50 protein-coding genes, 3 tRNA genes and 1 riboswitch (2 of these 54 cut by a window edge) are annotated in these 57,549 nt (G+C 64.2%); of the genes, 25 read left to right on the top strand and 28 right to left on the bottom strand.

Annotation, left to right across the window (positions count from 1 at the left end):
* Positions 1-682 carry the 5' portion of a hypothetical protein gene (locus L6D89_RS11610; protein ID WP_236199771.1) on the bottom strand. 125 nt of this gene lie to the left of the window's left edge, so 682 of the gene's 807 nt are visible here — the first part of the coding sequence; its start codon is at positions 680-682; its stop codon lies off the left edge, out of view.
* Between the two features lie 274 nt (positions 683-956).
* Between L6D89_RS11610 and metH the strand changes: the two genes are divergently transcribed.
* The 4 genes from metH to L6D89_RS11590 all read left to right on the top strand — a co-directional run bounded on the left by metH (position 957) and on the right by L6D89_RS11590 (position 7,030).
* Positions 957-4,649 (top strand): methionine synthase, encoded by a 3,693-nt coding sequence (gene metH, locus L6D89_RS11605; protein ID WP_236199770.1) that lies wholly within the window; start codon positions 957-959, stop codon positions 4,647-4,649.
* A 188-nt stretch (positions 4,650-4,837) separates the two neighbouring features.
* The gene (locus L6D89_RS11600) at positions 4,838-5,188 is read left to right on the top strand and encodes a 50S ribosome-binding protein YggL (protein WP_236175503.1); all 351 of its coding nucleotides are present in this window, start codon (positions 4,838-4,840) and stop codon (positions 5,186-5,188) included.
* Positions 5,189-5,296: 108 nt separating this feature from the next.
* Positions 5,297-5,569, top strand: coding sequence for a YceK/YidQ family lipoprotein (locus L6D89_RS11595; protein WP_236199769.1), 273 nt, complete (start codon positions 5,297-5,299; stop codon positions 5,567-5,569).
* 99 nt (positions 5,570-5,668) lie between these two features.
* Positions 5,669-7,030 carry an FAD/NAD(P)-binding protein gene (locus L6D89_RS11590; protein WP_236199768.1) on the top strand — a complete coding sequence of 454 codons (1,362 nt, stop codon included), beginning with the start codon at positions 5,669-5,671 and terminating at the stop codon, positions 7,028-7,030.
* 81 nt (positions 7,031-7,111) lie between these two features.
* Here L6D89_RS11590 and L6D89_RS11585 read toward each other — a convergent pair whose 3' ends face one another.
* The 4 genes from L6D89_RS11585 to L6D89_RS11570 form a co-directional block, all read right to left on the bottom strand.
* Positions 7,112-7,471 carry a hypothetical protein gene (locus tag L6D89_RS11585; protein ID WP_236175506.1) on the bottom strand — a complete coding sequence of 120 codons (360 nt, stop codon included), beginning with the start codon at positions 7,469-7,471 and terminating at the stop codon, positions 7,112-7,114.
* A gap of 71 nt (positions 7,472-7,542) precedes the next feature.
* Positions 7,543-7,953, bottom strand: coding sequence for a roadblock/LC7 domain-containing protein (locus L6D89_RS11580; RefSeq protein WP_236175507.1), 411 nt, complete (start codon positions 7,951-7,953; stop codon positions 7,543-7,545).
* 32 nt (positions 7,954-7,985) lie between these two features.
* Positions 7,986-8,516 carry a GTP-binding protein gene (locus L6D89_RS11575; RefSeq protein WP_236199767.1) on the bottom strand — a complete coding sequence of 177 codons (531 nt, stop codon included), beginning with the start codon at positions 8,514-8,516 and terminating at the stop codon, positions 7,986-7,988.
* On the bottom strand, positions 8,513-9,112 hold the full coding sequence (locus L6D89_RS11570) for a hypothetical protein (RefSeq protein ID WP_236175509.1): 600 nt from the start codon (positions 9,110-9,112) through the stop codon (positions 8,513-8,515). The genes L6D89_RS11575 and L6D89_RS11570 overlap by 4 nt, the downstream gene beginning before the upstream one ends.
* A 121-nt stretch (positions 9,113-9,233) precedes the next feature.
* A riboswitch (cyclic di-GMP riboswitch) is annotated at positions 9,234-9,321 on the bottom strand.
* A gap of 229 nt (positions 9,322-9,550) precedes the next feature.
* On the opposite strand from L6D89_RS11570, the gene L6D89_RS11565 reads away from it, so the two are divergent.
* From L6D89_RS11565 to L6D89_RS11545, 5 genes are all read left to right on the top strand, one after another.
* Positions 9,551-10,876, top strand: a complete 1,326-nt coding sequence (locus L6D89_RS11565) for an MATE family efflux transporter (RefSeq protein WP_236199766.1) — start codon at positions 9,551-9,553, stop codon at positions 10,874-10,876.
* Positions 10,877-10,924: 48 nt separating this feature from the next.
* Entirely contained in the window at positions 10,925-11,140 is a 216-nt protein-coding gene (locus L6D89_RS11560; protein WP_138525536.1) for a DUF2970 domain-containing protein, read from the top strand.
* Between the two features lie 328 nt (positions 11,141-11,468).
* Complete coding sequence (locus L6D89_RS11555; RefSeq protein ID WP_236199765.1) at positions 11,469-11,981, top strand: PaaI family thioesterase; 513 nt, start codon at positions 11,469-11,471, stop codon at positions 11,979-11,981.
* Between the two features lie 270 nt (positions 11,982-12,251).
* Positions 12,252-13,910, top strand: a complete 1,659-nt coding sequence (locus L6D89_RS11550) for a nitrite/sulfite reductase (RefSeq protein ID WP_236199764.1) — start codon at positions 12,252-12,254, stop codon at positions 13,908-13,910.
* A complete protein-coding gene (locus L6D89_RS11545; RefSeq protein WP_236175144.1) occupies positions 13,894-14,397 on the top strand; it encodes a DUF934 domain-containing protein in 504 nt (167 codons plus the stop codon). The genes L6D89_RS11550 and L6D89_RS11545 overlap by 17 nt, the downstream gene beginning before the upstream one ends.
* Positions 14,398-14,665: 268 nt before the next feature.
* Here the strand turns inward: L6D89_RS11545 and L6D89_RS11540 are convergent, their stop codons facing one another.
* Entirely contained in the window at positions 14,666-15,244 is a 579-nt protein-coding gene (locus L6D89_RS11540) for a TetR/AcrR family transcriptional regulator (protein WP_236199763.1), read from the bottom strand.
* A 123-nt stretch (positions 15,245-15,367) separates the two neighbouring features.
* Here L6D89_RS11540 and L6D89_RS11535 point away from each other — a divergent pair, with 123 nt between their 5' ends.
* Both L6D89_RS11535 and L6D89_RS11530 read left to right on the top strand, forming a co-directional pair.
* Positions 15,368-15,805 (top strand): hotdog fold domain-containing protein, encoded by a 438-nt coding sequence (locus L6D89_RS11535; RefSeq protein WP_024763305.1) that lies wholly within the window; start codon positions 15,368-15,370, stop codon positions 15,803-15,805.
* Positions 15,806-15,816: 11 nt separating this feature from the next.
* Complete coding sequence (locus tag L6D89_RS11530; protein ID WP_236199762.1) at positions 15,817-16,671, top strand: alpha/beta hydrolase family protein; 855 nt, start codon at positions 15,817-15,819, stop codon at positions 16,669-16,671.
* A 21-nt stretch (positions 16,672-16,692) separates the two neighbouring features.
* Here the strand turns inward: L6D89_RS11530 and L6D89_RS11525 are convergent, their stop codons facing one another.
* Together L6D89_RS11525 and sohB are read right to left on the bottom strand one after the other, a co-directional pair.
* Positions 16,693-17,685: a YhdH/YhfP family quinone oxidoreductase gene (locus L6D89_RS11525; RefSeq protein ID WP_054907709.1), complete on the bottom strand. Its 993-nt coding sequence runs from the start codon at positions 17,683-17,685 to the stop codon at positions 16,693-16,695.
* Between the two features lie 73 nt (positions 17,686-17,758).
* Complete coding sequence (sohB, locus tag L6D89_RS11520) at positions 17,759-18,787, bottom strand: protease SohB (RefSeq protein ID WP_236199761.1); 1,029 nt, start codon at positions 18,785-18,787, stop codon at positions 17,759-17,761.
* Positions 18,788-18,998: 211 nt separating this feature from the next.
* Here sohB and L6D89_RS11515 point away from each other — a divergent pair, with 211 nt between their 5' ends.
* From L6D89_RS11515 to L6D89_RS11500, 4 genes are all read left to right on the top strand, one after another.
* Positions 18,999-19,709, top strand: a complete 711-nt coding sequence (locus tag L6D89_RS11515; protein ID WP_236175147.1) for a histidine phosphatase family protein — start codon at positions 18,999-19,001, stop codon at positions 19,707-19,709.
* A 59-nt stretch (positions 19,710-19,768) separates the two neighbouring features.
* Positions 19,769-20,080, top strand: a complete 312-nt coding sequence (locus L6D89_RS11510; protein ID WP_017519529.1) for an SCP2 sterol-binding domain-containing protein — start codon at positions 19,769-19,771, stop codon at positions 20,078-20,080.
* 318 nt (positions 20,081-20,398) lie between these two features.
* Positions 20,399-21,466: a phosphotransferase family protein gene (locus L6D89_RS11505; RefSeq protein ID WP_236175148.1), complete on the top strand. Its 1,068-nt coding sequence runs from the start codon at positions 20,399-20,401 to the stop codon at positions 21,464-21,466.
* 167 nt (positions 21,467-21,633) lie between these two features.
* The gene (locus L6D89_RS11500; protein WP_236199760.1) at positions 21,634-22,401 is read left to right on the top strand and encodes an SDR family oxidoreductase; all 768 of its coding nucleotides are present in this window, start codon (positions 21,634-21,636) and stop codon (positions 22,399-22,401) included.
* Between the two features lie 89 nt (positions 22,402-22,490).
* On the opposite strand, the gene L6D89_RS11495 is transcribed toward L6D89_RS11500, so the two are convergent.
* Positions 22,491-23,135, bottom strand: coding sequence for a hypothetical protein (locus L6D89_RS11495; protein ID WP_236199759.1), 645 nt, complete (start codon positions 23,133-23,135; stop codon positions 22,491-22,493).
* Positions 23,136-23,290: 155 nt separating this feature from the next.
* On the opposite strand from L6D89_RS11495, the gene L6D89_RS11490 reads away from it, so the two are divergent.
* A complete protein-coding gene (locus L6D89_RS11490) occupies positions 23,291-24,073 on the top strand; it encodes a TSUP family transporter (RefSeq protein WP_236175151.1) in 783 nt (260 codons plus the stop codon).
* 24 nt (positions 24,074-24,097) lie between these two features.
* Here L6D89_RS11490 and nudC read toward each other — a convergent pair whose 3' ends face one another.
* From nudC to L6D89_RS11445, 9 genes are all read right to left on the bottom strand, one after another.
* Positions 24,098-24,937, bottom strand: a complete 840-nt coding sequence (gene nudC, locus L6D89_RS11485) for an NAD(+) diphosphatase (protein ID WP_236175152.1) — start codon at positions 24,935-24,937, stop codon at positions 24,098-24,100.
* Positions 24,937-26,610: a FimL-related protein gene (locus L6D89_RS11480; RefSeq protein ID WP_236199758.1), complete on the bottom strand. Its 1,674-nt coding sequence runs from the start codon at positions 26,608-26,610 to the stop codon at positions 24,937-24,939. Before L6D89_RS11480 ends, nudC begins: the two co-directional genes overlap by 1 nt.
* A 42-nt stretch (positions 26,611-26,652) precedes the next feature.
* Positions 26,653-27,465, bottom strand: coding sequence for a crotonase/enoyl-CoA hydratase family protein (locus tag L6D89_RS11475; protein WP_236199757.1), 813 nt, complete (start codon positions 27,463-27,465; stop codon positions 26,653-26,655).
* 238 nt (positions 27,466-27,703) lie between these two features.
* Positions 27,704-29,047 carry an amino acid permease gene (locus L6D89_RS11470; protein WP_236175155.1) on the bottom strand — a complete coding sequence of 448 codons (1,344 nt, stop codon included), beginning with the start codon at positions 29,045-29,047 and terminating at the stop codon, positions 27,704-27,706.
* 193 nt (positions 29,048-29,240) lie between these two features.
* Positions 29,241-31,427 (bottom strand): putative bifunctional diguanylate cyclase/phosphodiesterase, encoded by a 2,187-nt coding sequence (locus tag L6D89_RS11465; RefSeq protein ID WP_236175156.1) that lies wholly within the window; start codon positions 31,425-31,427, stop codon positions 29,241-29,243.
* Positions 31,428-31,531: 104 nt separating this feature from the next.
* Complete coding sequence (locus tag L6D89_RS11460; RefSeq protein ID WP_236175157.1) at positions 31,532-33,784, bottom strand: Orn/Lys/Arg family decarboxylase; 2,253 nt, start codon at positions 33,782-33,784, stop codon at positions 31,532-31,534.
* Between the two features lie 573 nt (positions 33,785-34,357).
* Positions 34,358-35,095: a DNA polymerase III subunit epsilon gene (dnaQ, locus tag L6D89_RS11455; RefSeq protein WP_236199756.1), complete on the bottom strand. Its 738-nt coding sequence runs from the start codon at positions 35,093-35,095 to the stop codon at positions 34,358-34,360.
* A gap of 72 nt (positions 35,096-35,167) precedes the next feature.
* Positions 35,168-35,611 carry a ribonuclease HI gene (gene rnhA, locus L6D89_RS11450; RefSeq protein WP_024763291.1) on the bottom strand — a complete coding sequence of 148 codons (444 nt, stop codon included), beginning with the start codon at positions 35,609-35,611 and terminating at the stop codon, positions 35,168-35,170.
* A gap of 11 nt (positions 35,612-35,622) precedes the next feature.
* Entirely contained in the window at positions 35,623-36,378 is a 756-nt protein-coding gene (locus tag L6D89_RS11445; RefSeq protein WP_236175196.1) for a class I SAM-dependent methyltransferase, read from the bottom strand.
* 89 nt (positions 36,379-36,467) lie between these two features.
* Between L6D89_RS11445 and gloB the strand changes: the two genes are divergently transcribed.
* From gloB to fabI, 8 genes are all read left to right on the top strand, one after another.
* Positions 36,468-37,247, top strand: a complete 780-nt coding sequence (gloB, locus tag L6D89_RS11440) for a hydroxyacylglutathione hydrolase (protein ID WP_236199996.1) — start codon at positions 36,468-36,470, stop codon at positions 37,245-37,247.
* A 79-nt stretch (positions 37,248-37,326) separates the two neighbouring features.
* On the top strand, positions 37,327-38,937 hold the full coding sequence (locus L6D89_RS11435; RefSeq protein WP_236199755.1) for a LysM peptidoglycan-binding domain-containing protein: 1,611 nt from the start codon (positions 37,327-37,329) through the stop codon (positions 38,935-38,937).
* 115 nt (positions 38,938-39,052) lie between these two features.
* A complete protein-coding gene (locus tag L6D89_RS11430; protein ID WP_236199754.1) occupies positions 39,053-40,882 on the top strand; it encodes an extracellular solute-binding protein in 1,830 nt (609 codons plus the stop codon).
* Entirely contained in the window at positions 40,879-42,744 is a 1,866-nt protein-coding gene (locus L6D89_RS11425; protein WP_236199753.1) for an extracellular solute-binding protein, read from the top strand. The genes L6D89_RS11430 and L6D89_RS11425 overlap by 4 nt, the downstream gene beginning before the upstream one ends.
* Entirely contained in the window at positions 42,744-43,826 is a 1,083-nt protein-coding gene (locus L6D89_RS11420) for a microcin C ABC transporter permease YejB (RefSeq protein WP_236199752.1), read from the top strand. Before L6D89_RS11425 ends, L6D89_RS11420 begins: the two co-directional genes overlap by 1 nt.
* Positions 43,827-43,830: 4 nt before the next feature.
* Positions 43,831-44,850, top strand: a complete 1,020-nt coding sequence (locus L6D89_RS11415; protein ID WP_236199751.1) for an ABC transporter permease — start codon at positions 43,831-43,833, stop codon at positions 44,848-44,850.
* 1 nt (position 44,851) lies between these two features.
* Positions 44,852-46,462 (top strand): ABC transporter ATP-binding protein, encoded by a 1,611-nt coding sequence (locus L6D89_RS11410; protein ID WP_236199750.1) that lies wholly within the window; start codon positions 44,852-44,854, stop codon positions 46,460-46,462.
* Between the two features lie 28 nt (positions 46,463-46,490).
* Positions 46,491-47,288, top strand: a complete 798-nt coding sequence (fabI, locus tag L6D89_RS11405) for an enoyl-ACP reductase FabI (protein WP_236175165.1) — start codon at positions 46,491-46,493, stop codon at positions 47,286-47,288.
* Positions 47,289-47,377: 89 nt separating this feature from the next.
* Here fabI and L6D89_RS11400 read toward each other — a convergent pair whose 3' ends face one another.
* From L6D89_RS11400 to L6D89_RS11360, 9 genes are all read right to left on the bottom strand, one after another.
* A complete protein-coding gene (locus tag L6D89_RS11400) occupies positions 47,378-49,267 on the bottom strand; it encodes a SurA N-terminal domain-containing protein (protein WP_236175166.1) in 1,890 nt (629 codons plus the stop codon).
* A 227-nt stretch (positions 49,268-49,494) separates the two neighbouring features.
* Positions 49,495-49,767 (bottom strand): nucleoid-associated protein HU-beta, encoded by a 273-nt coding sequence (gene hupB, locus L6D89_RS11395; RefSeq protein ID WP_003087931.1) that lies wholly within the window; start codon positions 49,765-49,767, stop codon positions 49,495-49,497.
* A gap of 136 nt (positions 49,768-49,903) precedes the next feature.
* Positions 49,904-52,300: an endopeptidase La gene (gene lon / locus L6D89_RS11390; protein WP_236199749.1), complete on the bottom strand. Its 2,397-nt coding sequence runs from the start codon at positions 52,298-52,300 to the stop codon at positions 49,904-49,906.
* A gap of 133 nt (positions 52,301-52,433) precedes the next feature.
* Complete coding sequence (gene clpX, locus L6D89_RS11385; RefSeq protein WP_236175168.1) at positions 52,434-53,714, bottom strand: ATP-dependent Clp protease ATP-binding subunit ClpX; 1,281 nt, start codon at positions 53,712-53,714, stop codon at positions 52,434-52,436.
* Positions 53,715-53,821: 107 nt separating this feature from the next.
* Positions 53,822-54,460, bottom strand: a complete 639-nt coding sequence (clpP, locus tag L6D89_RS11380; RefSeq protein WP_024763281.1) for an ATP-dependent Clp endopeptidase proteolytic subunit ClpP — start codon at positions 54,458-54,460, stop codon at positions 53,822-53,824.
* Positions 54,461-54,553: 93 nt separating this feature from the next.
* Positions 54,554-55,864 (bottom strand): trigger factor, encoded by a 1,311-nt coding sequence (gene tig, locus L6D89_RS11375; RefSeq protein WP_037010414.1) that lies wholly within the window; start codon positions 55,862-55,864, stop codon positions 54,554-54,556.
* 142 nt (positions 55,865-56,006) lie between these two features.
* A tRNA-Leu gene (locus tag L6D89_RS11370) sits at positions 56,007-56,091 on the bottom strand.
* 52 nt (positions 56,092-56,143) lie between these two features.
* Positions 56,144-56,219, bottom strand: a tRNA-His gene (locus tag L6D89_RS11365).
* A 31-nt stretch (positions 56,220-56,250) separates the two neighbouring features.
* Positions 56,251-56,327: transfer RNA gene (locus tag L6D89_RS11360), tRNA-Arg, on the bottom strand.
* Positions 56,328-56,590: 263 nt separating this feature from the next.
* Between L6D89_RS11360 and folD the strand changes: the two genes are divergently transcribed.
* Positions 56,591-57,445 carry a bifunctional methylenetetrahydrofolate dehydrogenase/methenyltetrahydrofolate cyclohydrolase FolD gene (gene folD / locus L6D89_RS11355; RefSeq protein WP_236175169.1) on the top strand — a complete coding sequence of 285 codons (855 nt, stop codon included), beginning with the start codon at positions 56,591-56,593 and terminating at the stop codon, positions 57,443-57,445.
* 64 nt (positions 57,446-57,509) lie between these two features.
* Here the strand turns inward: folD and cysS are convergent, their stop codons facing one another.
* Positions 57,510-57,549 carry the final stretch of a cysteine--tRNA ligase gene (gene cysS, locus L6D89_RS11350; protein WP_236199748.1) on the bottom strand. Its footprint extends 1,349 nt past the window's final position, so only the last 40 of its 1,389 coding nucleotides appear in the window; its start codon lies beyond the right edge, outside the window — the gene reads right to left on this strand; its stop codon occupies positions 57,510-57,512.

Below are 57,549 nucleotides of genomic sequence, written 5' to 3'. Positions count from 1 at the left end.
ACCCCTTGAAGAACACCAGGGCCAGCACGGTGAAGATCACCGCATGCAGCAGGCCCTTGGCCATCTGCCAGAGCACCAGCCCAGTCTTGATCACGCCGCCGGGGCCGACACCGGTCTGCCGCGCCACCTTGGCGATCTCGGCGATACCCTCCACCAGTGCCTTGGCTTTTTCCTCGTGCTCGCGCTCCTCTTCGATCAGCTTGCGCAGCGGCACCGGACGCGTCACACAGACGCTGGTGTCTTCCTCCCCGTCCTCGTGACGCGCGTCCAGTTGGGCGACGACAATGGGCTCGATGAAGGGTTCGCGGTGGTACAGGTCGGAGCGATTGACCAGCTTGCCGTCGAGGAAATGATGGCGCTGGGTTTCGCCGACCTGGTCGTGGAATACCTCGATCACCGCCGCGCGCAGGCCACGCTCGAACAGGCTCTCGAGCAGTACCAGCGGCAGGTTGGCGCGCACCGACGTATCGAAATCCAGGCGGATGTACTCGGGCTGTGCGCTGAATTGCTGGTTGAACCACTCGTCCTGCCAGATCCCCGACAGGTCGACGCCCAGGCGCTGCTGATAGACGAGCGACTTCTCCTGGTCGCCACGCATCAGGTTGACCAGCGACAGCACGCACAACTCGTGCGGGCCCTGCTCCTTGAAGAACAGCATCAGGGTGTTGGCGTTCTGCGACATCAGTCTCTCCTTGCGTGCGGAATCCTTGGGCGAGCAGCCAGCGACGCGAAACTTCCTCATCCTTGCTACTCAGTGCCTTGAATTCTCCCAGCAAGGCCGGTGTCAGGCAGTTCCGGACTTGTCAGGTGCGGCCGGGGCGCGGTTGACACGACGTCAAGTCAGGCGCCCCGACAACATGAGCAGAATTCATGGAAAACCGCGAACCACCGGAAAGCTGTGCAGCTTTGCTATCATCAGCGACCTTTCGCCACGCCCTTTTCCCCCAGGTATTCCAATGATCGACCGTGCCGCACGCCTGCAAGCCCTCCAGCAAGCCCTCAAGGAGCGCATCCTGATCCTCGACGGCGGCATGGGCACCATGATCCAGAGCTACAAGCTGCAGGAAGAGGACTACCGTGGCGCGCGCTTCGCCGACTGGCCGAGCGACGTGAAGGGCAACAACGACCTGCTGCTGCTCAGCCGCCCGGACGTGATCCAGGCCATCGAGAAGGCCTACCTGGACGCCGGCGCCGACATCCTCGAGACCAACACCTTCAACGCCACCCGCGTGTCGCAGGCCGACTACGACATGCAGGAGCTGGCCTACGAGATGAACGTCGAGGGCGCGCGCCTGGCCCGTGAAGTGGCCGACGCCAAGACCGCCGAGACCCCGGACCGCCCGCGCTTCGTCGCCGGCGTGCTCGGCCCGACCAGCCGCACCTGCTCGATCTCCCCGGACGTCAACGACCCCGGCTTCCGCAACGTCACCTTCGACGAACTGGTGGAGAACTACAGCGAATCCACCCGCGGCCTGATCGAGGGTGGCGCGGACCTGATCCTGATCGAGACCATCTTCGACACATTGAACGCCAAGGCCGCGATTTTCGCCGTGCAGGGCGTCTACGAAGAGCTGGGCGTCGAGCTGCCGATCATGATCTCCGGCACCATTACCGACGCCTCCGGCCGCACCCTGTCGGGCCAGACCACCGAGGCCTTCTGGAACTCGGTGCGCCACGCCAACCCAATCTCCGTCGGCCTCAACTGCGCCCTCGGTGCGAAAGAGCTGCGCCCGTACCTGGAAGAGCTGGCAACCAAGGCGGATACCCACGTCTCTGCCCACCCCAACGCCGGCCTGCCGAACGCCTTCGGCGAGTACGACGAGACCCCGGCGGAAATGGCGGTGGTCGTGGAAGAGTTCGCCGCCTCCGGCTTCCTCAACATCATCGGCGGCTGCTGCGGCACCACGCCGGGCCACATCGAGGCCATCGCCAAGGCCGTGGCCAAGTACGCCCCGCGCGCCATCCCGGAGATTCCCAAGGCCTGCCGCCTGTCCGGCCTGGAGCCCTTCACCATCGATCGCAACTCGCTGTTCGTGAACGTCGGCGAGCGCACCAACATCACCGGCTCGGCCAAGTTCGCCCGGCTGATCCGCGAGGAGAACTACGCCGAAGCGCTGGAAGTGGCGCAGCAGCAGGTGGAAGCCGGCGCCCAGGTGATCGACATCAACATGGACGAAGGCATGCTGGATTCACAGGCAGCCATGGTGCGGTTCCTCAACCTGATCGCTTCCGAGCCGGACATCTCCCGCGTGCCGATCATGATCGACTCCTCCAAGTGGGAGGTGATCGAAGCCGGCCTGAAGTGCATCCAGGGCAAGGGCATCGTCAACTCCATCTCCATGAAGGAAGGCGTCGAGCAGTTCAAGCACCACGCCCGCCTGTGCAAGCGCTATGGCGCTGCCGTGGTGGTGATGGCCTTCGACGAAGCCGGCCAGGCCGACACCCAGGCGCGCAAGGAAGAAATCTGCCAGCGCTCCTACGACATCCTGGTCAACGAAGTGGGCTTCCCACCGGAAGACATCATCTTCGACCCGAACATCTTCGCGGTCGCCACCGGCATCGAGGAACACAACAACTACGCGGTCGACTTCATCGAGGCCTGCGCCTACATCCGCGACAACCTGCCCTACGCGCTGACGTCGGGCGGGGTGTCCAACGTGTCGTTCTCGTTCCGTGGCAACAACCCGGTGCGCGAGGCGATCCACTCGGTGTTCCTCTACTACGCGATCCAGAACGGCCTGACGATGGGCATCGTCAACGCCGGCCAGCTGGAGATCTACGACGAGATCCCCAAGGAGCTGCGCGACAAGGTCGAGGACGTGGTGCTCAACCGCAGCCCGGACGCCACCGAAGCGCTGCTGGCCATCGCCGACAACTACAAGGGCGGCGGCGCGGTCAAGGAAGTCGAGAACGAGGAATGGCGCAGCCATAGCGTCGAGAAGCGCCTGGAGCATGCGCTGGTCAAGGGCATCACCACCTTCATCGTCGAAGACACCGAGGAATGCCGGCAGAAGTGCGCGCGCCCCATCGAGGTCATCGAAGGCCCGCTGATGTCCGGCATGAACGTGGTCGGTGACCTGTTCGGCGCTGGCAAGATGTTCCTCCCGCAGGTGGTGAAATCCGCCCGCGTGATGAAGCAGGCCGTGGCGCACCTGATCCCCTTCATCGAGGCGGAAAAAGGCGACAAGCCAGAAGCCAAGGGCAAGATCCTCATGGCCACGGTGAAGGGTGATGTCCACGACATCGGCAAGAACATCGTCGGCGTGGTGCTGGGCTGCAACGGCTACGACATCGTCGACCTGGGCGTGATGGTCCCGGCGGAGAAGATCCTGCAGACCGCCCGCGAGCAGAAGTGCGACATCATCGGCCTGTCCGGCCTGATCACCCCGTCGCTGGACGAGATGGTCCACGTCGCCAAGGAAATGCAGCGGCAGAACTTCAGCCTGCCGCTGCTGATCGGCGGCGCCACCACTTCCAAGGCGCATACCGCGGTGAAGATCGACCCGCAGTACAGCAACGACGCGGTGGTCTACGTCACCGACGCCTCCCGCGCGGTGGGCGTGGCGACCACCCTGCTGTCCAAGGAAATGAAGCCCGAGTACGCCCGCAAGCTGCGCGAAGAGTACGCGGAAGTCCGCGAACGCACCGCCAACCGCAGCGCGCGCACCGAGCGCCTGAGCTACGAACAGGCCATCGCCGCCAAGCCGAAGTTCGACTGGGCCGGCTACCAGCCGCCGGTGCCGAGCTTCACCGGCGTCAAGGTGCTGGATGAAATCGATCTCAACGTGCTGGCCGAGTACATCGACTGGACGCCCTTCTTCATCTCCTGGGACCTGGCCGGCAAGTACCCGCGCATCCTCACCGACGAAGTCGTGGGCGAAGCGGCAACCAGCCTGTTCAACGACGCCCAGGCGATGCTGAAGAAGCTGATCGACGAGAAGCTCATTCGCGCCAAGGCCGTCTTCGGCTTCTGGCCGGCCAACCAGGTGCACCACGACGACCTGGAAGTCTATGGCGACGACGGCCACAAGCTGGCCACCCTGCACCACCTGCGCCAGCAGACCATCAAGCCCGACGGCAAGCCGAACTTCAGCCTGGCCGACTTCGTCGCGCCCAAGGACAGCGGCGTGAAGGACTACGTCGGTGGCTTCATCACCACCGCCGGCATCGGTGCCGAGGAAGTGGCCAAGGCCTACGAGGCCAAGGGCGACGACTACAGCGCGATCATGGTCAAGGCGCTGGCCGACCGCCTCGCCGAAGCCTGCGCCGAGTGGCTGCACGAGCGCGTGCGCAAGGAATACTGGGGTTACCAGCCCGAGGAGCACCTGGACAACGAGGCGCTGATCAAGGAGCAGTACGTCGGCATCCGCCCGGCGCCCGGCTACCCGGCCTGCCCGGACCACACCGAGAAGGGCACGCTGTTCCAGCTGCTCGATCCGCAGGGCCTGTCTGGCGTGACCCTGACCGAGCACTACGCGATGTTCCCCGCCGCCGCCGTCAGCGGCTGGTACTTCGCCCACCCGCAGGCGCAGTACTTCGCCGTCGGCAAGCTCGACAAGGACCAGATCGAACGCTACAGCGCGCGCAAGGACCAGGAGATCGGCACCAGCGAGCGCTGGCTGTCGCCGAACCTGGGCTACGACAACTGATCTGACGCCCCACGCCGCAGCCGGGCCTACCCGGCGCGGCGGTTTCGTCAGGCAGGTCCGCGGCCTGGGAAAAGCTTCGCTGCATATCCTGCGCAGATGCGGGATAATCCCGCCATCCTGGGCACCCCCAGGGCACAACGGATCGAAGCCGGCCACCCGCCAGGCTTCCGCTGAAGAGAGAATCACAGATGAAATACCTCACCCCCGAACAAATGGCCAAACCGCGCAAACGCCGCCTGCTGAAGAAGCTGCGCCTGGGCGAGTTCCAGGAGTTCGGCTTCAGCCTCGAAGTGAACTACAGCGGCGACCTGGATGACGTGCTCGACCAGTGGATCGCCTTCGTCGAAGCCGAAGGCTGGGTCTTCGTCGGCGGCGCCACCGAAGACGGCGAGTTCACCGGCTACCTGTGCCTGAACGACGTCGGCAGCCTGACCGAAGCCGACCGCGAGACCACTCGCCTGTGGCTGGAAAAGCAGTCCTGGGTGAAATCCTTCGAACTGGGCGAGCTGAGCGACTGCTGGCACGGCCTGTTCGAATAAGTGACACGCAAGGGCGGCTATTCTGGCCGCCCTTTCCGAATCGTCTGATACAACCTCGGCTGCTTCAGCGGCATCTTTCGACGCACGCCCTCACCGTCGAAATTTCCCATGCGCAATTTCCTGATAAGCCTGCTCATCGCCAGCGCAATCTCCGGCTGTGGCACCGTGATTACCCGCGTCGACAATAACCACTGGACGCACGACACCTACTACAAGGGCCTGCAGGCCGACGCCAAGCTGCTCACCGGCAACGTCAGCACGGGGTACGCTCCGGTCACGCTGTTCTGCTGGATGAGTATCGTCTGCCCGATCGTTACCGTGGTTTCAATGCCAGTGGATGCGCTCGTCGACACCCTGGCGCTGCCCTTCGATCACCCATAGCGGGCCTCGGCGCCTCGCGCCCCTGCATCTGATTGCCACGATTGCCAGCAAGCCTCTGCTCTGCGACCCTGCCCCGGTTCGAAACAAGGAGCGGGTTGCATGGAACACATCGCCATCATCGGTAGCGGATTCTGCGGCACGGCACTGGCCATCCAGTTGCTGCGCAGGGCAAAAGGGCCGCTACGACTCAGTCTGATCAACCGCTCCGGCCGCCTGGCTCGCGGCCTGGCCTACGGCACCCGCTCAGCCAGCCACATTCTCAATGTGCCCGCCGAGCGCATGAGCCTGTTCCCCGACCAGCCGTCAGACTTCCTTGAATTCGCGCGCAAACAGATGCCCGAAGCGAAGCCCGGCGACTTCCTGCCGCGCCGTTTCTACGGCGACTACCTGCAGGACCGTCTCGGCCACGCCATCGCCGAAGCTTCGCCTGGCGTGCGCTTCAGCAGTCTCTGCCAGCAAGTGCTGGAGCTGACCGATCAGGGCGATCACCTGCGCCTGCTGCTCGATGACGGCCAGCCGCTGGATAGCCGCAAGGTCATCATCGCCACCGGCAACTTCGCCCCCGCCACCCCCGGCCCGCTCAAGCCCCTGGAAGGGTCACCGCGCTATCTCCGCGACCCCTGGGCGCCGGGTGCGCTGGAAAGCATTCCTGCTGCTGCCTCCGTCCTGCTGCTGGGCACCGGCCTGACCATGTACGACATGGCTCTCGCGCTGCAGGACCAGGGGCACGCCGGCCCGCTGCTCGCGCTGTCACGCCGCGCCCTCCTGCCACAGGCGCATCGCGACAACGCCAGCCATCCCCTGCTGCCGGAGCTGCCGGCAACCTTCCTCCGGGACATGGGGCTGAACCAGCGGCTGCGCGAGCTGCGCCAACTGATCCGCCAGGCCGCGGCGGACGGTCACGATTGGCGTGACGTGATCGCCGCGCTGCGCCCCGCCACACCACAACTCTGGCAGGCACTGGACGACAACGAACGCAGTCGCTTCCTGCGCCATCTGCAAACCTACTGGGACGTCCATCGCCACCGTGCCGCGCCGCCAGTGGCCAAGCGCATCGATGACCTGCGTGGCAGCGCTCAGCTGCAGGTACAGGCTGGCCGGGTGCTTGCCGCCAGCGCATCAGCAAGTGGCATCGAACTGGAAGTCCGCCTTCGCGGCGCGAAGCAATCGCAACGACAGCGCTTCGATTACCTGATCAACTGCACCGGGCCCTGCACCAACCTGAGTACCGTGAACGAGCCGCTGCTCAGCGGCTTGCTGGATCGCGGCGTGATCCGCCAGGACCGGCAAGGGCTGGGGCTGGAAACCGACAGCGGCTTCCGCCTGCTTGACGAGAACGGCGCGGCCAATCCGAACCTCTACCTGCTCAGCCCGATGCTGCGCGCCAGCCACTGGGAAGCGACCGCCGTGCCGGAGTTGCGCGGGCACGCCGCGCGCCTGGCCGAATTGCTGCTGGGCTGAAACGCAGCTGGCCCGCGAGGGGCCAGCCGAGCTCGACGATGGTGGGCGGACCTCCCCGTCCGCCCACCGCTGAGGCAGGCTTCAGATCGCCATCTGCCCCTCCACCTCCTGCAACTTGCGTCGGGCCAGCGCCAGGTTGGCTTTGACCTTGTCCAGCACGTAGTACATGAATACGCCCTCGTGCTTGGTCATCGGGCGGATGATGTGGTACTGGCGGCCGAGGGTGATGAGGATGTCCTCGATCACATCGTTGAGCGCCAGGGATTTCATGGTCTTGAGCTTGGCACGAACCACCTCGGTATTGCCCGCCGCCGCCAGTTCCAGGTCCACGCCACCACCGGCCTGTCCGAGCAGCATGCCGCTCTTGGCATCCACCACGGCCGACGCCAGGGCACCATCCAGGTTCAGCAGTTCGTCCAGCGATTGTTGCAGTGCTGCCATAGCGATTACTCCTCGAGTGCGCGTCCTGTTTTAAGGGCCTCGTAGCCGCGCGCGCCACGAAGCCTTATGTCTCAGCCGAGCAGCGAGATATCCGCCAGTCGGGTTGCCGCCCTCTTGGCCTGGTAGAGCACCTGCCCGAGCATTTCCTCGCGATCGGCGACCAGGTTGAGGATCATCGGATAGCTTGGATGCGGGATATCGACGATGACGATGTAGCCCTCGCTGGCCTCGACTATCACGTTCTGGTGCGGCCCGACCTCACTTTCCTGGCCGACCATGGCGCCGAGCGCCGAGATCGAGCAGGCCATCGCCGCCAGCTTGGATACCTCCAGCCCCTTGCCGGCGCGGGAAGCCACTTCGAAGCCGTCGGTGGTGGCGATCACCGCTGCGCTCAGCCTGCCCAGGCTGGCGCCGAGTTCGTCCAGCGCCTGTTCGGCATCGTTGCGCAGTCTTTCCGGCAGGCTCATCAGGGCGTGTTCCATGGTCGACTCCAGTCGGTTGCGAACCTCGGACCTCAGGCCGCCGTGCATTCCAGTTGCAGCAGGAGCAGGTCAAGCAGCAGGCGCACCTGCTCCGCTTCGCGAACATCCACCTCCACCACCGGAAAGGCGTACCCGGCTTGCGCCAGGGCGGCGGCGTAATCGTCCAGGCCGGGATGGGAATTCTCCGGCAGACGGCCAACCCCCACTACGCAGGGCGCCTGGGCAATGCAGTCGGCGAAGCCGTCGAGATAGACGCGCAGGTCGCCCAGCGGATCGGGCCGCGAATTGTCGATCAGGATCACCAGCCCCAGCGCACCGCGCGCGAGGATTCCCCACATGAAGGCGAACCGCTCCTGGCCGGGGGTGCCATACAGACGCAAGCGCTCGTCGGGGCCGAGCAGCACTTCGCCGTAATCCAGGCCGACGGTGGTGCGCGCCTTGTCCACGCTCGGGTCGTTGTTCTGCACATCGGTACTGACCGGCTCGATATCGCTGATCGCGGCGATGGCAGTGGTCTTGCCAGCGCCCATGGTGCCGGTAAAGAGAATCTTGTACTCCCTCATCGGCCAGCCTCCGCAGCACCGCCCAGGCCCAGGTGGCGGCGGATGCGCGCCAACAGGCCGACAGGCGCGGCAACCTGGCGGACGGGCGCCGCGGGGAGGCTCTCAGCGTCTTCAAGCAGCTCCTGGGCGGCCATCAGGCGGACGAAGCTCTCCGCCACCTGGCGCTGCACGCCAGAGCGCTCGCACAGTTCGTCGAGGCTCATCGCCCGGGCACACAGCAGCGTAGCCAGCCGCACGTAGCGATGATCGCCCTTGAGCAGGGAAGCCGCTGGCCAGTGCTTCAGGCGCAGCGCCGTACCGGGTAGCGCCGTTGGCCGCTGGCCAATGGCGCGGGCAGCACGCTCCAGGCAGTCGAAGACTTCGCTGGCGCGCAGCGGCCAGTGCACCCAGAAAGGCTCGCCCTCGGCGGTGCGCAACTGCACCCGCGGCTCGCCTTCATATCCTTCGACCAGCAGGTCCGGCGAGCCGTCGACGTAGGCCCAGGCCGCCAGCGTACGACCGCTGAGCAAGCCGACGATGGACTTGAACACCACCTGATCCCGCAACGCCATCCGGGCGAACCCGTAGGTGTATTGAACCTGATACGGCTGATTCATCGGCGCGCTCCCTTGGGCCAACAAACACCATCAACCTGCACGGGTTGATCAGGAGGCTCACCGGGACGTTGGAAGATGCCGAGCACAAGCTCGCAGAGGGCGCGGACGAAAGTCCGGCCTGCTTGGCAACCCCGCGGTCATGGCCCTTGCGGGCGTTAGATCGGTGGCTTTGCGTCCCTGGCTTTCGCACAGGTTTGCCCTGGTCAATTGAATTTCAGCGTAGTACGCCGCTTTCGTTCGCCAAGCCGAAAAAACGTGACGCACCTCACACAAACATCGGAAATATCACCGGAACAACTTCGCAATGTTCGTAGGCATATTCCGCCCCAAAAGGGAGCAGGAAGCCTGCCCTTCGGCTAGGATTTCCCACAGCGGCGCCCCACCGGCACGGCCCGCCGGATGTCCACAACAAGCCGGAATTCACTGCCCCGAGACGCCATGCTAGAGCGCCAGCGGTTCCAGAACATTCTCAGCCTGGGCCTGCCGATCATCGGCGGCATGCTCAGCCAGAGCCTGCTCAACCTGGTGGATGCCGCCATGGTCGGCCACCTCGGGGAGAAGTCCCTGGCCGGGGTCGGCATCGGCAGCTACGCCAACTTCGTCGCCATTTCCCTGGTGATGGGCCTGGGCGCCGGTGTGCAGGCGCTGGTAGCGCGCCGCCGAGGCGAAGGCCGCAACGATGAACTGGCCGCGCCGTTGAACTGCGGGCTGCTGGTGGCGCTGGGCCTGTCGCTGCCGATCACACTGATCTGCCTGCTGTGCGCCGAGCCAATCATCCGGGCCCTGTCCAGCGATCCCGACGTGCTGGCAGTCGGCATCCCCTACTTCGAGTGGCGCGCGCTGTCGGTGCTCGCGGTCGGCCTGAACTTCTCCTTCCGTGGCTACTGGAACGGTACCCGGCGCTCCGGCATGTACATGCGCACCCTGGTGGTGATGCACCTGGCCAACGCGGCGATCAGCTACAGCCTGATCCACGGCCTGTTCGGCCTGCCGCGCATGGGCGCGGTGGGCAGCGGCCTGGGCACCACGCTGGCGTTGTACATCGGCTCACTGATCTACGCCTGGATCACCTGGCGCGATACCCGCTCCCAGGGCTGCCACCCGCGCCTGCCGAGCGAGCGGGATATCCGCACGCTGTTGCGCCTGTCGCTGCCCAACTCGCTGCAGCAGTTCTTCTTCGCCGCCGGCATCACCCTGCTGTTCTGGATCATCGCCCAGGTCGGCACCCGCGAACTGGCCGTGGCCCACGTGCTGATCAACCTGGCGCTGTTCCTGATCCTCCCCGGCGTCGGCCTGGGCATGGCGGCAACCACCCTGGTCAGCCAGAGCATGGGCGAGCGCGACTTCGACAGCGCGCACCGCTGGGGCTGGGACGTGGTGAAGGTGGCGGCCTGCGGGCTGGCGCTGCTGGGGGCGCCGTTCTGGATATTCCCCGAGGCCATCCTACGGCTGTTCGTCAGCGACCCTGCGCTGATCGAACTGGGCCGGATGCCACTGATGCTGACCGGCATGGGCATGGTGATCGACGCCACGGCGCTGGTACTGACCCAGGCGTTGCTGGGCGCGGGGGCCGTGCGCACGGTGATGGCGGTCAGCCTGGGCAATCAGTGGCTGTTCTTCCTGCCGCTGGCCTATCTGGTCGGCCCGGTACTGGGCGGCGGCCTGCTGGCGATCTGGAGCATGCAGATTCTGCAGCGCGGGCTGGCCTCGGCGATCTTCGCGGTGATGTGGCAGAAGCGCCAGTGGACGCAGATCGAACTCTAGCGCCAGCTCCGTCAGGAGCTAGGCTTGCAGGCAAAAGGAGGATGAACGATGGACGAGCAACAGAACAAGCCGCCGACCTTCTGGCAGATGCTCCACAGCGTACTGGCCGCGGCCTTCGGCGTGCAGAGCGGGCGCAACCGCGCGCGCGACTTCACCCACGGCAAGCCGAGCCACTTCATCGCCATGGGCATTCTCTTCACGCTGGTCTTCGTGCTGCTGCTCTACGGGCTGGTGCAACTGGTGCTGCATTTCGCCGGCCTGTAAAGGCCTGCCGAGGAAGGAGGTACCAGGCGGGCCGCAGGACGACCCGCCGGCACCGCTGTCACTGGTGGCTGACCCAGAACACGGCGGTCGCAACCACCAGCAGGATCAGGATGAATGCGGCGCGGGCATCGACGACGCTGTCGCTGGTCTTGTTGGACGTTTCTTCGCTCATGCTTCCCCCATCTTCTCGTTATTGGCTGAAGGACCACAGGCGAGAGTTAAGACCAGCCCAGCCCTCCTCTCAAGCAAGCCCGCCCTTTTCGCGTCCGGGCGAATGCCGTTAGGCTGCGTCCCCGACACGCACAGATGACAAGAACAAGGAAGGGCCATGCAAATCGATTCACTGCCAACTCCCGATTCGCTGCAGGACCGGGTCGCACCGGAAGGCGTCTGCTACGGCTGCGGCGGCAGCAACCCGCACGGGCTGCACATCAAGAGCCGCTGGCACGAGGACGGCATTCACGTCGTCGCCGAGCACCTGCCCGAAGCCAAGTACTGCGGCTGGCCGGAACTGGTCTACGGCGGCCTGATCGCCATGCTGGTGGACTGCCACTCGAACTGGACCGCCATGGCCTACCACTACCGCGCCGAGGGCCGCGAGCCGGGCAGCCTGCCGCGTATCGACTGCGTCACCGGCAACCTCGGCATCAAGTACATCAAGCCGACGCCCATGGGCGTACCGCTGACCCTCAAGGCCCATGTGGAAGGCGAGATCGGCCGCAAGAGCCGGATCATCTGCGAGGTCTATGCCGGCGATGTGCTGACCTGCATCGGCGACTCGATCTTCGTCCGTGTCGACACCTCGCAACTGCGCGACGCCGCCCACGGCCGCGACGCCTGATCGACTGCCAACTGCGTCGCTGCCGTTTGAAATGGATATAAAGGGCAGCGCCGCAACGGCGAGCCCGGGCACCGGCGCAAGCCCCCGTCCCGCCTGAGCCTCAGGCCTGGCGCGGCTTAGATCCGAAAGTTCTCGCCATATACTCAAACATCACTTTTGCGCATATTCCCGAACTGGTATCGTGCGCCCCACTCCGCGTGGAGCGCGTTGCCGTGCGCGCTGGGAAACGCAGTACGCCCTGAGCGCTATAGCCTGACAGCAGGATGATTCATGTACGTATATGACGAATACGATCAGAGGATCGTAGAAGATCGCGTCAAGCAGTTCCGCGATCAGACCCACCGTTACCTGGCGGGCGAACTGACCGGCGAGGAATTCCGCCCGCTGCGTCTGCAGAATGGCCTGTACATCCAGCGCTACGCGCCCATGCTGCGAGTGGCTGTGCCTTACGGCCTGCTGTCCTCCCGGCAGGTTCGCAAGCTGGCGCAGATCGCCCGCGACTACGACAAGGGCTACGCCCACATCAGCACCCGCCAGAACGTCCAGTACAACTGGCCGGAGCTGGAAGATGTGCCGGAAATCCTCGCCGAGCTGGCCACCGTGCAGATGCACGCGATCCAGACCAGCGGCAACTGCATCCGCAACACCACCACCGACCAGTTCGCCGGCGTCGCCCGTGACGAACTCGTCGATCCGCGCCCCTGGTGCGAGATCATCCGCCAGTGGTCGACCTTCCACCCCGAATTCGCCCACCTGCCGCGCAAGTTCAAGATCGCCGTCAACGGCGCCGTGAGCGACCGCGCCGCCATCGAGGTGCACGACATCGGCCTGGAAGCGGTGCAGAACGAAGCCGGCGAACTGGGCTTCCGCGTCTCCGTCGGCGGCGGCCTGGGCCGTACCCCGATCGTCGGCAGCTTCATCAATGAGTTCCTGCCCTGGCAACACCTGCTGTCCTACCTGGACGCCATCCTGCGCGTGTACAACCGCTATGGCCGTCGGGACAACAAATACAAGGCGCGCATCAAGATCCTGGTCAAGGCGCTGACGCCGGAAGTCTTCGCCCAGAAGGTCGACGCCGAATGGGCGCACCTGAAGGACGGCCCGAGCACCCTGACCGACGCCGAACTGCAGCGCGTAGCCGCGCACTTCGTCGATCCGGCCTACCAGGCCCTGGAAGACCAGGACGCCGCCCTCGCCCAACTGGACGCCGAGAACCCCGGCTTCGCCCGCTGGCGCAGCCGCAACACCTTCGCCCACAAGAAGCCCGGCTACGTCGCCGTGACCCTGTCGCTCAAGCCCACCGGCGTGGCGCCTGGCGACATCACCGACAAGCAACTGGACGCAGTCGCCGACCTCGCCGACCGCTACAGCTTCGGCGAAGTGCGCAACAGCCATAACCAGAACATCATCCTCGCCGACGTCGAGCAGGCGCAGCTGTTCACCCTCTGGGGCGAACTGCGCGAGAACGGTTTCGCTACCCCGAACGTGGGCCTGCTGACCGACCTTATCTGCTGCCCGGGCGGCGACTTCTGCTCCCTGGCCAACGCCAAGTCGCTGCCGGTGGCCGAAGCCATCCAGCGTCGTTTCGACGATCTCGACTACCTGTTCGACATCGGCGATCTCGACCTGAACATCTCCGGCTGCATGAACGCCTGCGGCCACCACCACGTGGGCCACATCGGCATCCTCGGCGTGGACAAGAAGGGTGAGGAGTTCTACCAGGTCTCCCTCGGCGGCAGCGCCAGCCGTGAGGCCAGCCTCGCGCAGATCCTCGGCCCGTCCTTCGCCCAGGAGCAGATGGCCGACGTGATCGAGAAGATCATCAACGTCTACGTGGAACAGCGCACCGAAGAGGAACGTTTCCTCGATACCTACCGTCGCATCGGCATCGACCCCTTCAAGGAGCGCGTATATGCAGCGAATCATTAAGCACCGCGAGGTCGTCGACGACCGCTGGCACCTGCTGCCCAAGGACGCGACCCTCGAGACCGTGCCCAACTGCGACGACGTGATCATCCCGCTGAACCTGTGGCTGGAACACGGCCCGGCCCTGCGCGGTCGCGACGGCGGCCTGGGCGTTTGGCTGGATGCGGACGAAGAGCCCGAAGCCATCGCCGGCGACCTGGACAAGTTCAAGGTCATCGCCGTGAACTTCCCCGCCTTCACCGACGGCCGCGGCTTCAGCACCGCGCGCCTGCTGCGCGAGCGCTTCGGCTACAAGGGCGAAGTGCGCGCCATCGGCGATGTCCTGCGCGACCAGTTGTTCTTCATGCAGAGCTGCGGCTTCGACGCCTACGCCATCCGCGCCGACCGCGACCCGCAAGCGGCGCTGGCTGGCCTGGACGACTTCAGCGAGGTCTACCAGACCTCGGTGACCCAGCCGCAACCGCTGTTCCGTCGCCGCCAGCTGGCCTGATCCGGCCGACTGCTTCAACGGCATGAAAAAGCCCCGCATCGCGGGGCTTTTTCAATTCTGCACGGCGCATTTCTCGTAGGGCGCATAGCGCGCCAGCGTTATCCGCCAGCAGGGGGACGGCGGATAACCTGTTCCAGGTTATCCGCCCTACGGCCCTTCGTAGGAGCGAGCTTGCTCGCGAACCGATGCAGCGCCGCAACTGCCGGGAACACCGTTCGCGAGCAAGCTCGCTCCTACAGAAGGTGCATCCGCCTAAGCCTGCAGACCATCAGGCGCGCACACTCTCCCAGGCAATCTGTGCCAGCTGATCCCGGCAATCGATCAGGTCCACCTTCGTCCGCCCGGCCAGCCAGTTGCGCGCGTAGTCCTGGCTTGGACCAATCACCACCGAATTGAACAGCTCCGCCGCCAGCTCCTTGAACGCCCCGGCCTTGCGGTGCTCGGCAAGCAGCCCGGCGATGCGCCGCCCCTGCTCGCGGTTGGCCTCGCGCAACGCCTCGCCCACCTCTCCCGCCTCGACACGGCCGCGGCTGTGCAGGATGAAACGCGCCCACTGCGGATTGGCCGCCACCCAGTCGACGTAGCAGGTGACGAACAGCTTGACACAGGCCTCCGCGCTCATGCCCTCCTCGATGCCGGCATCGAGCAGCGCCGCGTACTGGCCGACGCCAGTGAGGTACAGCGCGCCGATGATCCGTTCCTTGTTGCCGTAGTGGTGATACAGGCTGCCGATGCTGGCACCGGAGCGGTCGCGGATCATCTCTATGGTGGTGGCGTCCACGCCGGCTTCGCTGAAGCAGGCCAGCGCGGCCTGGAGGATGTCGTCTTTGCGGGAAGGTCGGGCCATGGGGTTCCTGTTGGAAAAACCGCTCGAACAGAATTCTAGAATATTTTTCTAGAATTAATTTCTAGTCTTCGTATACTGCCTGGGCGCGCATCCATCTTCAATCCGCTTTGCCCCGGAGTTGCCATGAGTCAGATGATGCAAATGTACCAGCAGGCCGGCCCCGCGCAGTTCAGCGCCATGATCGGCCAGGTTGCCCCCTACTTCGCCAGCATCGCCCCGCAGTTCGTCGAGCTGCGCCCAGGCTATGCGGAAGTGACCTTCCCCAAGCGCCGCGAGGTGCTCAACCACATCGGCACCGTGCACGCCATCGCCCTGTGCAACGCCGCCGAACTGGCCGCCGGGACCATGACCGACGTGTCGATCCCCAAGGGCCGCCGCTGGATTCCCCGCGGCATGACCGTGGAATACCTGGCCAAGGCCGACGGTGACGTACGCGCCGTGGCCGATGGCCGTGCCGTGGACTGGAACCAGGAAGGCGACGTCATCGTCCCGGTGCTTGCCTACGTCGGTGACAAGAAGGTCTTCCGCGCCGACATCACCATGTACATCAGCCAGGCCTGAGGGACCGCGCCATGATCACCCCGCTCCCTCGTCCACTGGACAATGGCGACGGCCACAGCCTGTCCAGCCACTGGTACTACCCACCCGGAGAAGCGCGCGGAGCGGTGCTGATCGTTCCCGCCATGGGCGTCGAGCAGCGCTTCTACACGGCCTTCGCCAACTGGCTGGCCGAGCGCGGCTACCTGACCGTGACCTTCGACTACGTCGGCATGGGCAAGTCCCGCGCCGGCCACCTGCGTGACCTGGACGTCGATATCCTCGCCTGGGGCAATCACGATTGCAGTGCGATGCTCGACGCCGTGGTCGAGGCCGCCGGCGAGCTGCCGGTGTTCTGGATCGGTCACAGCCTCGGCGGGCAGATACTGCCCTTCGTGCGCGGCACCGAGCGCATCCACCGCGCCTTCACCATCGCCACCGGCAGTGGCTACTGGCGCGAGAACACCAAGGGCCTGCGGCACAAGGCCTGGCTGCTCTGGTACCTGCTGGCGCCGACGATCACGCCGCTGCTGGGCTACTTCCCCGGCAAGCGCCTGGGCGTAGTCGGCGACCTGCCGCGCGGAGTGATCGAGCAATGGCGGCGCTGGTGCCTGGACCCGGAGTATTCGGTGGGCGCGGAAAGCGGCGCGGTGCGCGAGGCGTACTCCTCGGTGAGCACACCCATCACGTCGATCTCCTTCACCGACGATGAGATGATGTCCGGGCGCAATACCGAGTCGCTGCACGGTTTCTACCGTGGCTCGCCGAAGACGCTGAAGAGAATCGCGCCGGAAGATATCGGCGTGAAGCGCATCGGCCACTTCGGCTTCTTCAGAAGCCAGTTCGCCGATTCGCTGTGGGCGGATTACCTGTTGCCGGACCTGGGCTGACACCCAGGCCCGGCACGGGCATCAATCCAGGTTGACCAGCACCCGGCCAACCAGCTTGCCGGCCAGGATCTGGTGGATGGCGGCCGGCAGGTCGTCGAGCTTGACCTCGCGGACTGCCGCTTCGAGGTTGTCGAGCTTCCATTGCAGGGACAGCTTGTCCCACATGGAAGCCTTGACCACCAGCGGCAGCTCCACCGAGTCCACGCCCAGCAGGTTCACGCCGCGCAGGATGAACGGCAGCACGGTGGCCTTGAAGGCGGCGCCGGCGGTCAGGCCGCAGCAGGCGACGCTGCCGCCGTACTGCAGCGACTTGACCACGTTGAACAGGATGTCGCCGCCCACGGTGTCCACCGCGCCGGCCCACTGCTCGCGCAGCAGCGGCTTGTCGACGCCGTCGGAGACGGTGGCGCGGTCGAGGATCTGACGCGCGCCGAGGCGATTGAGCAACTCGGCCTGTTCCAGCTTGCCGGTGGCGGCAGCGACGGTGTAGCCCAGTTGCGCCAGCAGCATCACCGCGATGCTGCCCACGCCGCCGGTGGCGCCAGTGACCAGGATGGGGCCGGCGGACGGCGTCAGGCCGGCGCGCTCGAGCTTGTCGACGCACAGCGCGGCGGTCAGGCCAGCGGTGCCGAGGATCATCGATTCGCGCAGCGACAGGCCTTGCGGGCGCTTGATCAGCCAGGCCGCGGGCACGCGAATGTACTGGCCGAAGCCGCCCGGCGTATTCATGCCCAGGTCGTAGCCGGTGACGATGACTTCATCGCCGGCGGCGAATTCGCCCACCGAGGACTCTTCCACCACGCCAGCGGCGTCGATGCCGGGAGTGTGCGGGTACTTGCGGGTGACACCTCGGTTGCCGCTGGCAGACAGCGCATCCTTGTAGTTCAGCGAGGAATACTTCACCCGCACCAGCACTTCACCCGCCGGCAGATCGGCAACCTGCCGCTCGGCCACCTGCAGGTCATGCACGCCGTGCGCGCTCTCCGTGACCCACAACGCCTTGAATGCACTCATCTCGACCCTCCTCTTTCGAATTCGATAAACGGGCGCGATCCCGGCGCCCGACGCCCAATCATTGCCAGAAGAGTCACTGCCAGAAACGGCTGCGGCCCAGGCGGTCCCACCAGGTCACCAGCACGCGATCGATCACGCCGCTGACGCCCACGCCGAAGCGCTCCTGAATGGACTTCTTCTGCACGTAACTGAGCTGGTAGACATCCGCCTCGCGGGCGCGTTCGGCCAGGTATTCGTCACTGGTCTTGAGCTCGTCGACCAGTTTCTTGCCCAGCGCCGCCTGGCCCAGCCAGACCTCGCCGGTGGCAATCTCGTCGATGGCCAGCTGCGGGCGGTAATGGACGACGAAGCGCTTGAACAGCTCGTGGGTGGTTTCCAGGTCTTCCTGGAATTTTTCGCGGCCCTTGTCGGTGTTCTCGCCGAACACGGTCAGGGTGCGCTTGTACTCGCCCGCGGTGAGTACTTCGAAATCGACATCGTGCTTCTTCAGCAGGCGATGGATATTGGGCAGCTGAGCCACCACGCCGATGGAGCCGAGGATGGCGAAAGGCGCGGAGAGGATGCGCTCGCCAATGCAGGCCATCATGTAGCCGCCGCTGGCGGCGACCTTGTCGACGCAGACGGTCAGCGGCACGCCGGCCTGGCGGATGCGCGCCAGTTGCGAGGCCGCCAGGCCGTAGCCATGAACCATGCCGCCGCCGCTTTCCAGGCGCAGCACGACTTCGTCGCGCGGCGTGGCCAGGGTCAGCAGCGCAGTCACTTCATGGCGCAGCTGCTCGGTGGCCGAGGCCTTGATGTCGCCATCGAAGTCGAGCACGTAGACGCGGTTCTTCTCGCCGCCCTTCTTCTTTTTCGCTTCCTTCAGCGTTTTCGCCTCGGACTTGCGCAGGGCCTTGAGCTTGGCCTTCTCCAGTACGCTGTGCTGCAGGCGCTCGCGCAGTTCCTTGTAGAAGTCGTTGAGCTTGTGCACCTCCAGGTGCCCACTGCCGCCGCGACGGCCGCGGCCGCGCAGAGCGGAGATCACCACCAGGACGATGACGATGGCCACAACCACGGTGAAGGTCTTGGCCAGGAAACCCGCGTAATCCGCTAGAAACTCCACTCACATCCCCTTTTACAATTCTGTACGCGCACGCGTGACAAGCGCTGTGAATCCCGCAAGCATACCCACGCCGCGGGCCCGCCACCAGCGCTGGCAAAGCGCTGTATCAGTCCAGCGAATAGCATTCAAACAAGCGTATGTTTTTTCGTTGACAGCCCCAGATGATCCTCATAACCTCGCCGGAACTTTCAGCCCTGCCGGGATACTGCGCGTGGGAAGCATCTACCTGATTCGACATGGCCAGGCTTCGTTCGGTGCCGACGACTACGATGTGCTCTCGGATACCGGTGTGCGCCAGGCGGAAATTCTCGGCGAGCACCTGGCCAGCCTCGGCCTGCGCTTCGATCGCTGCGTTGCCGGCGACCTGCGCCGCCAGCGCCATACGGCCGAAGCGGTAATGGGCCGGCTGAACGAAGCGGGGATCGACACGCCCACCCTGGAAATCGATTCCGCCTTCAATGAATTCGAAGCCGACGCGGTGATCCGCGCGCACCTGCCGGACCTGCTGGAAATCGAACCGCAGGCCCTGCACATCATGCGCAACGCCGCCGACCACCGCGCCGAATTCCAGCGCCTGTTCTCCACCGTGATCGCCCGCTGGGTTTCCGGCGACCACGACAAGGACGGCCTGGTCAGTTGGGCCGAGTTCCTCGATACCGTGCACAGCGGCCTCAAGCGCCTGCTGGAGTCGGCCAGCGGCAAGGACAACATCGGCGTGTTCACCTCCGGCGGCACCATCACCGCCGTCCTGCAGATGGTCACCGGGATTCCGGCGCTGAACGCCTTCGAGCTCAACTGGCAGATCGTCAACACTTCGCTCAACCGCCTGAAGTTCCGCGGCAGCGAAGTGGCCCTGGCTTCCTTCAACAGTCACGTGCATCTGGAACTGTTGAGGGCGCCGGAACTCATCACCTATCGTTGAGTACCGGCCCAATGCGGCGCCGAGCGCCGCGCGAGAAAACCTAGAAAAGGAATAGAACCATGAGTGTTGCTGACATCGTTTCCACCATGAAGAGCAAGTTCAACGCCAGCGCGGCCGCCGGCCTGGATCTGGTGTTCCAGTTCAACATCGAAGACGGCGACAACCACTACCTGGTCGTCAAGGACGGTACCTGCGAAGTGGTACAGGGCGACGCCGAGTCCCCCAACGTCACCCTGATCATGGACAGCGAAACCCTCAAGGGCATCACCAGCGGCGAAACCGACGGCATGCAAGCCTTCATGGCTGGCAAGCTGCGCGCCGAAGGCGACATGATGCTGGCGATGAAGCTGGGCGAACTGTTCCCGGTCTGATCCGAGAGAACCTGCCCACGCAGCGTGAAAAACCGGAGTCCCTGGCTCCGGTTTTTTTATGCCTGCGCCCCGCTCTGGCCCGCGAATCAGGCAGCTTGATCGGGGTGCAACACGGACGCCAATAACGTCCCGCCGCGCTTGTGAGCGGCAGGCGTCGACATTAGATTAGCCAATGATCATCCGGCGCCATCATTGCCCTGCCTGATTCTGCCGCAACCCATCAGGCCAGAGCCCGACGCCACCTTGCGCGCCACCCTTGCCCGCCGCTTTCGCTGCGGTGCGATGACCCGTACAAGCCCAGTACAAGAAGGGACCAGCATGTCGTTGACCGACCAGACCATCCGCTCCCGCGAAGGTGAAGAACTCGATGCCGCCGTGATCGACGGCTACCTCAAGGACCACATTCCCGGCCTGCAGGGCCAGCCGCGCATCAGCCAGTTCCCAGGCGGCGCCTCGAACCTGACCTACCTGATCCAGTACGACAACCAGGAGCTGGTCCTGCGCCGCCCGCCGTTCGGCAAGAAGGCCAAGTCCGCCCACGACATGGGCCGCGAATACCGCATCCTGAACCAGCTCAAGGACGGCTTCCCCTACTGCCCCAAGGCGTACGCCTACTGCACCGACGAATCGGTGATCGGCGCCGAGTTCTACGTCATGGAGCGGGTCAACGGCATCATCCTGCGCAGCGACCTGCCCAGGGAACTGAACCTCGACGCGCCGCAGACCACCGCGCTGTGCAAGAGCTTCATCGACAAGTTCGTCGACCTGCACAACGTCGACTACAACGCCTGCGGCCTGGGTGACCTGGGCAAGCCAGAGGGCTACGTGCAGCGCCAGATCGGCGGCTGGATCGATCGCTACGAGAAGTCCCTGACCCCCGATGCGCCGGCCTGGGAACAGGTGAAGGTGTGGCTGCGCGAGAAGATGCCGGCCGACCACCACAAGCCGGGCATCGTCCACAACGACTACCGCTTCGACAACGTCATCCTCGACCCGAACAACCCGATGCAGATCATCGGCGTGCTCGACTGGGAGATGACCACCATCGGCGACCCGCTGATGGACCTGGGCAACACCCTCGCCTACTGGATCGAAGCGGGCGACCCGCAGCCGATGCAGATGCTGCGCCGCCAGCCCAGCCACGAGCCGGGCATGCTCACCCGCCAGCAGTTCGCCGACTACTACGCCGAGCGCGCCGGCATCCAGATCGACAACCTCGATTACTACTACACCTACGGCCTGTTCCGCCTGGCCGGCATCATGCAGCAGATCTACTACCGCTTCTTCCACGGCCAGACCCAGGACAAGCGCTTCGCCACCTTCATCCACGCCAACAAGCTGCTGGAACAGGTGAGCCTGCAGGTCATCGGCAAGTCCCGCCTGTAAGGGTCGACTGCCGACCTGGCGAGCCAGAGCCGTACAGGGCGGAAGCCGGACGAAGGGCGGAGTTTACCGATGGTAAATGAGCATCTGAGTCCGGCGTCCAACGTAGTACGGCCGACGCGCAGCCGGTCGCCAGCCGACTCTTGCGGCCCAAAACAAGGAGAATTTCCATGTCCAAGACCCAACTGTTCGACCTCGACGGCAAGATCGCCTTCGTTTCCGGCGCCAGCCGCGGCATCGGCGAGGCCATCGCCAAGCTGCTGGCCCAACAGGGCGCCCACGTGATCGTCTCCAGCCGCAAGATCGACGGCTGCCAGGCCGTGGCCGACGAAATCGTCGCCGCCGGCGGCAAGGCCACCGCGGTTGCCTGCCACATCGGTGAAATGGAGCAGATCCAGGCCGTCTTCGCGCAGATCCGCGAGCAGTTCGGCCGCCTGGATATCCTGGTCAACAACGCCGCTACCAACCCGCAGTTCTGCAACGTGCTGGACACCGACCTGTCGGCCTTCCAGAAGACCGTCGACGTGAACATCCGCGGCTACTACTTCATGTCCATCGAAGGCGGCAAGCTGATGAAGGCCAACGGTGGCGGCAGCATCATCAACGTCGCCTCGGTTAACGGCGTCACTCCGGGCGAGTTCCAGGGCATCTACTCGGTGACCAAGGCCGCGGTGATCAGCATGACCAAGGTCTTCGCCAAGGAATGCGCGCAGTTCAACATCCGCTGCAACGCCCTGCTGCCGGGTCTGACCGACACCAAGTTCGCCTCGGCGCTGGTGAGCAACGACGCCATCCGCAATGTCGCCCTGCAGCGCATCCCGCTCAAGCGCGTGGCCGACCCGAGCGAAATGGCCGGCGCCGTGCTGTACCTCGCCAGCGATGCCTCCAGCTACACCACCGGCGTGACGCTGAACGTGGACGGCGGTTTCCTCGCCTAAGCGCTAGCGCGGAAACGAGAAAGGGAGCCATTCGGCTCCCTTTTTTGCTTTTTGCAGGAGCGAGCTTGCTCGCTCCTACAGAAAAGCGGCTACTGCCACTCCTTGAGCGCCTGGATCGCCGCCGCATTCATCGGCTCGGCGGTCAGCCCGCCCGCGCCATAGCGCACGGCAAACACCGCCTGCTCGGCCATTGGCAGATAATTCACCCGCCCGGCTTTCGGCACGAAAGTCAGCAGATCGTGCTGGCCATCGCGCAACCAGCGCCAGAAATCGATTCCCGGTGCATCGGAAACCAGCGACACCTTGCGCCCAAGGGACTGCTGCTCAACCGCCAGGAAGCGGCCGGAAAGGTCCTGCAAGCGATAACCGGGCGCCATGCCGATCAGCCGCGCCAGCCCCTTCCACTCCAGAACCCGCGCATCCAGTTGCCAGAGGTCGCCGGCCAGCTCCACGCGACGCTCGTCATTGCCCTGCAGCAACGTCACCTCATAGCGCTGCTCACCGACCTTATGGAAGCTCAGGGTCGCCAGCGGGCGCTCCGCCGGCAGCGGGTCGTAGCTGCGCAGGTCCCAGGCCACCAGCGCCACCAGCACGGCAACAGCCACGAACAGCATCCCCGCCGTACCGCGCAACCAGCCGAGGAACCAGTGACGGTCGAACAGAATGCGGGCGGCTACCACCAGCGCCAACAGCGCCACGAAGGCAACCACCCAGGCCAGACCGTCGTACTGCATCGAATGATTTCCTTCCTCTTAGAAATGCCGGCATTATGCGCACCGCGTACCTGCGCGGCCAGCCAGACCGTCGCAGCTTTCGGGCCCGTTAACGTTTCCCGCGTGCACTCTTTACGAGAGAGTGGCGCCACGAGCCCCCGATCAAGGCGAACCCCATGCCCTTCGAACTCGTCGTAGACCCAACTACCCTGCTCATTCTCGCCGGCGTCGCCTTCCTCGCCGGCTTCATCGACGCCATTGCCGGTGGCGGTGGCCTGCTGACCATCCCTGCCCTGCTCACCGCCGGCGTCCCGCCGCACCTGGCGCTGGGCACCAACAAGCTCAGCTCGACCTTCGGCGCCGCCGTGGCCAGCTACACCTTCTACCGGCGCAAACTGTTCCAGCCGCGCCAGTGGCGCAATGGCCTGATCGCTACCGCCATCGGCGCGGCGCTCGGCGCCTGGGCCGCGCACCTGATGCCAGCGGAATGGCTCAATCGCATGCTGCCGGTGGTGGTATTCGGCTGCGGCCTGTACCTGTTGTTCGGCAAGACACCCGAAGCGCCGCTGGATGCCAACCCGCAGATCGCCCAACGCCGCCAGTGGCCGCAGGGCCTCGGCCTGGGCTTCTACGATGGCGTGGCCGGCCCTGGCACCGGGGCCTTCTGGACCGTCAGCAGCCTGCTGATGTATCCGCTGGACCTGGTACGCGCCAGCGGTGTGGCGCGCAGCATGAACTTCGTCAGCAACATCGTTGCGCTGGCGGTATTCATCGCCTCCGGTCAGGTGGTCTGGCTGATGGGCCTGTGCATGGGCAGTTCGCTGATGATCGGCGCCTACTTCGGCGCACGCACGGCGATTGGCGGCGGCGCCAAGTTCATCCGTCCGGTATTCATCCTGGTGGTGCTGGCGCTGACCGTGCGCCTGGCCTGGCAGCACTGGTTCACTGCCGCCGCCTGAAAACGACCGCTACGGCGCCTGGACTCAGGCGCCGCCGGGCAGGACGGGGTCAGGACGACCGGCGCGGCGCGCCAGATAGACCTCGATCAGGTAGCGGGCGATGGAGCGCTCGGCCGGCAGGCGCGGCAGCTCATCGACGTGGAACCAGCGGGCATCCTCGATCTCGTCCGGCTGCATGACGATCTCACCGCTGACGTACTCGGCGTGGTAGCCGAACATCAGCGAATGCGGGAACGGCCAGGGCTGGCTGCCCATGTAGCGGATATTGCCGATCTCGACACCCACCTCCTCGCGCACTTCGCGAGCGACGCAGTGCTCCACCGACTCGCCTGGCTCGACGAAGCCGGCCAAGGTGCTGTACATCCCCGGTACGAAGCGCGGCGAACGCGCCAGCAATACTTCATCACCACGGGTCACCAGCACGATCATGCTTGGCGACAGCAGCGGGTAGCGCTGGATGCCGCAGCTTTCACAGTGCATGGCGCGGTCGCGGGGCATGCGCAGGCTGGGCTGACCGCAGCTGCCGCAGAAGCGGTTCTGCCGCCACCAGATGCCGATCTGGCTGGCAAAGCCGAGCATGGCGAAGATGTCTTCCTCGGCCTGCATCATGAACTGCCGCAGGCCGATCCAGCTGGCGCCCTCCAGCGGATCGGTACGCTCGACTTCCAGCAGGTATACCGGCTCGCCGTCGAACTCGCCCACCGCATGCTCGGACAGTACCGAGAGGTCCTGGCGCTTGAGCCAGTCACGGGGGAACAGCACGCCGTTGCTGTCGGCGAGGAACTGCTGCTGGCAGTGGGCGAGCGCCCAGCCACCGCTCGCAGCCACCTCGAACATCGAGGATTGCCAACGCCCGGTACGCATCAGGCGGCCACCGTCAGGCCGAGGGCCTTGACGCTCTCGCTGGCGACGTCGAGGACGTCGGGTTGGCCTTCAGGCCGCATCATCGCTCCACCCTCCAGGTAGTACTCCAGACCGGTCAGCGCATCCGCCAGGGTTTCCAGCATCTGCTCGGACGGCATCTGGGTCGTCTCGATCATCTGCCCCTGAATGTAATCGGCACAGGCACCCACGAGCAATGCCGCGCGCTCCTGGCCGAGGAACCACAGGCCGCCACGCACCGCCTGCAGGCTGATCGGTACGTTGGCCAGGTGCAGCTTGTCACCGTTGGATTCCAGGTACGCGGTGATCGCGCGCTTGGCCAGCGCCAGGCCCGACTGGGCCTCGTCGATCACCACGATGCGCGCTTCGGCGAGCTGGTGCACGGCGAAGGAATCGTCCTCGCCTATCGGCGCCGGGCGCGCGCTCATGCGCTCGCCACGCTCCAGGTTGCCGACCATGCTTTCGACGTACAGCAGCGCGTCGGCCAGTGCGTTGAGCGCAGCCGGATCGTCTACCGCGCCCTTGGCTACCCAGCCGGCGACCACTCCATGCTGGTGCTGCAGCGAAGTGGCGGCAGAATTCAGGCCGACCATGCCCAGGGTCTTGGCCAGCTTGCCCAACTGGGTGTGCAGGATGCCCAGCGCATCGGCCTGGGACACGCCGCGCTCGATCAGGTCGAGCTGGTCCTTGACCGCTGTGAGCTCCTCGCGGATCGCCACCGACAACGAGCGCATCACCGACTGGCCGGGGCCGGACAGGCGCTGGGACTCGTCTTCGAGCAGGTGATCGGTGAACGGCAGCGGTGCCAGGCCGAACACCTGGCGCAGTTCAGTGGCGCGCACGCCGCCGGTGTCGGCCAGCGTGGTGAGATAGAGCAGTTCCTTGAGCAACTGCCGCGGCGCTTCGTACTGCGGGTTGGCGATCAGTTGCTTGAGCTCGCGATCCAGGCGCGAAAACACCAGCTTGCGCGTCTTGCGTGGCAGCATCTGCGCGTCGACCAGTGCTTCCAGCGCGCCGGCGCCGACCCAGCACAGGCGGGTGCGCGCGGCACTGCCCAGCAGCACATCGAGCTTGCCCAGCGCGCGGCCCATGAGCTTGAGGCTCGGGTAGAGATTCTGTTCGCGGATCAGCCCCACCAGGCCGACCTGGTACATCTGCCGCAGACGACGGACTTCACGGGCCGGATCTTCCACCTGGGGAACGGAGACAGCACGCAGCGGGCGCGGCAGATCGAGGCGCGCGCTGAAGAAAAAGCTCTCCGGCAGCGCGGGCTGGCCGGCGGCCTGGCGCACGTCGTTGATCGCCGGCAGCAGCAGCTCGGGGATTTCCTGGCGGTGCGCTTCGAGGTTTTCCAGGTAGCGGCGCAGCACGTAGAGCGCATTGCCAAGCGCAGCCAGTTGGCCGTCACGGTCTTCGCTGACCCCGGTGGGAATGTCGGTGGCCAGGTCCAGCGCTTCCTGCGCCAGCAGCTCGGCGCCGGCCAGCTCGATCAGATTCAGCGTGCCGCGAATCTGGCTCAGGCAATCGACGGAATGTTGCAGCAGGCTGCCGTTCTGACGCTCGGCGATGAAGTGCTCGAGATTCTGCTCGGCCTCCTCCACCGTGGCGAACAGCTCGTCGCGGACCAGACTGAGGGACGTGGCTCCAGTAACCATCGGCCTAGTGCGCCTCCTGCGCGCAAGAAGAGTGAACGGGCATCAATCGGCGAACTCGGGGGTCTTCTTGCTCATGTGCGCCATCATGGCGGCCTGCAGGTCGGCGGATTGCAGCATCGCGGCGTTCCAGGTGGCGATGTATTCCAGGCCGTCCTCGACGCGGTGGTCGCGGGCGTAGCCGATCATTTCCTTGGTGCCGCGGATGGCGATCGGCGACTTGGCGGCGATCTGCCGGGCCAGCTCCATCACGCCATCGAACAGCGAAGCGTGGTCGGCGTAGACGCTGTTGACCAGACCGATGCGCTGGGCTTCCTCGGCATTGACGTTACGCCCGGTGTAGGCCAGTTCGCGCATGATGCCATCACCGATCAGGCGCGGCAGGCGCTGCAGGGTGCCGACGTCGGCCGCCATGCCCATGTCGATTTCCTTGATGGAGAACTGCGCGTCGGCGCTGCAGTAACGCATGTCGCAAGCGGAGATCAGGTCGATGCCGCCGCCGATGCAGTAGCCCTGGATAGCCGCGAGGACCGGCTTGCTGCACTTGTCCACGGCGTTGAAGGAGCCCTGCAGCTGCAGGATGGTCTTGCGCAGCGCCCGGGCGTTGCGGCCGACATCCTTGCCCAGGTGGCTGGCGGCCTGGGCCAGCAGGGCAAGGTCGATGCCGGCGGAGAAGTGCTTGCCGGCGCCACTGAGGACGACGACACGGACTTCATCCGTTTCATCGGCCCACTGGAAGATATCGATGATTTCCTTCCAGAAGTCGGCGTTCATGGCGTTGAGCTTTTCCGGACGGTTGATCTGCACATGGGCGATCTTGTCCGCCAGCTCGATGCGGAAGACTTTGTATTCTTTCACGGGGATGTCCTCGGGTATGCCCTGCTTCTCGTCTGGGTGCGGCGCAGTGCCGCTGGAGCCCGGGCCAACAGTTCTTATTCGTGCTGGGAATCAGATTTTTGAAATCGCGTCACTATAACAAGGCGAAACTAAAAGTCGATGCCGTGGTCTGTGACGCAGCCCACGGCATCGGGCGGGAACTGGCTCGCAGATCGGCCAGCAAGTGCTTGATCTGGCTGCAACGCCCGGTACGCGACAATCAGTCGCCGGCCGCCATCGGCAAACCCTGGGCGCGATTGCGGTACTGCCGCCAGGTGTACATCGGGATGCCCGCCATGAACACCAGGAAGCCCCAGAAGATCGCCTGTTCGCCGGTGCCATAGAGCGCCCACAACGAATAGAGGAAGCCCAGGCAACCGATGGCCAGCACCTGTGGGCGCGAGCGCGGGGAGAAGGATTCCGGCTTGGTCGCCAGCAGCTGCAGCAACGCCGCGGTGCAGAAGGCGTACGGCACGACACCGGTCATGGTGCCGAGCAGGATGATGACGTTGAACACCTCCACCAGCTCGCCGTGGCCGTCGACCATTACCAATGCCGTCACCAGCAGCCCGGATGAAAGCAGCCCGTTGGCCGGCGCTCCGTTCTTGTTGAGCTTGCCCAGGGACTCGGGGAACAGCCCGTCACGGGCCGGCGCCACCGGAATCTGGCCCTGCAGCAGCACCCAGCCGTTGAGCGCGCCAAGGCAGGCGATCACTGCGCCGCCAGCCACCAGGTAATACCCCCAGGTGCCCAGCAGGATGCGTGCGGCATCGGCGAACGGCGACGTGGATTTGGCCAGCACCTCCGGCGGCATCAGGCCCTGCACGGCAGTGATCGACAGGATGTACACGGCCGCCGCCGCCAGGGTGCCGAACAGCGTGGCGCGGGGAATGGTCTTCTTCGGGTCGCGCACGTCGTCCGCCGGTACCGTTGCCGACTCCAGGCCGATGAACGACCACAGCGTCAGCGCCGCCGTGGTGGCGATGGCCTGGGCGTATCCCATGTTCGGCAACTCACTGGCAGCCGGGATGGTCAGGTAGTCCGGATTGAAATGGAACCAGCCGAGGATGCCCACCAGCAGCAGCGGGATCAGCTTGAGTGCGGTGAGGCAGTTCTGCACGACGGCGAAGGCAGTGATGCCACGCAGGTTGATCAGGGTGCACAGCCAGATGGCGCCGATGGCCGTGGCGACCATCAGCAGCGGGTCGGCCAGCGCCGGAATGAACACCCGCAGGTAGCCCACCAATGTGACGGCAATGGCGGCGTTGCCGATCCACGCGGCTTTCCAGTAGGTCCAGGCGCAGAGATAGCCGGCGAAGCTGCCGAAGCCGTCGCGGGTATAGGCATAGGGGCCGCCCGCGCCGGGATTGAGCCGTGCCAGTCGGGCAAAGGTGAAGGCCAGGATCACCGCCCCGGTGCTCGACACCAGCCAGCCGAACAGGCTGAGCCCGCCGAACGCCGCCAGGCTCGACGGCAGCAGGAACACCCCCGACCCCACCATGTTGCCAACCACCAGCGCAGTGCAGCTCCAGAACCCCATGCTGCCCTTCTTCGCTTCCGCCATCTGCGCTCCTTAGAAGCCCGCAATCCTGTTTCGAGTCATGGCGCCCTGCCTGCCTTTTGAAGGTACGCAGCGGCGATCTGTCCTACAGGGTAGACAGCGCCGGGCAAAGGAGGAAACCGTTTTGCAGGACGAGACCGCGCGATTCGAGCGATTTCGCCCCGCGCGGTCAATGTCACTGCAGAAATTCCGCCGCTCAGGCGGACCCGAACTGGCGGATACCGATCTCGTACATCTGCTCGAATTGCTGCGAAGGCATCGGCTTGGCGAACAGGTAGCCCTGCCCTTCGGTACAGCGTTCGGCGCGCAAACGGTCGCGTTGGGCGGAGGTTTCGATACCCTCGGCGATGGTTTCCAGGTCGAAGCTGCGGGCCATGTCGAGGATCGCGCGGATCACCGAAAGATCCTGCTGGGTCTCCAGCATGCCGATGACAAAGGTGCGGTCGATCTTGATGCGGCTCAGCGGATAGGTCTTGAGCAGGCTGAGCGAGGCGTAGCCAGTGCCGAAATCGTCGAAGGCGATGCCTACCCCGTAGGAACGCAGGGTCTGCAGCGTACTGAGCACCGTGTCGTCATGATTGAGTACGATGTTCTCGGTGATCTCCAGCTCCAGCGCCTCCGCCGGCAAACCATGGCGTTCGAGAGCTTCCAGGACTTGTGTGACCAGGTTGCCCATGCGGAACTGCGCGCCGAACAGGTTGACGCCCATGCGCAGGTCAGGCGCACCGTTGCGCCGCCAGTAGGCCGCCTGGGCGCAGGCTTCATCCAGTATCCAGGCTCCGACTATGGCCGCCAGCGGCCCGCCTTCCAGCGACGGCAGGAACGCCGCCGGCGACAGCAGGCCGCGCTGCGGGTGCTGCCAGCGGATCAACGCCTCGACGCCGCGCAGGGAGCCGTCGCGCAGGCTCACCTGGGGCTGGTAGAACAGCAGGAATTCGCCATTGGCCACCGCACGGTGCAGTTCCATGCCATAGAGGTGGCGCGCCGCCGCCTCCATCTTCAGCGCGGGGACGAACACGAAGGCATGGCTGCGCCCGCTGATCTTGGCCTTGAACAGGGCCAGATCGGCGTCACCGACCAGCTCCAGCGCTTCCTGGGCATGCAACGGCGCCAGCGCTACACCACAACTGGCGGCGACCCGCACCTCGTGGGCATCAATGACGATGGGCTCGGCAATGCTGGCGATCACCGCCTGGGCGAAGCGCATGGCGTGTTCGGGCGAAAGCAGGTTCGGCTCGAGGATGGCGAATTCGTCGCCGCCGATCCGTGCCACCGTGGCGCCAGCGGTCGCCAGCCGGTCGAGCCGCGCGGCAACCTGCCGGAGAATGCCGTCGCCCACGGCGTGGCCGAGGGAGTCGTTGACGTCCTTGAAACCGTCCAGGTCGATCATCAGCACGGCCGCCGGCCGCGACTGCACCAGTACTTCCTCGGTGCTGCGATAGAACTGGCCACGGTTGGCCAACCCGGTGAGCACATCGACGCTGGCCAGCTGGCGCAGCGCTTCCTCTTCCTGCTGGCGAGAAGTGAGGTCCTTGAGCACGGCCTCGAACTTGAGCTTGCCCCGCTCGGACCAACTGAACAGGGTCAGGCCGAGGGAAAGCTCGGAGCCGTCCTTGCGCAGCCCGGTAATCTCCCCTGGCACGCTCATGCCGTCCAGGGACGTGGCGTCACTGGCGCTGCTGATCAGCGAGCGGAAGGACTGGCGACTGCGCTCGGGCAACAGCAGCTCGAAGGCCTGCCCGCAGCCTTCGACCAAGTCGTAGCCGAACAGATTGGCGGCGGCTTCGTTCCAGGCGACGATCTCGCCCCAGCAATCGAACCACACCACTGGCGTCGGCGAAGTACCGGCGTACTCTTCGAACAGTGGCCGGGTGCGTGCCGAGGCCACCTCGATGCGCCGCAGCTCCAGGCGATCGGCAGCCATTCGCGCCAGCTCCTTGAGACGTTCGCAGTCGTCGCCGGAGAAGTCCTCGTGTGGCTGGCTATCGATGATGCACAGCGCACCCAGCGGCTGCCCCTCGACCGACAGCAGCGGCACCCCTGCATAGAAGCGCACGCCATTGGGCGCAGTCACCAGTGGATTGTCATGGAAACGCTCGTCGCGGCTGGCGTCGCCCACCACCATCACCTGTTCCTGGGTAATGGCATGGGCACAGAAGGACACGTCACGTCCCATGTCCACTTCACCGACACCTGTCGCGGCAGCGAAGAACACATGGTCACTGCCGATCATGTTCACCGCGGCAACCGGCATGCCGAACATGCGTACGGCAATCTGCACCACCGGGTCCAGGCTCGGCAGCATGCTTTCGTCGTCGAAACCGTAATCGGAGAGCGCCGTCAGGCGCTCGCTTTCGTTCGGCAACGTCACGGGACAGCGCATGGGGGAAACCTCCTTTTTCCTCGTATCTCCCTTTACCGATCCGCTCAAGGATAGTAGCACTTTGGAAATTCAGGGCCGGCCCCCACCCTGCGGGGGCCGGACGGTCACTTGCAACACTCCACGGTATAACGCCGCTCGCCGTCTACCTCGCGCACCTGCAGGCCATGGACGTCCGAATCGAAGCCGGGAAAGTTGCGCTCGAAACTCTGGGCGAAGGCCAGGTAATCGAGTATGGAGCGGGTGGATTCGGTGAACCGTTCGCCCGGCATGATCAGCGGGATTCCTGGCGGATATGGCACCAGCATCACCGCGGCAACGCGCCCTTCCAACCGATCGATAGGCACCGCCTCGACCTCTCCGCGCACCAGCTGTGCGTATGCGTCGGCCGGGCGTATGGCGATCTCCGGGAGCACCGTGTACATGCGCTTCATCGCCTTGGCCGTGGCGTGGTCGCGATAACAGCGATGCAGCTCATCGCACAGGTCGCGCAGGCCCATGCCGGCATACCGCGCGCCGCCGGCCTGGGCGACGCTGGGCAGGGCGTCCGCCAGCGGCTGGTTGGCATCGTAGCTGCGCTTGAACTCCAGCAACTCGGTGACCAGCGTGCTCCACTTGCCCTTGGTCACACCCATGGAAAACAGTACGAGGAAGGAGTACAGCCCGGTCTTCTCCACCACCAGCCCGCGCTCCCAGAGAAAGCGGCTGACTACCGCGGCGGGAATTCCCCGCGAATCCAGACGACCGCCAGCGGTCAGGCCCGGCGTAGCCAGGGTCACCTTGATCGGGTCGAGCAGGACATAGTCTTCCACTGCGTCGCCGAAACCGTGCCAGTCGGCATTGGGCTCCAGCACCCAGTCGCGGGTTTTCACCTCGTCGGTCCCCTCAACGCCCGGCGGCTGCCAGACGCAGAACCACCAGTCGTCCTCGGCGAGGTTCTGCTGCACGTTGGCCAGCGCCCGACGGAAGCTCAGCGCCTCGTCGAAAGTCTCCTGGATCAGCGAGCGCCCCGCCGGGCCCTCCATCATCGCCGAGGCCACGTCCAGCGAGGCGATGATGCCGTACTGCGGCGAAGTGGAGATGTGCATCATGAAGGCTTCGTTGAAGCGCGCCTGCTCGAAGCGCCGGGAGCCTGCGTCCTGCACGTGGATCATCGAGGCCTGGCTGAACGCCGCGAGCATCTTGTGCGTGGAGTGCGTGGTGAACACCAGCGGGCCGCTGTCATCGCGGCGGGTACCCATGCCGTAGCGGCCGCGGTAGAACTCATGGAACGCCGCATAGGCGTACCAGGCTTCGTCGAAATGCAGTACCTCGACGCTGTCGCCCAGGGCCTGCTTGATCATCTGCGCGTTGTAGCAGAGGCCGTCGTAGGTCGAATTGGTCACCACCGCCAGCCGCACCTTGGGCTCGCGGCCACGCGCCAGCGGGCTGGCCTCGATCTTCGCGGCGATGGACTCGCGGCTGAACTCCGAGAGCGGAATCGGCCCGATGATGCCCAGCTCATTGCGCTCCGGCGTCAGGTACAGCGGGATGGCACCGGTCATGATGATCGAATGGAGGATCGACTTGTGGCAGTTGCGGTCCACCAGCACCAGGTCGTCGCGGCAGACCATCGAATGCCAGACGATCTTGTTCGCCGTGGAGGTGCCATTGATCACGAAGAACGTGTGGTCGGCGCCGAAATTGCGCGCGGCGCGGGCCTCCGCCTCGGCCAGCGGACCGGTGTGATCGAGCAGCGAGCCCAGCTCGGGGACCGAGACGGAGAGGTCCGAACGCAGGGTGTTCTCCCCGAAGAACTGGTGGAAAGCCTGCCCCACCGGGCTCTTGCGATAGGCCACGCCGCCGCCATGGCCTGGCGTATGCCAGGAGTAGTTGGACTGCGCGGTGTGCTCCACCAGCGCACGGAAGAACGGCGGCAACAGGCCTTCAAGGTATTTGCGCGCGGCACGGCTGACCTGGCGCGCGAGAAACGGCACGGTGTCTTCGAACAGGTAGAGGATGCCGCGCAACTGGTGCAGGTCGGCCATGGACTCGGCCGGCGCGTTCTCGATAGTCATCTGCTCGCCCAGGGCGAAGATCGGCAGCTGCGGCGCGCGCACCCGCGCCATGCGGATCAGCTCGACCACATCCTGCAGCAGGCGCTGGTTCTCCCCCGCCCCCTCGGCGGCGACCAGGATGCAGGCAAGGCCATGGTGGGTCGAGGCGACGATACGCCCCTCGGCGGAGCTGGCGGTGGAGAGAATACTGAAGCCGTCCTGCTCCAGTTCCCGTGCGATATCCCTCACCCGGTCGCCGGCCACGGTATCGGCCTTGATGTCGCGGTGAACGATGAGGATGGGGAATTTTAGGTCTTTATACATTGTGAACCCCTGAAAAGACGTACGACTGGCGTCGATCCTCTTCAGAGTATGGACTCACGGAATGTAGGGGAATGCGCTGGACTGACGGCTGTACGAAAACGTCGCGTGGCTGACAGGAAAGGATCGTTCCGACCTGAACCAGCCCTACCCATGGCGAGCGCTCTGGCTCTGGCTCTTGACGACTTCCAGAGAAACACCCGCGCGCTCCGAACCGCCCCTTTCAGGAGGCCTCGTTGAATTGGAGTTTCAGGGGGGGGGAGCGGCATGGATGCCGCGAGAGCTGCGATGGGCCAAGGATGGCCCTTCGCGGCGTGCCCCTGAAACTGCGATTCAACGAGGGAATTTTTCGCCTAAGCGAAAAACCGGATGGAGGGGCAAGACCTTTGCCTCCTTTGGGTGGGGCGGCCATCCGTCGTTTGCCAAAGGAGGTCGCCCGAGGGGGCGAAACAAGAAGTTCGCGCTCACGCCGAAGCGGCGCAGAACACCTAAACCCGAAGCATCGCGGACGGAGTCCGCTCCTACGAAAAACAAAAAGCCCCTGACAGGGGCCTTTTCCTCAGGCAGCGCGAAGGATCACTCCTTCGGTGCTTCCATCTGCGCCCACAGCGACGGGCCGCCAGCGGATTTCTCGATCACCGCCAGGCGCGCAATATGCGCCTCGATCTCCGCATCGGTGGCGCGGATCACTCGCGTCAGCCCACGCTCGGCTGCCAGGCGACGGATCGCCGACGCCGTGGCGCGGCCGCTGCCGTCACCTTCGGCGCCATTGCCGGCCAGCGACAGGCTGGTCTGGCCACCGGTCATCGCCAGGTAGACGTCGGCAAGAATCTCGGCGTCGAGCAATGCGCCGTGGAGATCACGACCGGAGTTGTCGACGCCATAGCGCTTGCACAGGGCATCGAGGTTGTTGCGCTGGCCCGGATGGCGCTCGCGGGCCATCAGCAGGGTATCGAGGATGCCGCAGTAATCGGCGACGTCCGCGCGCTCGGTCTGCCCCAGCAAGGCGAACTCGTTGTTGATGAAGCCAACGTCGAACGCCGCGTTGTGGATGATCAGTTGAGCACCCTTGATGAACTCGAAGAAGTCATCCGCCACCTCGCGGAAGCGCGGCATGTCCTTGACGTATTCGTTGGTGATGCCGTGGACGGCGATCGCGCCTTCGTCGATCTCGCGGTCGGGCTGCAGGTAGACGTGGAAATGCCGGCCGGTGAGGCGACGGCCTTCGAGTTCGACGCAACCGATCTCGATGATCCGGTGGCCGTCGGTGACCGGCATACCGGTCGTTTCAGTATCGAGTACGACGCTGCGCATTCTGTGTGAAACCTTCTTGCGGTTGATTCGCCCGGGCTGAGCCGGACGAGCTTTATGCTGATAACTGGGCGCTTAGCGCGGCAGTTCGCTCACGCCACGGTTGGCGAGCATGTCGGCGCGCTCGTTGCCGGGGTGGCCGGTGTGGCCGCGGACCCAGCGCCATTCGACAGTATGCCGGTTCACCTGCTCGTCCAGCGCCTGCCACAGGTCGGCATTCTTCACCGGCTGCTTGGCGGCGGTCTTCCAGCCGCGCTTCTTCCAGTTGACCATCCACTCGGTGATGCCCTGCATGACGTACTGCGAGTCGGTGACGATACGCACGTCGCAATGCCGCTTGAGCGCGGCCAGGGCCATGATGGCGGCCATCAGTTCCATGCGGTTGTTGGTGGTTTCGGCCTCGCCGCCCCACAGTTCGCGCTCGGCGCCCTTGTAGAACAGCACGGCGCCCCAGCCACCCGGACCCGGGTTGCCCTTGCAGGCGCCGTCGGTATAGATCTCGACTTTCTCTTCGCTCATTCGGCTCGCTTTCAGGACTCGGAATCGCGGCGACTGACCTTGGCCACCGGCAGCGGCACCAGTTGGCCGCGCGGCTCGCGACGGGGTTGACGCAGCGGTCGCAGACCGACCACCAGCTTGCGCGCCACCAATAGATAGAAGCCGGCGCCGGAGCCCTGCAGGACGGGGCCCCAGGTCTCCATGCGGGCCAGACGGCCCTGCCATTTCGCCGATGCAAGCGGCGGACGATAACACCCGAAGCGGCGTTTCTCCAGCGCGAAGCCCAGCAGGTTGAGCCAGTCGCAGACCCGGTTCGGCGAGATGCAGCGCGCGCGGCGCAAGGCGTCGCGGGCGAAGAAGTGGCGGATGCCCCAGGCGCTCCGGGGATTCACCCCGACCACCAGCAGGTGCCCGCCCGGCCGCACGCTGCGCGCAGCTTCGCGCAGCAGGCGATGCGGCGACAGGCAGAAATCCAGGCCGTGCTGCAGCAGTACCACGTCGGCAGCATGCTCGCCCAGCGGCCAGGCCGCCTCGTCACAGGCGATCTCGACGCCCGGCAGTGGCGGCCCGAGGCGCACCCCGCGTTGGATGTTGCCGACACTTGCCGGCAGCTCCGCATGCGGCCCGTAATGCACCAGGTAGCCACCGAAATAGCGCTCCAGCTCGTCGATCAGCAGCCGCTGTTCCTCGGCGAGCATCATTCCGCCGATCGGCCCGGACAACCAATGGCGGGCCTGGTCGATCAGCTCCAGCCAGTCGGCATCGGCCTGGGCGAAGGGTTCTTCGATCATCACTACCCCCTGTGGGAGAGCGCGACACAAAAGTGTGTATCCGCACTACTATGCGCCAATGCCCACTACTTGGCGACTTTCCACCCATGATACAGATAGACGCTCTGCCCGCCTTTTCCGATAACTACCTCTGGCTGTTGCAGGATGTGACCCGCCGTGAATGCGCGGTGGTCGATCCGGGTGACGCCGCACCGGTCGAGCAATGGCTGCAGGCCCATCCCGGCTGGAAGCTGACCGACATCCTCGTTACCCACCACCACGCCGATCACGTGGGCGGCGTCGCCCGCCTCAAGGCCGCAACCGGTGCCCGCGTGCAGGGCCCGGCCGGCGAAAAGATTCCAGCACGTGATGTGGCCCTGGAAGACGGCGACCGCGTCGAGGTGCTGGGCCTGGACTTCGAGGTCATCCACGTTCCCGGCCATACCCTCGGCCATATCGCCTACTTCGGCGAAAACCACGGGCAGCCGCTGCTGTTCTGCGGCGACACGCTGTTCGCCGGCGGCTGCGGCCGCCTGTTCGAAGGCACGCCGGCGCAAATGCATGCCTCGCTGAGCCGGCTCTCCGCACTGCCCGCTCCTACCGCCGTGTACTGTGCCCACGAATACACGCTGAGCAACTTGCGCTTTGCTTGCGCGGTCGAACCGGAGAATCCCGAAGTCCTGGCGCGTTTCGACAGCGTCAGCCGCTGGCGCGAACAGGGGAGGATCAGCCTTCCTTCTTCCATTGCCCTGGAACGAGCGACGAATCCTTTCCTTCGCGTGTCGGAAACATCCGTTAAGAAAATGGCCGACGAGCGGAGCGGCCAGCAAATCCGCACGCCGGAAGAGGTCTTTGCGACCATTCGCCGCTGGAAGGACCAGTTCTGAGGCCTGGCGAAATCTTGACCAGGGCAGGCTCGGTTTCTAGAATCGCCGAAATTTTTGCCCCGGACAAAGTCATCAGCCAATGCCGCCCAAGAGCAGAAACACCTCCGATCTAGACGCATTGGCACGAGCCATCCGAGTCTCCATTGTCCTTCTCGCGGCAGGCCTGGCGGGCTGTCAGTCGACCAGCCAGGTAGCCAGCAACGGTCCGACGCGCAGCGTCTCCCGCGCTGTCGACGTGCAGTTCAATCCAGCCTGGAACCAGGCCCAGAACGATATCTGGGACCGCATGCGTGGCGGCTTCCAACTGCAGGACCAGCTCAATACCAATCCGCGTATCGAGCGCCAGCGCCTGTGGTTCATGAGCAACCAGTCGTTCCTGGAAAACGCCAGCGAGCGTGGCGCACCGTACATGCACTACGTCGTCGAGCGCCTGGAAGAGCGCGACATGCCGCTGGAACTGGCGCTGTTGCCGATGATCGAGAGCTCGTACAACCCGATGGCCGTGTCGCGCGCCCAGGCCGTGGGCCTGTGGCAGTTCATCCCGAGCACCGGCACGCACTTCAACCTGCGCCAGACCAACTTCTATGACGGTCGTCGCGATATCACCGCGTCAACCAACGCAGCGCTGACCTACCTGACCCGCCTGCACGACATGTTCAATGGCGACTGGCTGCTCGCGCTGGCTGCCTACAATGCCGGCGAAGGCACTGTCAGCCGCGCGATCGAACGCAACGAACGCCTCGGCCTGCCCACCGACTACTGGAACCTGCCGCTGCCGCAGGAGACCCAGGACTACGTACCCAAGCTCCTGGCGCTGTCGCAACTGGTGAATGCTCCGACCATCTACGGCATCAACCTCAGCCCGATCGCCAACCAGCCCTACTTCACCTCGATCCGCGTCAAGCCGGGCCTGGATCTCTCCCAGGTTGCCGCTGCGGGGGACCTGGACCAGGACGAACTGCAGCAGCTCAACCCCGCGTTCAAGCGTGGTGTGACCCTGGATGGCCCGCATCACCTGCTGGTGCCCCTGTCCAAGGCCGACTCCCTCAAGGCCGGCGTCGCGAACCTGGAGCCGGTACAGGTAAAACCCCTGGTCGCGTCGAGCAATGGCCGCTATCGCGTACGCAAGGGCGACAGCCTGCACAGCATCGCCCAGCGCTACCGCCTGAGCGTGGCCGAGCTCAAGGCCGCCAACCGCCTGAGCGCCAACCGCCTGCGCAATGGCCAGACCCTGATCATCCCCGGCCAGCCCGGCCGTCCGACCATCGAGCCGGAGAGCCCGCGTCAACTGGCCCAGGTGGAAAGTTCGAAAACCATCGCCAGCGCCCGCGTCGCGACTCGCAGCTACACCGTGAAGAATGGCGACACGCTGTGGAACATCGCCAAGAAGAACGGCGTCGAGGTCGCCGACCTCAAGCGCTGGAACGGCCTGGACAACCACGGCGTCAAGCCCGGCCAGACCCTCAAGCTGCAAAGCGCAGCAGCCACCCAACTGGCCTCCAGCAGCAAGAGCAAGTCCAAGCAGGACACCGCGACCTACTACAAGGTCAAGCAAGGCGATTCGATGTACCTGATCGCCAAGCGCTTCAACGTCGAGATGCAGCACATCAAGCGTTGGAACCCGCGCAGCGGCAAGGCCCTGAAGCCTGGCCAGACCATTACCCTGTACCTCGATACCGCCAGCCGCTGAGTTTTACCTTGCGCCGGGGCGCAAAGCCCCGGCCGCATGACTTCTGGCCGCAGGGACAAGCTGCTACTGTACGACGCTAACCCCTCCAGCCAGCCGGGATCGGATCCTACGCCTGATGCGTCGCTTGTCTCTCCTGCTCCTGGGACTCTTCCTGGGCCTCCCCGCCTCCGCCCAGATCACCGAGAGCCACGGCTACGCCCAGTTCGGCGACCTCAAGTACCCGTCCAGCTTCGACCACTTCGACTGGGTCAACCCCAAGGCCCCCAAGGGCGGCCTGCTGCGGCTGATGGGCATGGGCACCTTCGACACCCTCAACCCCTATACCTTCAAGGGCAGCCCGCCGATCAGCACCGCGGACTTCCTGCAGTACGGCGTCAGCGAGCTGAACGAGCCGCTGATGGTCGGCACCGGCCTGTACGACCCTTCCGGAGACGAACCAGCCTCCAGCTACGGCCTGATCGCGCGCAGCGTGGAGTACGCCGAGGACCGCAGCTGGGTGGTATTCAACCTGCGCCCGGAAGCACGCTTCCATGATGGCAGGCCGATCACCGCCTATGACGTCGCCTTCTCCTATCGCACGCTGCTGCACCATGGGCATCCGATGTACCGCACCAACCTGCAGGAAGTGCAGCGGGTCGACATCCTCTCGCCGCAGAGCATTCGCTTCGTCTTCAAGCGCCACGACAACCCACTGCTGATCCTGCGCCTGGGCGAGATGCCGGTGCTGCCACAACACTATTGGAAGGGCCGTGACTTCCAGGCCACCACCTTCGAACCGCCCCTGGGCAGCGGCCCGTACCGCATCACCGAAGTAGTACCGGGGCGCCGCCTGGTGTTCGAGCGGGTCAGGGACTGGTGGGGCAAGGACCTGCCAGTGAATCGCGGCAAGTACAATTTCGACCGCGTCGAGGTGGACTTCTACCGCGACGCCGGTATCGCCTTCGAGGCCTTCAAGGCCGGCGAGTTCGACATCTACATCGAGCACCAGGCGAAGAACTGGCGCAGCAACTATCGCTTCCCGGCCGTTCGCCGCGGCGACGTGGTGAAGGTGGAAGTCCCCCACCAGATCCCCACCCAGACCCAGGCGCTGTTCCTCAACACCCGCCGAGCGACCTTCGCCGATCGCCGCCTGCGCGAGGCGCTGGGGATGATGTTCGACTTCGAGTGGACCAATCGTGCGCTGTTCAACGATGCCTACGTGCGCGCCAGCAGCTATTACCCCAACAGCACCCTTGCGGCCACCGGCGTACCACAGGGCCAGGAGTGGCTGCTGCTCTCGCCGTATCGTTCACAGCTGCCCGAAGCGCTGTTCAAGCGCCCCTTCACCGTCCCGGTGACCAAGGGCGTCGGCATCCCGCGGGAAACCCTGCGCCACGCTTTGGGTCTATTGGCCGACGCCGGCTGGAAGCTCTCAGGCGACCGCCTGCTGGACGCCAACGGCAAGCAACTGCGCTTCGAGATTCTGCTGGTCAACCCCAGCCTGGAACGTATTCTCCAGCCGTACCGCGAGAACCTCGCCAGCATCGGTATCGATGCGAGCTTGCGCACCGTGGACCGGGCCCAGTACAAACAGCGTCTGGACCAGTTCGACTACGACATGATTCTGATGACCCTGCCCCAGACCCTGAGCCCCGGCCTCGAACAATGGCAGTACTTCCACTCCAGCCAGGTGGCGGTGAAGGGCAGCAAGAACTACGCGGGCATCGCCAACCCAGTGGTCGACGCGATGCTCGAGAAACTCCTCGGCGCCACCAACCGCGACCAGCAGGAAGCAGCGGCACGCGCCCTGGACCGGGTACTGCTGTGGCAGCACTACAGCATTCCCAACTGGTACCTGAACAAACACCGGCTGGCGTACCGTAACCGCTTCGCCTTCGTCACCACGCCGCCCTATACGCTGGGTCTGCGTGCGTGGTGGCAAAAAGACCAGGAGAAAACCCTATGAAAAGCCCCCGCCGTGCCGCGCTCTGCGCCGGCCTGCTGCTGGGACTGCTGGGCAGTGCGCAGGCCGCGCCGCAGCACGCCATCACCCTGTATGACGAAGCGCCGAAGTACCCGGCAAACTTCAAGCACTTCGACTTCGTCAATCCTGATGCGCCCAAGGGCGGCACACTGCGCCTCTCCGACTTCGGCGGTTTCGACAGCCTCAACCCCTTCATCGCCAAGGGCAACTCCGCCCCGCAGATCAACCTGATCTACGACACACTCACCTTCCACTCCCTCGACGAGCCCTTCACCGAATACGGCCTGCTCGCCGAGAAGATCGAGAAGGACCCGGAGCATCGCTTCGTCCGCTACTACCTGCGCCCCGAGGCGCGCTTCCAGGACGGTACGCCGGTCACCGCCGAAGACGTGGTGTTCACCTTCGAGACGCTGATGAAGGACGGCGACCCGATGTACCGCAACTACTACGCGGACGTCGACAAGGTGGTGGCCGAGGACAAGCTGCGCGTGCGCTTCGACTTCAAGCACGGCGACAACCGCGAGTTGCCGCTGATCCTTGGCCAGCTGTCGATCCTGCCCAAGCACTGGTGGGCCAGCCGCGACTTCAACAAGACCAACATGGAGCCGCCGCTGGGCAGCGGCCCTTACCGTATCGCCAAGGTCGAGGCGGGACGCTCGATCCGCTACGAGAAGGTCAAGGACTGGTGGGGCGACAAGCTGCCGGTGAACCGCGGCTTCAACAACTTCGACGCGGTGGTGGTGGAGTCCTACCGAGACCTGACCGTCGCCCTGGAAGCCTTCAAGGCCGGGCAGTTCGACTTCAACGACGAGCGCATCGCAAAGAACTGGGCGACTGCCTACGACTCGCCTGCCGTGCGCGACGGCCGCATCGTCCGCGAGGAACCGGTGAACGGTAACCCGTGGGGCATGCAGGCCTACGCCTTCAACATCCGCCGCCCGGTGTTCCAGGACCCGCGCGTGCGCGAAGCGATCACCAACCTGTTCGACTTCGAGTGGACCAACAAGCAGTTGTTCTTCGGCTCCTACCTGCGCGACGGCAGCTACTTCGAGAACTCGGAGATGGCTGCCAAGGAGCTGCCTGATGCCGAGGAGCTGAAGATTCTCGAGCCGCTGCGCGACAAGCTGCCGCCGCAGGTCTTCACCCAGGTCTACGTGCCGCCCACCAGCGACGGCAGCGGCATCATCCGCGAGCAGAAGCGCAAGGCCTACCAGCTGCTGCTGGAGGCCGGCTACAAGATCGAGAACGACAAGATGGTCGGCCCTGACGGCAAGCAGCTGAGCTTCGAGTTCATGCTCGCCCAGGCCGACTTCGAGCGCGTGCTGCTGCCCTTCAAGCGCAACCTTGCCGAGCTGGGCATCGACATGCAGCTGCGCCGCGTCGATGTCTCGCAATACATCAACCGCCTGCGCTCGCGGGACTACGACATGATCGTCAGCAGCTGGCCGCAATCCAGCTCGCCGGGCAATGAGCAGCGCGAGTTCTGGCACTCCAGCAGCGCCGATAAGCCCGGCAGCCGCAACTTCATCGGCTTGCGCGACCCGGGCATCGACGCCCTGGTGGACGGCCTGATCAACGCCGGCTCCCGCGAAAGCCTGGTGCGCCACGCCCGCGCACTCGACCGTGCGCTGCTCTGGGGCCACTACGTGGTGCCCAACTGGTACCTCGGCAACTGGCGCATCGCCTACTGGAACCGCATCGCCCACCCGGAAAAGCTGCCGCCCTACAGCTACGCCCTGCAAACCTGGTGGCAGGCCCGCGACAAGGCCATCCCCACCAGGACGGATGCCAAGGCCGCGAACGCCTCCCCCGCTGACGGTACCGTCGCCCAAGGGGCCGAGTGATGCTGGCCTACATCCTGCGGCGCCTGCTGCTGATCATCCCCACCCTGTTCGGCATTCTGCTGATCAACTTCATCATCATCCAGGCCGCCCCCGGCGGCCCGGTGGAACAGATGATCGCCAAGCTGGAAGGTTTCGATGCCGCCAGCGGCGGCGCCACCGGGCGCATCTCCGGCGGCGGCGGTGAAGTCGCCTCCGCTGGCACGCACTACCGCGGCGCCCAGGGCCTGGACCCGGAGCTGGTGAAAGAAATCGAGAAGATGTACGGCTTCGACAAGCCGGCGCCCGAACGCTTCTGGATCATGCTGAAGAACTACGTGCACCTGGACTTCGGCCAGAGCTTCTTCCGCGACGCCAAGGTCACCGACCTGATCGTCGAGAAGCTGCCGGTCTCCATCTCCCTGGGGCTGTGGAGCACGCTGATCATGTACCTGGTGTCGATCCCGCTTGGCATCGCCAAGGCGGTGCGCCACGGCAGCCATTTCGACGTCTGGACCAGCTCGGCGATCATCGTCGGCTACGCCATCCCCGCTTTCCTCTTCGCCATCCTGCTGGTGGTGCTGTTCGCCGGCGGCAGCTACTGGGACTGGTTCCCGTTACGGGGGCTGACCTCCAACAACTTCGACGAACTGACCTGGGCCGGCAAGGTCCGCGACTACTTCTGGCACCTAGCGCTGCCGATCACCGCCCTGGTGATCGGCAACTTCGCCACCATCACCCTGCTGACCAAGAACAGCTTCCTCGACGAAATCGGCAAGCAGTACGTGGTCACCGCCCGCGCCAAAGGCCTGACCGAACGCCGCGTGCTCTACGGCCACGTGTTCCGCAACGCCATGCTGCTGATCATCGCCGGCCTGCCCTCGGCCCTGCTGGGCATCTTCTTCACCGGCTCGCTGCTGATCGAGGTGATCTTCTCCCTCGACGGCCTGGGCCTGCTCAGCTTCGAGGCGGCGCTGAACCGCGACTACCCGGTAGTGTTCGGCACGCTGTTCATCTTCACCCTGTTCGGCCTGATCATGAAGCTGGTCAGCGACGTCCTCTACACGCTGGTCGATCCGCGCATCGACTTCGAGAACCGGGAGTAATCCGATGCGCCTGTCTCCCATCAATCAGCGCCGCTGGGCGCGCTTCAAGGCCAACAAGCGTGGCTGGTGGTCGCTCTGGCTGTTCCTCACGCTGTTCATCCTCAGCCTGGGCGCCGAGCTGATCGCCAACGACAAGCCCCTGGCGATCCACTACGACGGCCAGTGGTACTTCCCGGTGGTCAAGCGCTATCCGGAAACCGCCTTCGGCGGCGAGTTCCCCATGGAGGCCAATTACAAGAGCCCGTACATGCGCGAGCAGATCGCGCAGAAGGACGGCTGGATCCTCTGGCCGCCAATCGCCTACAGCTACGACACCATCAACTATGACCTGCGGGTACCGGCGCCTTCCGCGCCCACCGCGGAGAACTGGCTGGGCACCGACGACCAGGCGCGCGACGTGATGGCGCGGGTGATCTACGGCTTCCGTGTGTCGGTCCTGTTCGCCCTGATCCTCACGGTGCTCAGCTCCATCGTCGGCGTCGCCGTGGGCGCGCTACAAGGCTTCTACGGTGGCTGGATCGACCTGCTCGGCCAGCGCTTCCTGGAAATCTGGTCGGGCCTGCCGGTGCTCTACCTGCTGATCATCCTCGCCAGCTTCGTCCAGCCGAGCTTCTGGTGGCTGCTGGGAATCATGCTGCTGTTCTCCTGGATGAGCCTGGTGGACGTGGTGCGCGCCGAGTTCCTCCGTGGCCGCAACCTGGAATACGTGCGCGCGGCGCGCGCCCTGGGCATGCGCAACGGCGCAATCATGTTCCGCCACATCCTGCCCAACGCGATGATCTCCACCCTGACCTTCATGCCCTTCATCCTCACCGGCGCGATCGGCACCCTGACCTCCCTGGACTTCCTCGGCTTCGGCCTGCCCGCCGGCGCTCCGTCGCTGGGTGAACTGGTCGCCCAGGGCAAGTCCAACCTGCAGGCGCCCTGGCTGGGCATCACCGCCTTCGTGGTACTGGCCGTGATGCTGAGCCTGCTGGTGTTCATCGGCGAAGCCGCCCGCGACGCCTTCGACCCGAGGAAGTGACATGAGCCAGAACGAGAACCTCATCGAAGTCCGCGACCTGTCCGTCGATTTCCTCTGCGGCGACGAACAGGTGCGCGCGGTGGAACACATCAGCTTCGACATCCGCAAGGGCGAGACCCTGGCACTGGTGGGCGAAAGCGGCTCCGGCAAGTCGGTGACCGCGCACTCCATCCTGCGCCTGCTGCCCTACCCCACTGCCAGTCATCCTTCCGGCAGCATCCACTACGCCGGCAAGGACCTGCTCAAGCTGCCCGAGCGCAAGCTGCGGGGCATCCGCGGTAACCGCATCGCCATGGTGTTCCAGGAACCCATGACCTCGCTGAACCCGCTGCACAGCATCGAGAAGCAGATCGGTGAAGTACTGGCGCTGCACAAGGGCATGAACGGCGCCCAGGCACGCGCGCGCACGCTGGAGCTGCTGGAGCTGGTGGGCATCCCCAACCCGGCCAGCCGCCTCAAGGCCTACCCGCACGAGCTTTCCGGCGGCCAGCGGCAACGGGTGATGATTGCCATGGCCCTGGCCTGCGAACCGGAACTGCTGATCGCCGACGAACCGACCACGGCGCTGGACGTCACCGTGCAGCTGAAGATCCTCGACCTGCTGCGCGAACTGCAGCAGCGCCTGGGCATGGCCATGCTGCTGATCACCCACGACCTCAACCTGGTGCGGCGCATCGCCCATCGCGTCTGCGTGATGAAACGCGGCTGCATCGTCGAGCAGGCCGATTGCGAAGCCCTCTTCGAGGCCCCCCAGCACCCCTACACGCGCGAATTGCTCGGAGCCGAGCCCAGTGGTACCCCCGCACAGAACGAGCCAGGAGCGCCCTTGCTGGAGGTCAACGATCTGCGCGTGTGGTTCCCGATCAAGAAAGGCGTGTTCCGCAAGACCGTCGATCACGTCAAGGCCGTGGACGGCATCGGCTTCAGCCTGCCGCGCGGCCAGACCCTGGGCATCGTCGGCGAAAGCGGCTCCGGCAAGTCGACCCTTGGCCTGGCCATCCTGCGCCTGATCAACAGCCAGGGCGGCATCCGCTTCGAAGGCCAGGCCATCGAAGGCATGAACCAGGCGGAAGTCAGGCCCCTGCGCCGCGAGATGCAGGTAGTCTTCCAGGACCCGTTCGGCAGTCTCAGCCCGCGCATGTCGGTAGGCCAGATCGTCGGCGAGGGCCTGGATATCCATGGCATGGGCACAGCCGAGGAGCGCGAACAGGCGATCATCGAGGCGCTCAGGGAAGTCGGGCTCGACCCGGACACCCGTCACCGCTACCCCCACGAGTTCTCCGGGGGCCAACGACAGCGCATCGCCATCGCCCGCGCACTGGTGCTCAAGCCGGCATTGATCCTGCTGGACGAACCGACCTCGGCCCTGGACCGCACCGTGCAGCGCCAGGTAGTCGAGTTGCTGCGCGGCCTGCAGGCCAAGTACAACCTGACCTACCTGTTCATCAGCCACGACCTGGCGGTGGTGAAAGCCCTCAGCCACCAGTTGATGGTGATCCGCCACGGCAAGGTGGTCGAACAGGGCATGGCCGAGGACGTCTTCGCCGCGCCACAGCATGCGTACACCCAACAGCTGCTGGAAGCTGCCTTCATGGTGCCCACGCAAGCCTGAGCCAGCAGCAGAAAAGGAAGCAACGAGCATGGGATTTCTCAGCGGTAAGCGGGTACTGATCGTCGGCGTCGCCAGCAAGCTGTCCATCGCCTCCGGAATCGCCGCGGCGATGCATCGCGAAGGCGCCGAGCTGGCCTTCACCTACCAGAACGACAAGCTCAAGGGCCGCGTTGAAGAATTCGCCACCGGCTGGGGCTCGCGGGCCGAGCTGTGCTTCCCTTGCGACGTCGCCAGCGACACGGACATCGAGGCCGTATTCGCCGCGCTGGCGAAGCACTGGGACGGCCTGGACTGCATCGTCCACTCGGTGGGTTTCGCGCCGGGCGACCAGTTGGATGGCGACTTCACCGAAGTCACCACCCGCGAGGGCTTTCGCATCGCCCACGACATCAGCGCCTACAGCTTCGTCGCCCTGGCCAGGGCCGGCCGCGAGCTGATGCAGGGCCGCAACGGCAGCCTGCTGACCCTCTCCTACCTGGGCGCCGAGCGTACGCTGCCCAACTACAACGTCATGGGCATGGCCAAGGCCAGCCTTGAAGCCGGCGTGCGCTACCTGGCCGGCAGCCTCGGCCCGGAAGGCACTCGGGTCAATGCCATCTCCGCTGGCCCGATTCGAACCCTGGCCGCCTCTGGCATCAAGAGCTTTCGCAAGATGCTTGCCGCCAACGAACGCCAGACGCCGCTGCGGCGCAACGTGACCATCGAGGAAGTCGGCAATGCCGGCGCCTTCCTCTGCTCGGACCTGGCCAGCGGCATCAGCGGCGAGATCCTCTACGTCGATGGTGGCTTCAACACCACGGCGATGGGTCCGCTCAGCGACGACTGAGGCTTTGCTCCAGGCAAAGAAAAAGGCCGCGAATGCGGCCTTTTTCTTTTACCGGATAAAACGAGGGCCGCTTGCGCGGCCCCGGTCTCTTACTTCTTGGCTTCGTCGAATTTCTCGACTTTCGCCTGATCCTGCAAGTAACGGCGGAAAGCAGAGAAATCATCCTGGCCGCTACGCGAGGCGAGGAAGCGCTGGTACATCGCCTTCTCTTCCTCGGTCGGCTTGGCTTCCGGCTCGCTCACACCGCTGAGCTTGACCAGCACGAAGTCGCCATTCTGCAGCGCGACACCACCCAGGCTGGGCTTGTCGGCACCTTCCGGGCGGGCCATGCGGAACACGCTCTGCAGCACGACCGGATCGACACCTTCCTGACCACGGGCGGCAGCTTCCACGACCTTCCACTGCTGACCTTCCTGGGCCTGGTTCGGCGCGATCTTGCCATCACGCAGACCAGCCAGCAGGGCTTCGCCGCGAGTCTTGGCATCGGCGGCAGCGTGCTCGACCTGCAGACGCTTGAGGATGCTGGCACTCACCTGCTCCAGGGTTTCCTGTTGCGGCTTGTGGTGCTCCTTCACGCGCAGCACGACGACGGTGTCCGGATCCAGCTCGATGGCGCCGCTGTTGGCACCCTCCTCCAGCACTTCCGGGCTGAACGCGGACTGGATGACCTGACGATTGGCAGTCACGCCCTCACCGCCTTCCTTGCCGAACGGCTTGCTGGTCTGCACCTTCAGGCCCATGTCCTGAGCCGGCTGGGCCAGATCGGAGGCCTCGTAGGCGGAGCTTTCCAGCTGCTTGGTAGCGTCGACGAAGCGCTGCTCGACCAGTTGGGTCTTGGCTTCATGCTCCAGCTTGGCCTTCAGGCTGTCGAAGGTCGGAACCTCCGGCGCTTCGACGCCCAGCAACTTGATCAGGTGCCAGCCGTAGGAAGTCTTCACCGGAGCAGAGACTTCGCCCTTCTTCAGCGCATACAGCGACTCTTCGAAGGCCGGGTCATACACGCCACGACCGGCGAAGCCGAGGTCACCACCGTTGGCGGCGGAGCCGGTGTCGTTGGACAGCTCCTTGGCCAGCTTGGCAAAGTCCTCGCCCTTGTCCAGGCGCGCCTTGATCTCGTCAATCTTGGCCTTGGCCTGCTGGTCGTTCTGCTTGTCGTTGACCTCGATCAGAATGTGCGCGGCATCGCGCTGCTCGGCCAGGCCGGCGATTTCCTTCTGATAAAGGGCATCCAGGTCTTCCTTCTTCACCTCGACCTGATCGAAGAAGGCGGACTTCTTCAGCTCGACGTAGTCGATGGTGACCTGCTCAGGCGTCATGAATTCGGCGCTGTGGGCGTCGTAGTACGCCTTGATCTCGCTATCCTCGACCTTGCTCTTGGCCGGATCGGCCTTGAGGGTCAGGGTAGCGAAATCGCGCGTCTGCTTCTCCAGGCGAGCGAAGGCATTCAGCTCATCGTCGGTGACGAAGCCGGTACCGGCGATGCCGGCGCGCAGCTGACCGATCAGCATTTCCTCACCGAACATACGGCGGAACTGCATGCGGTCGTAGCCCATCTGGCGGATGACCTGATCGAAGCGGTCGGCGCTGAATTTGCCGTCCACCTGGAATTCAGGAGTCGACAGAATCATCTGATCCAGCGCCTGCTGGGAGAAGGCGAACTTGTCGTTCTGGGCGGCCTGCAGGACCAGCTTGCGCTCGATGAGCGACTTCAGCGCGGATTCCTTGAGCAGCTTGTCGTCGAGCATGGACGAATCGAAGTCCTTGCCCAGGCGCTGCATCAGCTGGCGACGCTGCATGTCTGCAGCCTGCTGCAGTTCCGGCAGACCAATGTCTTCACCGTTGACCTGAGCAGCGACGTTCTCGTGGTGGGTTGCGCGAATGATCTGATCGAACCCGGTCAAAGCCATGAGGACAACGATCACGCCCAGGATGGTCTTGGTGATCCAGCCTTGGGAATTGTCCCTGATGTTTTGCAGCATGCGGCCCCCGACGCGGCCACGGCCCACCGTCAATGGCGGCGCGGCGTGGAAAAAAAGCGGATATAAGAAAGGCGCATCCGAGGATGCGCCTTCTCGTAACTGGTGGAGCTTGCGGGCATTGAGCCCGTGACCCCTGATGATTCCAACCGACCTACGCCAGCCGGGTCATCGCTCCGTGACCGGTCCAACCGAGGTTGAACCGGTCCAGGTCAAGTCCAAAAAGACGCTTAGTTGACAGCGTCCTTGAGGGCTTTACCGGCCTTGAAGCCCGGGATCTTAGCAGCAGCGATCTTGATCGGCTTGCCGGTTTGCGGGTTGCGACCGGTGCGAGCAGCACGCTCTTTGACAGCGAAGGTGCCGAAGCCGACCAGTACGACGGAGTCACCAGCCTTCAGGGCGCCAGTTACGGACTCGATCACCGCGTCCAGAGCGCGACCGGCAACAGCTTTCGGGATATCAGCAGATGCGGCGATAGCATCGATCAGTTCCGACTTGTTCACTCTAAGTCCCCTTATTTCTGTTGAGTATGTTTCTATGTGTTAGGTGTAAGCAAAAGCAGGTGCTGGTTTGCCAACTGACAAAGCAAGTGCCGCTTTATAACAAGGGCTCAAAAACAGTGTCAAGAAAGCCCCCCAACTAATGCGTGCTGATTCGCTCCTTGGAATCAGACTCGCGCTTCTCATCCTTTGCAACCATCTCGGGAGCCGCATCGGGCAAGGGCTCCGGGGCGTATTGCAGCGCAATTTGCAGGACCTCGTCAATCCATTTAACCGGTTTAATAACGAGATCGGCCTTAATATTATCCGGAATTTCCCTAAGATCTCGTACGTTTTCCTCGGGAATGATCACAGTCTTGATTCCACCCCGGTGTGCAGCCAGAAGTTTTTCCTTCAGGCCACCAATGGCCAGCACCTGGCCCCGCAGGGTGATCTCGCCGGTCATGGCAACGTCGGCGCGAACGGGAATCTGGGTGATCGCCGAGACCAGCGCCGTGCACATGCCAATGCCCGCGCTAGGGCCGTCCTTGGGCGTCGCGCCTTCCGGCACATGGATGTGGATATCGTGCTTCTCGTGGAAGTCCGCAGCGATGCCCAGGCTCTTCGAACGGCTTCGAACCACAGTGAGCGCGGCGGTAATGGACTCTGCCATGACGTCGCCCAGCGAGCCGGTCTTGATCAGTGCGCCCTTGCCGGGAACCATGGCTGATTCGATAGTCAGCAATTCGCCGCCCACCTGGGTCCAGGCGAGGCCGGTAACCTGGCCGATCTGGTCCTGTTGCTCGGCCAGGCCGTAGCGGAACTTGCGCACACCCAGGTAGTTCTCCAGCGAATCCGGAGTCACCACAGCGTCGATGCGCTTGGACTTGCCGCCATCCTTGACCGCCTTGCGGCAGACCTTGGCAATCTGGCGCTCCAGGCTCCGCACACCGGCTTCGCGGGTGTAATAGCGGATGATGTCACGGGTAGCCGCTTCCTCGAAGACCAGCTCGCCCTTCTTGAGACCATTGGCCGCAGTCTGTTTCGGCACAAGATATTTCGAAGCGATGTTGATCTTCTCGTCCTCGGTGTAGCCCGGCAGACGGATGACTTCCATGCGGTCCAGCAGCGGTGCCGGAATGTTCATGGAGTTCGCCGTGCAGAGGAACATCACGTCGGAGAGGTCGTAGTCGACTTCGAGGTAGTGGTCGTTGAAGTTGTGATTCTGCTCCGGATCGAGCACCTCCAGCAGCGCCGAGGCGGGGTCGCCACGCATGTCGCTACCCATCTTGTCGATCTCGTCCAGCAGGAACAGCGGGTTGCGCACGCCGACCTTGGTCATCTTCTGGATCAGACGACCGGGCATGGAACCGATGTAAGTACGACGGTGACCACGAATCTCGGCCTCGTCACGCACGCCGCCCAGCGCCATGCGCACGAACTTGCGGTTGGTCGCGCGGGCGATGGACTCGGCCAGCGAGGTCTTGCCTACGCCGGGCGGGCCAACCAGGCAGAGCACCGGGCCCTTGAGCTTCTTCACGCGCTTCTGCACGGCGAGGTACTCGAGGATGCGCTCCTTGACCTCTTCCAGACCGTAGTGGTCCGCATCGAGGATGTCCTCGGCCTTGTCCAGGTCGTGGCGCACCTTGCTCTCGGCCTTCCACGGCACGTTGACCAGCCAGTCGATGTAGGAGCGCACCACGGTCGCCTCGGCGGACATCGGCGACATCTGCTTGAGCTTGTTCAGCTCGGCAGTGGCCTTGGCCAGGGCTTCCTTGGTCAGGCCAGCGGCGTCGATGCGCTTCTTCAGCTCCTCGACTTCGTTGTGGCCCTCGTCGATGTCACCCAGTTCTTTCTGGATGGCCTTCATCTGCTCGTTGAGGTAGTACTCGCGCTGGCTGCGCTCCATCTGCTTCTTCACCCGACCGCGGATGCGCTTCTCGACCTGCAGAAGGTCGATTTCGGCGTCCAGCATGGCCAGCACGTGCTCGACGCGGGCAGACAGTTCAGTGATCTCGAGGATTTCCTGCTTCTGCTCGATCTTCAGCGCCATGTGGGCAGCCATGGTGTCTACCAGGCGACCGGGCTCGTCGATGCTGTTGAGCGAGGACAGGACCTCGGCGGGCACTTTCTTGCCCAGTTGCACGTATTGTTCGAACTGGCTGAGCAGGCTGCGGGTGAAGACTTCCGACTCGCGCTCGCCGACGGAAACCTCGTCAATGATCGAAACTTCGGCGCGGCAGTAGGCCTCCTCATCGATGAAGCGCTCTACCTGGCCGCGCTGCTCGCCTTCGACCAACACCTTGACGGTGCCATCGGGCAGCTTCAGCAGCTGCAGGACGGTGGCCACGGTGCCCATGCGGTACAGGCCATCCGCACCGGGATCATCGTCGGCCGGATTCTTCTGCGCCAGCAACAGGATCTGCTTGTCGCTGGTCATGGCGGCCTCGAGGGCCTCGATGGATTTCTCACGTCCCACGAACAGCGGGATGACCATGTGCGGATACACCACTACGTCACGCAGGGGCAGCAGGGGCAACTCGACGAGTGTTTTCATGATATTCGGCTCTACAGCGGCACTTGGCCAAAACGATGGGATTGGACCCTTCGGCCTAAGATGGGGTTAGGGCTGGGAAAAAACAAGCGCGGTAGATGGGAAGAAAAAAGGGGCCCTAGGGCCCCTTCTGGTTTCAGGCGTCAGGTGCAGCCTTGGCCGGCTGCTCGCTGTTCTCGTAGATCAGCAGCGGCTGGGAGGTACCTTCGATGACACTTTCGTCGATGACCACCTTGCTCACGTCGTTCTGCGAGGGGATCTCGTACATGGTGTCGAGCAGGATGCCTTCGAGGATCGAACGCAGGCCACGGGCACCGGTCTTGCGCTCCAGCGCGCGACGGGCAACAGCCTTGAGCGCGTCCGGGCGGAACTCGAGGTCCACGCCTTCCATTTCGAAGAGCTTGGCATACTGCTTGGTCAGCGCGTTCTTCGGCTCGGTCAGAATCTGCATCAGCGCAGGTTCGTCCAGCTCGTCGAGAGTCGCGATGATCGGCAGGCGACCGACGAATTCGGGGATCAGACCGAATTTCACCAGATCTTCCGGCTCGACCTCTCGCAGCGCCTCACCGACCTTCTTGCCCGCTTCCTGGCTGCGAACTTCGGCATTGAAGCCGATGCCGCCCTTGGTGGAACGGTTCTGGATGACCTTTTCCAGGCCAGCGAACGCGCCACCGCAGATGAACAGGATGTTGCGGGTGTCGACCTGCAGGAATTCCTGTTGCGGGTGCTTGCGGCCGCCCTGGGGCGGTACGGAAGCCACGGTGCCTTCGATCAGCTTCAGCAGGGCCTGCTGAACGCCTTCGCCGGACACGTCGCGGGTGATCGACGGGTTGTCGGATTTGCGCGAGATCTTGTCGATTTCGTCGATGTAGACGATGCCCATCTGGGCTTTCTCGACATCGTAATCGCACTTCTGCAGCAGCTTCTGGATGATGTTCTCGACGTCCTCGCCCACGTAGCCAGCCTCGGTGAGGGTGGTGGCATCGGCGATGGTGAAGGGAACATTGAGCAGACGCGCCAGGGTCTCGGCGAGCAGGGTCTTGCCCGAGCCGGTGGGCCCGATCAGCAGGATGTTGCTCTTGCCCAGCTCGACGTCATCCTTGCGCTCGCGCTGATTCAGGCGCTTGTAGTGGTTGTACACCGCTACTGCCAGGGTTTTCTTGGCACGTTCCTGGCCGATCACGTACTGATCGAGGATGGTGCGGATCTCTTTCGGCGCCGGAAGCTTGTGCGCACTGCTCTCTGCCTGTGCTTCCTGCACCTCCTCACGGATGATGTCATTGCACAGGTCGACGCACTCGTCGCAGATAAAGACCGAGGGGCCGGCAATCAACTTGCGCACTTCGTGCTGGCTCTTGCCGCAGAAGGAGCAATACAGCAGCTTGCCGTTGTCCTCGCCGTTGCGGGTGTCAGTCATTCGATCGTTCCAATCGGGGATATACGTGAAGGACAAGATGAAGGCATTCGCAGGCATTTTCAAGCCCGCGAGCGGCCGGATTACCGGCCGCGGTACAGCGGAGAGACTCAGGCGGCAGAAGGACGCTGAGTGAAGACCTGATCGATCAGACCGTACTTGACAGCATCGTCACCACTCATGAAGCGGTCACGGTCGGTATCGCGAGCGATGACGTCCAGCGGCTGGCCGGTGTGATGCGCCAGCACCTGGTTCAGGCGCTCCTTGATGAAAAGGATTTCCTTGGCATGGATCTCGATGTCCGAGGCCTGGCCCTGGAAGCCGCCCAGCGGCTGGTGGATCATCATCCGCGAATGCGGCAGGCAGTAGCGCTTGCCAGCGGCGCCGCCAGCCAGCAACAGGGCGCCCATGCTGCACGCCTGACCCACGCAGATGGTGGACACGTCAGGCTTGATGAACTGCATGGTGTCGTAGATCGACATGCCAGCAGTCACGGAGCCGCCCGGGGAGTTGATGTAGAGGTGGATGTCCTTGTCCGGGTTCTCGGCCTCGAGGAACAGCAACTGGGCCACCACGAGGTTGGCCATGTAGTCCTCGACCTGGCCGACCAGGAAGATGATCCGCTCCTTCAGCAGGCGCGAATAGATGTCGTAGGAACGCTCACCGCGGGCGGACTGCTCCACCACCATCGGCACCAGACCACCAGCGGCCTGAATGTTCGGAACTTGCGGCATATAAGGATTATGCATGTCCGACGATCACTCCCTAATAAAAAGTCATGTCTCTATAGACGCACAAGCCAGCCCGAAGGCTGGCTTGTGACAATCGAACGAAGCGCTGGATCAGGCCGCTTGCGGAGCTTCTGCAGGCTTGACCGCGTCTTCGTAGGATACCTGCTTGTCGGTCACATTGGCCTTCTGCAGGACAGTATCTACAACTTGTTCTTCCAGTACAACCGAACGCACTTCGTTCAGTTGCTGGTCGTTCTTGTAGTACCAGGCAACAACTTGTTCCGGCTCCTGGTAAGCCGAAGCCATTTCTTCGATCATTTCGCGAACGCGGGCTTCGTCAGCCTTCAGTTCGTGCTGCTTGACCAGCTCGGCGACGATCAGACCCAGCACAACGCGACGCTTGGCCTGCTCCTCGAACAGCTCGGCTGGCAGTTGGTCGGGCTTGATGTTGCCACCGAACTGCTGGACAGCCTGCACGCGTAGACGATTGACTTCGTTGCCGATCAGGGCTTTCGGAACTTCGATCGGATTGGTCTCGACCAGACCTTCCATCACCTGGTTCTTCACCTTGGACTTGATGGCCTGACGCAGCTCACGCTCCATGTTCTTGCGAACTTCGGTGCGGAAGCCTTCCAGAGTGCTTTCCTTCACGCCGAACAGAGCGAAGAACTCTTCGTTCAGTTCCGGCAGCTTCGGCTCGGCGACGCTGTTGACGGTAGCGGTGAACTCGGCAGCTTTGCCGGCCAGGTCCAGGTTCTGGTAGTCCTCGGGGAAGGTCACGTTCAGAACGCGCTCTTCACCGGCCTTGGCGCCGACCAGGCCTTCTTCGAAGCCCGGGATCATGCGGCCGGAGCCCAGTACCAGCAGGGTGCCCTTCGCAGAGCCGCCAGCGAAGGCTTCGCCGTCGATCTTGCCGACGAAGTCGATGTTCACCTGGTCGTCGTTCTGAGCGGCGCGGTCAACGGCTTCGAAGCGGGTGTTCTGCTTGCGCAGGATTTCCAGCATGTTGTCGAGATCGGCATCGGCCACGTCGGCCTGCAGGCGCTCGACCTTGATGCCGTCGAAACCAGCAACCTGGAACTCAGGGAAGACTTCGAAGGTAGCGATGTACTCGAGGCCCTTCTCCTTCTCGAACACTTTCGGCTCGACGGACGGAGCGCCAGCCGGGTTCAGCTTCTGCTCGACCACGGCTTCGTAGAAGGTTTCCTGGATCAGGTCACCGAGGGCTTCCTGACGAGCGGCGGCTTCGTAGCGCTGACGGATCACGCTCATCGGCACCTTGCCGGGACGGAAGCCAGGAACCTTGGCGCGACGAGCGGTCTGCTGCAGACGCTTGTTGACTTCGGTCTCGATACGCTCGGCCGGCACGCCAACAGTCATGCGGCGCTCAAGAGCGGAGGTGCTTTCAACGGAAACTTGCATGGATATTCCTCGTGGCACAGACGTAAGCCGGTCCTTCCGGCCCCCAGAATCAAGGGCAAGCATTCTAGTAGCTAGAAATGCAGAAGTCACCCTGACTGGAAGCTGCGGAAATTCACGGATGCGAGAGCTTATGGAAAGAAGATGGTGCGGACGGAGAGACTCGAACTCTCACAGCTTGCGCCACTGGAACCTAAATCCAGCGTGTCTACCAATTTCACCACGTCCGCAGGGTACCGCAGAAACGAAAACGCCAGGCTCTGGGCCTGGCGCTTCGGAATATGGGGTGGACGATGGGAATCGAACCCACGACACCAGGAGCCACAATCCTGTGCTCTACCAACTGAGCTACGCCCACCATATTACACTTGCTTGTTCCGAACGCCACATGGCGCACCCGGCAGGACTCGAACCTGCGACCATCCGCTTAGAAGGCGGATGCTCTATCCAGCTGAGCTACGGGCGCTTTAAGTGGCGGCAACCCTTGCTAAGCAGACTCAGTGAAACCACTGAATCGGTTGGCACCGCCTCTTTCGTGTTTCAGGCTGTGCTCGGCAAGCGGGGCGCATGTTATCGATGAGGCCATACCCCGTCAACAACTTTTTTAAAAAAAAATTCAAAGAGATAAAGGAGTTACGGCAAATCGGGGGCGCCCGCCTTTGCCTTATGAAGGCAGCGTGCGAAAATGCGCGCCTTCTTTTCACCCGCCTTAATGGTTATCCCCCCGACATGACTGCAAAACTGATCGACGGCAAAGCGATCGCCGCCAGCCTCCGCCAGCAGATTGCCCAACGCGTCAACGAACGCCGCCAGCAAGGACTGCGCATCCCCGGCCTGGCTGTGATCCTGGTCGGCAGCGACCCCGCCTCTCAGGTCTATGTCGCGCACAAGCGCAAGGACTGTGAAGAGGTCGGCTTTATCTCCCAGGCCTACGACCTCCCCGCCAGCACCACCCAGGAAGAGCTGCTGGCACTGATCGACCGCCTGAATGCCGACCCGGCCATCGACGGCATTCTGGTCCAGTTGCCCCTCCCCGCCCATCTCGATGCCTCCCAGCTGCTGGAGCGCATCAACCCGGACAAGGACGTGGACGGCTTCCATCCCTTCAACGTTGGTCGACTGGCCCAGCGCATCCCGCTGCTGCGCCCGTGCACGCCGAAGGGCATCATGGCCCTGCTGCAAAGCACCGGTGTCGACCTGTACGGCCTGGACGCCGTCGTCGTAGGCGCTTCCAACATCGTCGGCCGCCCCATGGCGCTGGAACTGCTGCTGGCTGGCTGCACCGTGACCGTCACTCACCGCTTCACCCGCGACCTTGCCGATCACGTCGGCCGCGCCGATCTGGTGGTAGTTGCCGCCGGCAAACCCGGCCTGGTGAAGGGTGAGTGGATCAAGGAAGGCGCCATCGTCATCGACGTGGGCATCAACCGCCAGGAAGACGGCAAGCTGGTGGGCGACGTGGAATATGACGTGGCTGCCGAGCGCGCCAGCTGGATCACCCCGGTTCCAGGCGGCGTCGGCCCCATGACCCGCGCCTGCCTGCTGGAAAACACCCTGTACGCTGCCGAACACCTGCATCCCTGACAGGTTCGACACGCACAAGAAAAAGGCCGCTGATTCAGCGGCCTTTTTCATTTCCGGGCGGTGATTACTCGGCGAGACGCCAGGTGGTACCACCCTTGCTGTCT

The organism is Pseudomonas pseudonitroreducens (assembly GCF_021603645.1).
GTDB classification, from domain to species: domain Bacteria; phylum Pseudomonadota; class Gammaproteobacteria; order Pseudomonadales; family Pseudomonadaceae; genus Pseudomonas; species Pseudomonas pseudonitroreducens.
This window is presented reverse-complemented; position numbering and strand designations above follow the sequence as displayed.

Bases quoted from the DNA above. Each gene is read 5' to 3' on its own strand.
- fabI (WP_236175165.1), top strand. From the start codon at position 46,491: ATGGGATTTCTCAGCGGTAAGCGGGTACTGATCGTCGGCGTCGCCAGC.
- L6D89_RS11525 (WP_054907709.1), bottom strand. From the start codon at position 17,685: ATGAGTGCATTCAAGGCGTTGTGGGTCACGGAGAGCGCGCACGGCGTG.
- L6D89_RS11590 (WP_236199768.1), top strand. From the start codon at position 5,669: ATGGAACACATCGCCATCATCGGTAGCGGATTCTGCGGCACGGCACTG.
- rnhA (WP_024763291.1), bottom strand. From the start codon at position 35,611: ATGAGCGAAGAGAAAGTCGAGATCTATACCGACGGCGCCTGCAAGGGC.
- clpP (WP_024763281.1), bottom strand. From the start codon at position 54,460: ATGCATAATCCTTATATGCCGCAAGTTCCGAACATTCAGGCCGCTGGT.
- L6D89_RS11600 (WP_236175503.1), top strand. From the start codon at position 4,838: ATGAAATACCTCACCCCCGAACAAATGGCCAAACCGCGCAAACGCCGC.
- L6D89_RS11555 (WP_236199765.1), top strand. From the start codon at position 11,469: ATGCAAATCGATTCACTGCCAACTCCCGATTCGCTGCAGGACCGGGTC.
- L6D89_RS11545 (WP_236175144.1), top strand. From the start codon at position 13,894: ATGCAGCGAATCATTAAGCACCGCGAGGTCGTCGACGACCGCTGGCAC.
- L6D89_RS11410 (WP_236199750.1), top strand. From the start codon at position 44,852: ATGAGCCAGAACGAGAACCTCATCGAAGTCCGCGACCTGTCCGTCGAT.
- L6D89_RS11420 (WP_236199752.1), top strand. From the start codon at position 42,744: ATGCTGGCCTACATCCTGCGGCGCCTGCTGCTGATCATCCCCACCCTG.
- L6D89_RS11595 (WP_236199769.1), top strand. From the start codon at position 5,297: ATGCGCAATTTCCTGATAAGCCTGCTCATCGCCAGCGCAATCTCCGGC.
- nudC (WP_236175152.1), bottom strand. From the start codon at position 24,937: ATGCGTACCGGGCGTTGGCAATCCTCGATGTTCGAGGTGGCTGCGAGC.
- L6D89_RS11465 (WP_236175156.1), bottom strand. From the start codon at position 31,427: ATGCGCTGTCCCGTGACGTTGCCGAACGAAAGCGAGCGCCTGACGGCG.
- L6D89_RS11505 (WP_236175148.1), top strand. From the start codon at position 20,399: ATGTCGTTGACCGACCAGACCATCCGCTCCCGCGAAGGTGAAGAACTC.
- L6D89_RS11460 (WP_236175157.1), bottom strand. From the start codon at position 33,784: ATGTATAAAGACCTAAAATTCCCCATCCTCATCGTTCACCGCGACATC.
- L6D89_RS11425 (WP_236199753.1), top strand. From the start codon at position 40,879: ATGAAAAGCCCCCGCCGTGCCGCGCTCTGCGCCGGCCTGCTGCTGGGA.
- L6D89_RS11480 (WP_236199758.1), bottom strand. From the start codon at position 26,610: ATGGTTACTGGAGCCACGTCCCTCAGTCTGGTCCGCGACGAGCTGTTC.
- L6D89_RS11500 (WP_236199760.1), top strand. From the start codon at position 21,634: ATGTCCAAGACCCAACTGTTCGACCTCGACGGCAAGATCGCCTTCGTT.
- L6D89_RS11470 (WP_236175155.1), bottom strand. From the start codon at position 29,047: ATGGCGGAAGCGAAGAAGGGCAGCATGGGGTTCTGGAGCTGCACTGCG.
- L6D89_RS11560 (WP_138525536.1), top strand. From the start codon at position 10,925: ATGGACGAGCAACAGAACAAGCCGCCGACCTTCTGGCAGATGCTCCAC.
- L6D89_RS11585 (WP_236175506.1), bottom strand. From the start codon at position 7,471: ATGGCAGCACTGCAACAATCGCTGGACGAACTGCTGAACCTGGATGGT.
- dnaQ (WP_236199756.1), bottom strand. From the start codon at position 35,095: ATGCGCAGCGTCGTACTCGATACTGAAACGACCGGTATGCCGGTCACC.
- L6D89_RS11490 (WP_236175151.1), top strand. From the start codon at position 23,291: ATGCCCTTCGAACTCGTCGTAGACCCAACTACCCTGCTCATTCTCGCC.
- L6D89_RS11400 (WP_236175166.1), bottom strand. From the start codon at position 49,267: ATGCTGCAAAACATCAGGGACAATTCCCAAGGCTGGATCACCAAGACC.
- folD (WP_236175169.1), top strand. From the start codon at position 56,591: ATGACTGCAAAACTGATCGACGGCAAAGCGATCGCCGCCAGCCTCCGC.
- L6D89_RS11415 (WP_236199751.1), top strand. From the start codon at position 43,831: ATGCGCCTGTCTCCCATCAATCAGCGCCGCTGGGCGCGCTTCAAGGCC.
- L6D89_RS11430 (WP_236199754.1), top strand. From the start codon at position 39,053: ATGCGTCGCTTGTCTCTCCTGCTCCTGGGACTCTTCCTGGGCCTCCCC.
- L6D89_RS11540 (WP_236199763.1), bottom strand. From the start codon at position 15,244: ATGGCCCGACCTTCCCGCAAAGACGACATCCTCCAGGCCGCGCTGGCC.
- metH (WP_236199770.1), top strand. From the start codon at position 957: ATGATCGACCGTGCCGCACGCCTGCAAGCCCTCCAGCAAGCCCTCAAG.
- L6D89_RS11575 (WP_236199767.1), bottom strand. From the start codon at position 8,516: ATGAGGGAGTACAAGATTCTCTTTACCGGCACCATGGGCGCTGGCAAG.
- L6D89_RS11530 (WP_236199762.1), top strand. From the start codon at position 15,817: ATGATCACCCCGCTCCCTCGTCCACTGGACAATGGCGACGGCCACAGC.
- gloB (WP_236199996.1), top strand. From the start codon at position 36,468: ATGATACAGATAGACGCTCTGCCCGCCTTTTCCGATAACTACCTCTGG.
- L6D89_RS11580 (WP_236175507.1), bottom strand. From the start codon at position 7,953: ATGGAACACGCCCTGATGAGCCTGCCGGAAAGACTGCGCAACGATGCC.
- lon (WP_236199749.1), bottom strand. From the start codon at position 52,300: ATGAAAACACTCGTCGAGTTGCCCCTGCTGCCCCTGCGTGACGTAGTG.
- L6D89_RS11495 (WP_236199759.1), bottom strand. From the start codon at position 23,135: ATGCAGTACGACGGTCTGGCCTGGGTGGTTGCCTTCGTGGCGCTGTTG.
- tig (WP_037010414.1), bottom strand. From the start codon at position 55,864: ATGCAAGTTTCCGTTGAAAGCACCTCCGCTCTTGAGCGCCGCATGACT.
- L6D89_RS11535 (WP_024763305.1), top strand. From the start codon at position 15,368: ATGAGTCAGATGATGCAAATGTACCAGCAGGCCGGCCCCGCGCAGTTC.
- L6D89_RS11570 (WP_236175509.1), bottom strand. From the start codon at position 9,112: ATGAATCAGCCGTATCAGGTTCAATACACCTACGGGTTCGCCCGGATG.
- L6D89_RS11510 (WP_017519529.1), top strand. From the start codon at position 19,769: ATGAGTGTTGCTGACATCGTTTCCACCATGAAGAGCAAGTTCAACGCC.
- L6D89_RS11435 (WP_236199755.1), top strand. From the start codon at position 37,327: ATGCCGCCCAAGAGCAGAAACACCTCCGATCTAGACGCATTGGCACGA.
- clpX (WP_236175168.1), bottom strand. From the start codon at position 53,714: ATGACTGACACCCGCAACGGCGAGGACAACGGCAAGCTGCTGTATTGC.
- L6D89_RS11550 (WP_236199764.1), top strand. From the start codon at position 12,252: ATGTACGTATATGACGAATACGATCAGAGGATCGTAGAAGATCGCGTC.
- L6D89_RS11565 (WP_236199766.1), top strand. From the start codon at position 9,551: ATGCTAGAGCGCCAGCGGTTCCAGAACATTCTCAGCCTGGGCCTGCCG.